The sequence below is a fragment of the Methanolobus chelungpuianus genome (genome assembly GCF_024500045.1).
GTDB lineage: Archaea > Halobacteriota > Methanosarcinia > Methanosarcinales > Methanosarcinaceae > Methanolobus > Methanolobus chelungpuianus.
The window spans coordinates 57,672-114,434 of sequence record NZ_JTEO01000002.1; the positions used below are offsets into that span (position 1 = coordinate 57,672).

At 50.6% G+C, this 56,763-nt stretch carries 59 protein-coding genes and 2 tRNA genes (2 of these 61 running past the window's edge); 33 read left to right on the forward strand and 28 right to left on the reverse strand.

All coding sequences use genetic code 11. The features are described 5' to 3' along the window. Together PV02_RS01140 and tpiA are read left to right on the forward strand one after the other, a co-directional pair. On the forward strand, positions 1-854 hold the 3' portion of the coding sequence (locus PV02_RS01140; protein ID WP_256621522.1) for a bifunctional 5,6,7,8-tetrahydromethanopterin hydro-lyase/3-hexulose-6-phosphate synthase. 325 nt of this gene lie to the left of the window's left edge; only the last 854 of its 1,179 coding nucleotides appear in the window; the start codon falls outside the window, past its left edge; its stop codon occupies positions 852-854. A gap of 79 nt (positions 855-933) precedes the next feature. Continuing rightward, positions 934-1,605, forward strand: coding sequence for a triose-phosphate isomerase (gene tpiA / locus PV02_RS01145; RefSeq protein WP_256621524.1), 672 nt, complete (start codon positions 934-936; stop codon positions 1,603-1,605). A gap of 9 nt (positions 1,606-1,614) precedes the next feature. Here tpiA and PV02_RS01150 read toward each other — a convergent pair whose 3' ends face one another. The 7 genes from PV02_RS01150 to PV02_RS01180 all read right to left on the reverse strand — a co-directional run bounded on the left by PV02_RS01150 (position 1,615) and on the right by PV02_RS01180 (position 8,344). Continuing rightward, the gene (locus PV02_RS01150) at positions 1,615-1,902 is read right to left on the reverse strand and encodes a hypothetical protein (RefSeq protein ID WP_256621526.1); all 288 of its coding nucleotides are present in this window, start codon (positions 1,900-1,902) and stop codon (positions 1,615-1,617) included. A gap of 119 nt (positions 1,903-2,021) precedes the next feature. Beyond that, the gene (locus tag PV02_RS01155; protein ID WP_256621528.1) at positions 2,022-3,338 is read right to left on the reverse strand and encodes a prephenate dehydrogenase; all 1,317 of its coding nucleotides are present in this window, start codon (positions 3,336-3,338) and stop codon (positions 2,022-2,024) included. Next, positions 3,335-4,156, reverse strand: a complete 822-nt coding sequence (locus tag PV02_RS01160) for a shikimate dehydrogenase (RefSeq protein ID WP_256621529.1) — start codon at positions 4,154-4,156, stop codon at positions 3,335-3,337. The genes PV02_RS01155 and PV02_RS01160 overlap by 4 nt, the downstream gene beginning before the upstream one ends. Further along, a complete protein-coding gene (gene aroD, locus PV02_RS01165) occupies positions 4,153-4,857 on the reverse strand; it encodes a type I 3-dehydroquinate dehydratase (protein ID WP_256621530.1) in 705 nt (234 codons plus the stop codon). Before aroD ends, PV02_RS01160 begins: the two co-directional genes overlap by 4 nt. 22 nt (positions 4,858-4,879) lie before the next feature. Continuing rightward, a complete protein-coding gene (locus PV02_RS01170; RefSeq protein ID WP_256621531.1) occupies positions 4,880-6,022 on the reverse strand; it encodes a 3-dehydroquinate synthase II in 1,143 nt (380 codons plus the stop codon). Positions 6,023-6,056: 34 nt separating this feature from the next. Further along, positions 6,057-6,854 carry a 2-amino-3,7-dideoxy-D-threo-hept-6-ulosonate synthase gene (locus PV02_RS01175; RefSeq protein ID WP_256621533.1) on the reverse strand — a complete coding sequence of 266 codons (798 nt, stop codon included), beginning with the start codon at positions 6,852-6,854 and terminating at the stop codon, positions 6,057-6,059. 122 nt (positions 6,855-6,976) lie between these two features. After that, positions 6,977-8,344 carry a DUF7125 family protein gene (locus PV02_RS01180; RefSeq protein ID WP_256621534.1) on the reverse strand — a complete coding sequence of 456 codons (1,368 nt, stop codon included), beginning with the start codon at positions 8,342-8,344 and terminating at the stop codon, positions 6,977-6,979. A 222-nt stretch (positions 8,345-8,566) separates the two neighbouring features. Here PV02_RS01180 and PV02_RS01185 point away from each other — a divergent pair, with 222 nt between their 5' ends. After that, complete coding sequence (locus tag PV02_RS01185; protein WP_256621535.1) at positions 8,567-9,136, forward strand: GMP synthase subunit A; 570 nt, start codon at positions 8,567-8,569, stop codon at positions 9,134-9,136. Here PV02_RS01185 and PV02_RS01190 read toward each other — a convergent pair whose 3' ends face one another. The 3 genes from PV02_RS01190 to PV02_RS01200 form a co-directional block, all read right to left on the reverse strand. Continuing rightward, positions 9,137-10,456 carry a signal recognition particle protein Srp54 gene (locus PV02_RS01190; protein WP_256621536.1) on the reverse strand — a complete coding sequence of 440 codons (1,320 nt, stop codon included), beginning with the start codon at positions 10,454-10,456 and terminating at the stop codon, positions 9,137-9,139. A gap of 194 nt (positions 10,457-10,650) precedes the next feature. Further along, positions 10,651-10,872 carry a DUF5654 family protein gene (locus PV02_RS01195; RefSeq protein WP_256621538.1) on the reverse strand — a complete coding sequence of 74 codons (222 nt, stop codon included), beginning with the start codon at positions 10,870-10,872 and terminating at the stop codon, positions 10,651-10,653. Between the two features lie 305 nt (positions 10,873-11,177). After that, positions 11,178-11,252, reverse strand: a tRNA-Met gene (locus tag PV02_RS01200). Positions 11,253-11,388: 136 nt separating this feature from the next. On the opposite strand from PV02_RS01200, the gene PV02_RS01205 reads away from it, so the two are divergent. The 4 genes from PV02_RS01205 (at position 11,389) to PV02_RS01220 (ending at position 14,395) form a co-directional block, all read left to right on the forward strand. After that, a complete protein-coding gene (locus PV02_RS01205; RefSeq protein ID WP_256621539.1) occupies positions 11,389-12,087 on the forward strand; it encodes a phosphoribosyltransferase in 699 nt (232 codons plus the stop codon). Between the two features lie 34 nt (positions 12,088-12,121). Then, positions 12,122-12,985, forward strand: coding sequence for an S-methyl-5'-thioadenosine phosphorylase (gene mtnP / locus PV02_RS01210; protein WP_256621540.1), 864 nt, complete (start codon positions 12,122-12,124; stop codon positions 12,983-12,985). A gap of 69 nt (positions 12,986-13,054) precedes the next feature. After that, complete coding sequence (locus tag PV02_RS01215) at positions 13,055-13,528, forward strand: Zn-ribbon domain-containing protein (protein WP_256621541.1); 474 nt, start codon at positions 13,055-13,057, stop codon at positions 13,526-13,528. A gap of 75 nt (positions 13,529-13,603) precedes the next feature. Continuing rightward, entirely contained in the window at positions 13,604-14,395 is a 792-nt protein-coding gene (locus tag PV02_RS01220) for a heparan-alpha-glucosaminide N-acetyltransferase (protein WP_256621542.1), read from the forward strand. Here the strand turns inward: PV02_RS01220 and PV02_RS01225 are convergent. Next, entirely contained in the window at positions 14,387-15,301 is a 915-nt protein-coding gene (locus PV02_RS01225) for a pirin family protein (protein ID WP_256621544.1), read from the reverse strand. The genes PV02_RS01220 and PV02_RS01225 overlap by 9 nt on opposite strands. A gap of 241 nt (positions 15,302-15,542) precedes the next feature. Between PV02_RS01225 and PV02_RS01230 the strand changes: the two genes are divergently transcribed. Beyond that, the gene (locus PV02_RS01230) at positions 15,543-15,857 is read left to right on the forward strand and encodes a DNA alkylation repair protein (protein ID WP_256622122.1); all 315 of its coding nucleotides are present in this window, start codon (positions 15,543-15,545) and stop codon (positions 15,855-15,857) included. A 24-nt stretch (positions 15,858-15,881) separates the two neighbouring features. On the opposite strand, the gene PV02_RS01235 is transcribed toward PV02_RS01230, so the two are convergent. The 3 genes from PV02_RS01235 to dinB form a co-directional block, all read right to left on the reverse strand. Beyond that, positions 15,882-17,081, reverse strand: a complete 1,200-nt coding sequence (locus tag PV02_RS01235) for a glycosyltransferase family 2 protein (RefSeq protein WP_256621546.1) — start codon at positions 17,079-17,081, stop codon at positions 15,882-15,884. Positions 17,082-17,360: 279 nt separating this feature from the next. After that, positions 17,361-19,277, reverse strand: a complete 1,917-nt coding sequence (locus tag PV02_RS01240) for a methyltransferase domain-containing protein (protein WP_256621548.1) — start codon at positions 19,275-19,277, stop codon at positions 17,361-17,363. Between the two features lie 168 nt (positions 19,278-19,445). Further along, positions 19,446-20,531 (reverse strand): DNA polymerase IV, encoded by a 1,086-nt coding sequence (gene dinB, locus PV02_RS01245; protein WP_256621549.1) that lies wholly within the window; start codon positions 20,529-20,531, stop codon positions 19,446-19,448. A 114-nt stretch (positions 20,532-20,645) separates the two neighbouring features. Here dinB and PV02_RS01250 point away from each other — a divergent pair, with 114 nt between their 5' ends. The 4 genes from PV02_RS01250 (at position 20,646) to dapB (ending at position 22,931) form a co-directional block, all read left to right on the forward strand. Then, positions 20,646-20,933: a hypothetical protein gene (locus tag PV02_RS01250; protein WP_256621550.1), complete on the forward strand. Its 288-nt coding sequence runs from the start codon at positions 20,646-20,648 to the stop codon at positions 20,931-20,933. Positions 20,934-21,053: 120 nt separating this feature from the next. Next, positions 21,054-21,248, forward strand: coding sequence for a 30S ribosomal protein S17e (locus PV02_RS01255; RefSeq protein WP_256621551.1), 195 nt, complete (start codon positions 21,054-21,056; stop codon positions 21,246-21,248). A 19-nt stretch (positions 21,249-21,267) separates the two neighbouring features. After that, positions 21,268-22,143 (forward strand): 4-hydroxy-tetrahydrodipicolinate synthase, encoded by an 876-nt coding sequence (gene dapA / locus PV02_RS01260; RefSeq protein WP_256621552.1) that lies wholly within the window; start codon positions 21,268-21,270, stop codon positions 22,141-22,143. Continuing rightward, the gene (dapB, locus tag PV02_RS01265; protein WP_256621553.1) at positions 22,140-22,931 is read left to right on the forward strand and encodes a 4-hydroxy-tetrahydrodipicolinate reductase; all 792 of its coding nucleotides are present in this window, start codon (positions 22,140-22,142) and stop codon (positions 22,929-22,931) included. Before dapA ends, dapB begins: the two co-directional genes overlap by 4 nt. 239 nt (positions 22,932-23,170) lie before the next feature. Here dapB and pyrI read toward each other — a convergent pair whose 3' ends face one another. Both pyrI and pyrB read right to left on the reverse strand, forming a co-directional pair. After that, positions 23,171-23,635 carry an aspartate carbamoyltransferase regulatory subunit gene (gene pyrI, locus PV02_RS01270; RefSeq protein ID WP_256621555.1) on the reverse strand — a complete coding sequence of 155 codons (465 nt, stop codon included), beginning with the start codon at positions 23,633-23,635 and terminating at the stop codon, positions 23,171-23,173. Then, entirely contained in the window at positions 23,632-24,561 is a 930-nt protein-coding gene (pyrB, locus tag PV02_RS01275) for an aspartate carbamoyltransferase (RefSeq protein ID WP_256621557.1), read from the reverse strand. The genes pyrI and pyrB overlap by 4 nt, the downstream gene beginning before the upstream one ends. A 171-nt stretch (positions 24,562-24,732) precedes the next feature. Between pyrB and hxlA the strand changes: the two genes are divergently transcribed. After that, positions 24,733-26,001 (forward strand): 3-hexulose-6-phosphate synthase, encoded by a 1,269-nt coding sequence (gene hxlA, locus PV02_RS01280; RefSeq protein WP_342765621.1) that lies wholly within the window; start codon positions 24,733-24,735, stop codon positions 25,999-26,001. Between the two features lie 28 nt (positions 26,002-26,029). Further along, entirely contained in the window at positions 26,030-26,791 is a 762-nt protein-coding gene (locus tag PV02_RS01285) for an A24 family peptidase C-terminal domain-containing protein (RefSeq protein ID WP_256621559.1), read from the forward strand. 26 nt (positions 26,792-26,817) lie between these two features. On the opposite strand, the gene recQ is transcribed toward PV02_RS01285, so the two are convergent. Continuing rightward, positions 26,818-28,935, reverse strand: coding sequence for a DNA helicase RecQ (gene recQ / locus PV02_RS01290; RefSeq protein WP_256621561.1), 2,118 nt, complete (start codon positions 28,933-28,935; stop codon positions 26,818-26,820). Positions 28,936-29,202: 267 nt separating this feature from the next. Between recQ and guaA the strand changes: the two genes are divergently transcribed. Both guaA and PV02_RS01300 read left to right on the forward strand, forming a co-directional pair. Next, a complete protein-coding gene (gene guaA, locus PV02_RS01295) occupies positions 29,203-30,120 on the forward strand; it encodes a glutamine-hydrolyzing GMP synthase (RefSeq protein WP_256621562.1) in 918 nt (305 codons plus the stop codon). Beyond that, positions 30,120-31,172 carry an archaeosine biosynthesis radical SAM protein RaSEA gene (locus PV02_RS01300; protein ID WP_256621563.1) on the forward strand — a complete coding sequence of 351 codons (1,053 nt, stop codon included), beginning with the start codon at positions 30,120-30,122 and terminating at the stop codon, positions 31,170-31,172. Before guaA ends, PV02_RS01300 begins: the two co-directional genes overlap by 1 nt. Before the next feature lie 60 nt (positions 31,173-31,232). Here PV02_RS01300 and argB read toward each other — a convergent pair whose 3' ends face one another. Then, positions 31,233-32,117 (reverse strand): acetylglutamate kinase, encoded by an 885-nt coding sequence (argB, locus tag PV02_RS01305; RefSeq protein WP_256621564.1) that lies wholly within the window; start codon positions 32,115-32,117, stop codon positions 31,233-31,235. Between the two features lie 161 nt (positions 32,118-32,278). After that, complete coding sequence (locus PV02_RS01310) at positions 32,279-32,569, reverse strand: non-histone chromosomal MC1 family protein (protein WP_256621565.1); 291 nt, start codon at positions 32,567-32,569, stop codon at positions 32,279-32,281. 422 nt (positions 32,570-32,991) lie between these two features. Between PV02_RS01310 and mptA the strand changes: the two genes are divergently transcribed. Both mptA and PV02_RS01320 read left to right on the forward strand, forming a co-directional pair. Further along, positions 32,992-33,969 (forward strand): GTP cyclohydrolase MptA, encoded by a 978-nt coding sequence (gene mptA, locus PV02_RS01315; RefSeq protein ID WP_256621566.1) that lies wholly within the window; start codon positions 32,992-32,994, stop codon positions 33,967-33,969. Positions 33,970-34,029: 60 nt separating this feature from the next. Then, complete coding sequence (locus PV02_RS01320; protein ID WP_256621567.1) at positions 34,030-34,344, forward strand: DUF2098 domain-containing protein; 315 nt, start codon at positions 34,030-34,032, stop codon at positions 34,342-34,344. A 38-nt stretch (positions 34,345-34,382) separates the two neighbouring features. Here the strand turns inward: PV02_RS01320 and PV02_RS01325 are convergent, their stop codons facing one another. Next, complete coding sequence (locus PV02_RS01325) at positions 34,383-35,324, reverse strand: nucleotidyltransferase domain-containing protein (RefSeq protein ID WP_256622124.1); 942 nt, start codon at positions 35,322-35,324, stop codon at positions 34,383-34,385. 136 nt (positions 35,325-35,460) lie between these two features. Here PV02_RS01325 and PV02_RS01330 point away from each other — a divergent pair, with 136 nt between their 5' ends. Continuing rightward, on the forward strand, positions 35,461-36,666 hold the full coding sequence (locus tag PV02_RS01330; RefSeq protein WP_256621568.1) for a M20 metallopeptidase family protein: 1,206 nt from the start codon (positions 35,461-35,463) through the stop codon (positions 36,664-36,666). 38 nt (positions 36,667-36,704) lie between these two features. Continuing rightward, complete coding sequence (locus tag PV02_RS01335) at positions 36,705-37,097, forward strand: GNAT family N-acetyltransferase (RefSeq protein WP_256621570.1); 393 nt, start codon at positions 36,705-36,707, stop codon at positions 37,095-37,097. Positions 37,098-37,117: 20 nt separating this feature from the next. On the opposite strand, the gene PV02_RS01340 is transcribed toward PV02_RS01335, so the two are convergent. The 4 genes from PV02_RS01340 to hdrC form a co-directional block, all read right to left on the reverse strand. Further along, a complete protein-coding gene (locus PV02_RS01340) occupies positions 37,118-37,570 on the reverse strand; it encodes an N-acetyltransferase (protein ID WP_256621571.1) in 453 nt (150 codons plus the stop codon). Between the two features lie 38 nt (positions 37,571-37,608). Next, positions 37,609-37,686: transfer RNA gene (locus tag PV02_RS01345), tRNA-Arg, on the reverse strand. Between the two features lie 60 nt (positions 37,687-37,746). Continuing rightward, the gene (gene hdrB / locus PV02_RS01350) at positions 37,747-38,637 is read right to left on the reverse strand and encodes a CoB--CoM heterodisulfide reductase subunit B (RefSeq protein WP_256621572.1); all 891 of its coding nucleotides are present in this window, start codon (positions 38,635-38,637) and stop codon (positions 37,747-37,749) included. Further along, a complete protein-coding gene (gene hdrC / locus PV02_RS01355; RefSeq protein ID WP_256621573.1) occupies positions 38,634-39,164 on the reverse strand; it encodes a CoB--CoM heterodisulfide reductase subunit C in 531 nt (176 codons plus the stop codon). The genes hdrB and hdrC overlap by 4 nt, the downstream gene beginning before the upstream one ends. Before the next feature lie 342 nt (positions 39,165-39,506). Here hdrC and glnA point away from each other — a divergent pair, with 342 nt between their 5' ends. The 5 genes from glnA (at position 39,507) to PV02_RS01380 (ending at position 45,371) form a co-directional block, all read left to right on the forward strand. Continuing rightward, positions 39,507-40,859: a type I glutamate--ammonia ligase gene (gene glnA, locus PV02_RS01360; protein WP_256621574.1), complete on the forward strand. Its 1,353-nt coding sequence runs from the start codon at positions 39,507-39,509 to the stop codon at positions 40,857-40,859. A 176-nt stretch (positions 40,860-41,035) separates the two neighbouring features. After that, positions 41,036-42,088 (forward strand): class II glutamine amidotransferase, encoded by a 1,053-nt coding sequence (locus PV02_RS01365; protein WP_256621576.1) that lies wholly within the window; start codon positions 41,036-41,038, stop codon positions 42,086-42,088. After that, on the forward strand, positions 42,085-43,596 hold the full coding sequence (locus PV02_RS01370; RefSeq protein ID WP_256621577.1) for a glutamate synthase-related protein: 1,512 nt from the start codon (positions 42,085-42,087) through the stop codon (positions 43,594-43,596). The genes PV02_RS01365 and PV02_RS01370 overlap by 4 nt, the downstream gene beginning before the upstream one ends. Before the next feature lie 4 nt (positions 43,597-43,600). Next, positions 43,601-44,341, forward strand: a complete 741-nt coding sequence (locus PV02_RS01375; RefSeq protein WP_256621579.1) for a GltB/FmdC/FwdC-like GXGXG domain-containing protein — start codon at positions 43,601-43,603, stop codon at positions 44,339-44,341. Positions 44,342-44,345: 4 nt separating this feature from the next. Further along, entirely contained in the window at positions 44,346-45,371 is a 1,026-nt protein-coding gene (locus PV02_RS01380) for a Coenzyme F420 hydrogenase/dehydrogenase, beta subunit C-terminal domain (RefSeq protein WP_256621581.1), read from the forward strand. Positions 45,372-45,588: 217 nt separating this feature from the next. Here the strand turns inward: PV02_RS01380 and PV02_RS01385 are convergent, their stop codons facing one another. Both PV02_RS01385 and PV02_RS01390 read right to left on the reverse strand, forming a co-directional pair. Continuing rightward, entirely contained in the window at positions 45,589-46,107 is a 519-nt protein-coding gene (locus PV02_RS01385) for a GNAT family N-acetyltransferase (RefSeq protein ID WP_256621582.1), read from the reverse strand. Between the two features lie 4 nt (positions 46,108-46,111). Then, positions 46,112-47,440, reverse strand: a complete 1,329-nt coding sequence (locus PV02_RS01390; RefSeq protein ID WP_256621583.1) for a glutamine synthetase family protein — start codon at positions 47,438-47,440, stop codon at positions 46,112-46,114. 182 nt (positions 47,441-47,622) lie between these two features. Here PV02_RS01390 and PV02_RS01395 point away from each other — a divergent pair, with 182 nt between their 5' ends. Beyond that, the gene (locus tag PV02_RS01395; protein ID WP_256621584.1) at positions 47,623-48,390 is read left to right on the forward strand and encodes a hypothetical protein; all 768 of its coding nucleotides are present in this window, start codon (positions 47,623-47,625) and stop codon (positions 48,388-48,390) included. Between the two features lie 96 nt (positions 48,391-48,486). On the opposite strand, the gene PV02_RS01400 is transcribed toward PV02_RS01395, so the two are convergent. Both PV02_RS01400 and PV02_RS01405 read right to left on the reverse strand, forming a co-directional pair. After that, complete coding sequence (locus PV02_RS01400; protein ID WP_256621585.1) at positions 48,487-49,083, reverse strand: hypothetical protein; 597 nt, start codon at positions 49,081-49,083, stop codon at positions 48,487-48,489. A 97-nt stretch (positions 49,084-49,180) separates the two neighbouring features. Further along, positions 49,181-49,987: a hypothetical protein gene (locus PV02_RS01405; protein ID WP_256621586.1), complete on the reverse strand. Its 807-nt coding sequence runs from the start codon at positions 49,985-49,987 to the stop codon at positions 49,181-49,183. Between the two features lie 668 nt (positions 49,988-50,655). Between PV02_RS01405 and PV02_RS01410 the strand changes: the two genes are divergently transcribed. From PV02_RS01410 to PV02_RS01440, 7 genes are all read left to right on the forward strand, one after another. Then, positions 50,656-51,552, forward strand: a complete 897-nt coding sequence (locus PV02_RS01410; RefSeq protein ID WP_256621587.1) for a hypothetical protein — start codon at positions 50,656-50,658, stop codon at positions 51,550-51,552. Positions 51,553-51,579: 27 nt separating this feature from the next. After that, positions 51,580-52,593, forward strand: coding sequence for a helix-turn-helix transcriptional regulator (locus PV02_RS01415; protein WP_256621588.1), 1,014 nt, complete (start codon positions 51,580-51,582; stop codon positions 52,591-52,593). Positions 52,594-53,084: 491 nt separating this feature from the next. After that, the gene (locus PV02_RS01420) at positions 53,085-53,252 is read left to right on the forward strand and encodes a hypothetical protein (RefSeq protein ID WP_256621590.1); all 168 of its coding nucleotides are present in this window, start codon (positions 53,085-53,087) and stop codon (positions 53,250-53,252) included. 32 nt (positions 53,253-53,284) lie between these two features. Beyond that, a complete protein-coding gene (locus PV02_RS01425; RefSeq protein WP_425438344.1) occupies positions 53,285-54,040 on the forward strand; it encodes an ABC transporter ATP-binding protein in 756 nt (251 codons plus the stop codon). 121 nt (positions 54,041-54,161) lie between these two features. Next, the gene (locus PV02_RS01430) at positions 54,162-55,427 is read left to right on the forward strand and encodes a COG1361 S-layer family protein (protein WP_256621592.1); all 1,266 of its coding nucleotides are present in this window, start codon (positions 54,162-54,164) and stop codon (positions 55,425-55,427) included. Further along, a complete protein-coding gene (locus PV02_RS01435) occupies positions 55,424-56,662 on the forward strand; it encodes an ABC transporter permease (RefSeq protein ID WP_256621593.1) in 1,239 nt (412 codons plus the stop codon). Before PV02_RS01430 ends, PV02_RS01435 begins: the two co-directional genes overlap by 4 nt. Before the next feature lie 87 nt (positions 56,663-56,749). Next, positions 56,750-56,763, forward strand: partial view of a transglutaminase-like domain-containing protein gene (locus PV02_RS01440; RefSeq protein ID WP_256621595.1) — the 5' end (the start) only. The gene runs 916 nt beyond the window's last position; the window shows 14 of its 930 coding nt (coding positions 1-14); it begins with the start codon at positions 56,750-56,752; its stop codon lies off the right edge, out of view.

Consider the following 56,763-nt stretch of genomic DNA (forward strand, 5'->3'; position numbering starts at 1 on the left):
TCGTTGCAAGCGTTTTCATCCACCCTGAGGCCAAGGACTACAACAGGATATACAGGTACAACTACGGGGCAACCAAGCTGGCCGTGAAGCGCGCCCTGGAAGGATTCCCGGATGCAGGCACAGTGCTCAAGGAGAAGGACAGGATGGGACACGCAATAATGGGATTCAAGGTCACAAGGCTCTGGAATCCGCCATACCTGCAGGTTGCACTGGATAACCCCAATATCGAGGCAATCCTCAGCGTCGTGAACCAGCTGCCAAAGAGCGACCACGTAATACTGGAAGCAGGCACGCCTCTCATCAAGCGCTATGGTGTCGACGTCATCTCAAGGCTCAGGGAAGTCCGCCCGGATGCGTTCATCGTTGCCGACCTCAAGACCCTGGACACCGGTAACCTCGAGGCCCGCATGGTTGCAGATGCAACCGCAGACGCCATAGTGGTCTCGGCACTGGCACCTGTGGCAACCCTCAACAAGGCTATCGAGGAAGCTCACAAGACCGGAATATATGCTGTCATGGACACCCTGAACTGCCCGGACCCTGTGGCAGTGCTCAAACAGCTCAAGGAACTGCCTGACGTTGTGGAACTGCACCGTGCCATCGACATCGAGCACACCGAGCATGCATGGGGCAACATCCAGAGCATCAAGGCCCTCTCCCCAAAGATCCTTGTGGCAGTGGCCGGCGGTATCCGCATCGATACAATGCCCGATGCACTCAAGGCAGGCGCAGACATCCTTGTGGTAGGCAGGGCAATCACCAACGCCAAGGATGTAAGACAAGTCGCCGAGAAGTTCATTGAAGGCCTCAACAACCCTGAGATCGACCAGTTCAGGGTAATGACAGACTTCTGAGCATACAATCCCGCGTGTGTTACATAACAACACACGCTTTTTTCTATTTTGAGGTATTATCTCTCTCCGGAGAGATTACATGAGTTCGACATTAATAGTTTTGAACCTGAAGACCTTCCTTGAGAGTACAGGAGAAGGTGCTGTGAGGATAGCACGCTCATGCAGGGAAGTTGCGGACGATTCCGGCATAGATATTGCAGTAGCACCCCAGTTCTGCGATATTTACAGGGTCTCCTCCCAGGTGGATATTCCTGTTTATGCGCAGCATCTGGACAGCGTGGGTGCAGGAAGCTTTACAGGGCATGCTTTTGCTCAGTGCATTAAGGATGCGGGAGCAGTCGGCACTCTGATCAACCACTCCGAATACCGCCTGACGCTTGCAAACATCGATGCGTCGGTAAGCAAGGCACGGGAGACAGGTCTGGCAAGCATAGTATGCACTAACAATGTGGCAACCTCCGCAGCAGCCGCAGCCCTGGGCCCTGATTATGTCGCTGTGGAACCCCCCGAGCTTATCGGCAGCGGCATCCCGGTGTCAAAAGCCGATCCGCAGGTGGTCACAGGATCAGTGGATGCGGTCAGGAGAGTGAACCCGTCAGTCAACGTCCTGTGCGGTGCAGGCATATCAAAAGGGGAGGACCTTGAGGCAGCCCTTGAGCTGGGTTCGGTGGGCGTGCTGCTGGCATCGGGTATTGTCAGGGCCAAGGATCCCAAAGCCGCCCTCGAAGACCTCGTAAGCAGGGTAAGGTAACTGTTCCTTTTACAGGCTCAACCATGCTATGAAAAGGAGCAGGGTTGTAGCCACCATTCTTACCGGTATGGAGAGATCGATACCGAACTGTTCCTTTACCATCCTGGAGATACCAATAGGTGGGGGAGCTATAAGGAGGCCTGCAAGGAAAAGGGAGGCTCCGGTGATGAAATTCCTTTCCACGAGCATCAAGTAGAGCCCCTGGATTCCCAGGTACATACCGAAAAGGGCAGTAAAGAATATGCCTATCTTAAGGAACCTGATATATTTTTGTGGGTTTATGGGTTCTCTGTTCAAATTATCACAGATTTAGTGTAAGCATAAGTGCTTGATAACGTTTTTCCCGGCACATCGTATAAATGTGAGCCATCAGGACTTAAATAGTCTGGAAGTCAGGCAATAGCTCCTATCCTCTCCTATCCTCTGATCCTGCAGCCTATGCCTGTGAGCAGTGCTGTGATTTCATTGTTCACAACCGTGGCATTTGCATCCCCGATTATGCCTATGCGATAGGTTACGCTTGGTCCGGTTTCGCTTTTAGCGCATGTATAAGTATCTATTAACCGGACTGAGATAACGTTCCTGTCAGCAGCTATGATCCCGCGGATGATCTCCGGGTCCGCGCCTTTTGGAATTATGAAGGATATATCTCTCGAATGCTCCCTGAGGTTATCTGCTTTCCATTGCCGGAGCTCTTCCGGGGACAACAGGCGGACATTCTCCAGCTTCAGCGAAACGGGCTTGGTGCCGGTGGAGAGCACCACGCTTCGGGGTGTGACCTTCTTTACAGTCCCCACATGCACAACATCCGAATATATGTGCCTCAGACCCTTCTCCATGCCGATGGAGTTGACAAGTTCGTCAAGCTCTGCTATTTTGGAGTTGATGAGCTTGTCCGAGCGGCGCAGGGCTGCTGAAGTATCGCCGAAATGTACTGCCGCCTCTTTCATTCTGGAAATGAAGCTCTCCACATCCTGCTTCCGCACGATCTCAGACATCTCACTGCATTCCTGCATGAAAGCATCATGGACTTTCAGCACCTCCGGGTTCTCCATCTGGATGAAAGCGTAGAGGTAGGGGTTCTGGCCCAGTATCCTGCCCACGAAATCCACCATGATGTCATATACGGGACTCATGAATCTCCTGGACTCCGGGACACTGAAATCCAGTCTGTTGAAAGTGGTGCCTATGGTTATGTAGGCAAAGTGCGTGAGCCCCTGGACCACGGAAACGAACCTGTCGTGCTCCTGCGGGCTGATCACTTCTATATGAGCCCCGTTATCCTCCAGCAGTGACCTTATCACAGGGTACCATTTCCTGCACCTGTCCTCAACAGGCGTGAGTATCACTATCTGCCCGTGAAGGCCGGGTATTGACGGACCGAACATGGGATGGGTGCCCAGTATCTCCACGTCCGCGGGTGCATATTCTTTCATGGCCTCCGTGGGCCTGACCTTAAGTGATGTCAGGTCCATGAGCAGACTGCCGCTTTTCATCTTCGGCGCGGTTTCCCGGATGACCTGCTCGGTGGTATTGATAGGTACTGTAATGATGACGATATCGCTTTCAGATATCGCCCTGTCAAGATCGGGAACGAACTCCACGCCCATCTTGCGGGCAATTTCGACCTTTCCTCCGCTGCCCCAGACGCTCACATCATAGCCGTTGCTTTTGAAGAAGCGCGTGAACCACTGCCCCATCTCGCCCGTGCCGCCGATGATCAGCACTTTCAAGTCCTGAGTCCCTCCAGCACCGCTCTTTTCATAACATCAGCAGGTGGCCGGACCCCTGTCCAGATCCTGAAAGCCTCAGCTCCCTGGTAGACAAGCATCATGACTCCGGTGACAGTTTTCGCTCCGGCAAGCTTTGCTTCCCTTAGCAGGCGGGTCTCCAGCGGATTGTAGACAATGTCAAACACAGTAAGGTCGGAATGCATGTCTTTCGCAGTGGCGACAGTTCCCCCTATGTCTGGTTTCATTCCCAGGACCGTGCAGTTCACAAGGACATCGCTTTCCCTGATGAGTGACCCGAGGTTCTCAAAGCCGCACCCCCTGGCATTTCCCACGGCTGAGACATCAGCGGCCAGTTCGATTGCCTTCTCCGCTGTCCTGTTGGCTATGGTGACACTGGCTCCATCTTTTGCAAGCTGGAAAGCGATGGCACGGGCTGCGCCTCCCGCCCCGGCTATGAGCACTTCCGAGCCCCGGATATCAACACCTTCCTCCTCCAGGGATAGTTTAGCACCTATGCCATCAGTGTTGTAGCCTTTCATACCGTTCCTGAAGTCTACGGTGTTCACTGCTCCGATAGCCGCCGCCAGAGGATCAGCATCCACAATCTTAAGGGCTTCCTGCTTCAGGGGCACTGTAAGGTTGACGCCTCCGAATCCCATGGCTTTCGCGCCTTCAAGTGCGGCTTTGAGCTCCTCCCTGCTCACCCTGAAGGCATAGTATGTGCATTCCATATCCAAGGCTTCAAATGCCGCATTGTGCATCGCGGGAGAAAGGGAATGACCTACCGGATCCCCAAATACAGCGAAAACCGTTCTCAAAACAGTATCTCCAGGGCTGATTTTAGCTGGTGTATCTGTACCTGTCCGGGTGCCACTGCCTTGCCTATGGAGCCGTATGTAAGGACTGAGCCATAACAGGGCGCAGCTATCCTTGTGTGCCTGCCGATATCTCCCATGGCTATGGTGCAGACAGGCCTGCCTGAATCCAGGGTCACCTGCAGCAGGTTAAGCGCATCCTGCAGGGAGAGCGGCATTACCGCCAGTTTTGCAATATCCGCGCCGAGTTCAAAGGAACATTCAAGGATGGCCTTCATCTCTTTAACTGTAGGCGTAGACTTAAAATCGTGCGAGGAGACTATCAAGGTCTTTCCTGCAGCCCTTATAAGTTTTATAAATGAATCCCTCAAGTCCTCATCTGCTGCAATTTCAATATCGACAGCGTCAATGAACGGAAGAGCCTGCTTCAGCAGTTCTATCCTGGCTTCCTCGCTTCCCTGCCATTTGCCACCATCTGCTTGTAATCTGTTGGTTGCAATACATGGAAGTCCTGTGCCGGACTTTATCCTTTCAATGGTCCTTTTCATCTCGTCCGGGCTGCCGAACTCCAGCATATCAAGGCGGAGTTCCAGCAGGTCGGCACCAAGCCATTTAGCGGCCCTGGCACTTTCCACCGGCTCATCAGATATGACCGCGACGATTCCCGGTCTTTTTCCAAGGTCAAGGCTGCCTATTCCCACCATCGTGACACCTGCTGCTGCCTGCTTATTTCTCGATGATCGTTTCCTCTATCTTCATTCCGAAGTGGCGCCCGATATCCTCGGAGTGTACCAGTATCTCGTCACCGACCTTCAGGTCCGTCACAGCTACTGGTTTCTTGTCTTTTGTCACAAGCTTGATGGTCTCGGCGTTCTGCAGTATGTTCTTGACGATCTTGCCGCCGATATCCGCTTCCACGAGTACCAGGGGTCGTCTCTCGATCTTTACCCTGCCGACGACTCCTGCCCTCTGCCTGCCCTCTGCATCCACGATGGTTATCTCGTCACCTGCCTTCAGTTCGGAAAGGTAGCGGGTCTTCTCGCCAACCTTTACATAGGCATGCACTGCGCCTGCATTCACCCTGAAAGGACGGGATGCCACATAGGGGCTCTCCTCCGATTCCGAATGTACAAGGAACATACCGTTGGCCTGTGAGCCCACAAGCATGCCCTCTCCCCTTACCATCAGGTTACATGTGTCCACGCAGACCCTGTCTCCCATGCCGATCGGCTCGACCCTTGTAACAACAGCTGCTTTGAGCTCCAGCTCCTTCACTCCTGCGCTTTCCACAAGGGCCGCAGTCTTCTTGATCTGGTTCAGGTCCCTCGTATCCAGAAGCACTCCGTCTGTACCATGCTCCATGGTCTCGAAGGCAAGCTTTGCCTGCTCGGAGCTTTTCACACCGGATATCAGCTTCACGTTCTTTTTCTGTAGTCCTGCTATGAGGTTCTCCAGGGGAATGACCTGCCAGTCGGTTCCAATGGTGATCAGGTAATCGCATACGCTGCCAAGTTCCGCGGCGAAGTTCTCATAATCCTTATTGCGGATAATTACATACCCGGCAACCTTTACGCCCTTTTCCTTAAGCCGGATGGCTGATGTGACGTCAAGGGAGCCGCCATAGTCCGGGGGAAGCGGCTTGCTCCCGTCTCCCTCTCCTCCCTTTCCCACTACAACGATATCAGCGCCGGATTTATTGTCGTAGGCAAAGGCCGCAACCCTTACGCTCCCGAGCTCCTTTACCCTGCTGACATCCGCTCCGTTGACAAGAATGAAATCGACACCAGACTCAATTCCTGTTGTGATCACTGTTTTCCTGTCATCCCAGTTCCCTTCATCGGCCTTTATCCAAATCGTCTTATCCTTCATATGAGCACTTCCGGCTATACTGGCTCTATCCCAATCACTTGAGCATTTCCAGTGCCTCTTCTACTGACCTGTTGAAGTGCACTATCTCTGTTATAGCTTTTGTAATTTTTGTGGGGTTCTCGTGCTGGAACACATTCCTCCCGATCGCAACACCCCGTGCCCCTCCGTCCATTGCACCCCTGATCATCTCCAGGAATTCCTGGTCGGTGTTGGTCTTCGGTCCTCCAGCTATCACTACCGGGACGGGGCATCCCCTTACGACATCCCTGAAGGTGTCGGGGTTTCCCGTGTAAAGGGTCTTGACAACGTCTGCGCCAAGCTCCGCACCCACCCTTGCAACATGGGCCACAAGTTCGGCGTCATGGGGGTTCTGTATGTCCTTCCCGCGGGGGTACATCATGGCAAGCAGGGGCATTCCCCAGTAAGTACATTCCTCGGATACCATGCCCAGCTGCTGGAGCTGGTCTGATTCTGTCTCGGAGCCCACGTTGATGTGAATGGATACGGCGTCGGCGCCCATTTTCACAACCTCCTCCACGGAGCATACCTGCACCTTGTTATTCGGGTCCGGCCCCAGGGCTGTTGAAGCGCTGATGTGTACGATAAGTCCCACATCGTGCCCGTATCCCCTGTGCCCGTGTATGACTATTCCCTTCTGCATCAGGACCGCGTCGGCTCCCCCTTCAGCGACCTTGTTTATTGAAGCTGGCACATCTATTAGCCCTTTGATGGGTCCGTTGGATATCCCGTGGTCCATGGGAATGATGACCATGTTCCTGCTGTCCCTGTGCATTATCCTTTCAATCCGTATCTTCTTTCCTATGCCTGTCATTGCTAATGCCTCTTTATCATCAGTTTATGTGGGGCGCACATCCGTGCTAGTGTGTGACATACTAGCACGGTCAACTATTTAAGCTTTTGTGTTATGCCGTTGACAGCTTTAAAAAAGAGCATTCAGTCTTCTTTCCGGAAGCCTGATATCCTTATCCCTTCACCTGTGACCTCGTACTGTATAAGGCGCTTCTCGTGGTCAGTTCCGTGGCTTTTAAGGATATAAAAGGATTTTACTATCTCTCCTCCGTTTTCAAGATGCCTCAGGAGCAGAAGATTATCAACAATGGGAGAGATCGGGGCCGAAGGGGTAAGCGTGTCCCTTCCGGCTGTCCTGTCATTGCTGATGAACATGGAGGTCACATCACTGTTCTTGAAAAGCCTGATCAGGTTCAGGATATGTTCTCTCTTTTTAGTGTTATCGTCAAAGACATCGTCAAAACCTGATATGTCGTCAAGGAGTATTCTTCCTGCCCCCGTTCCCTCGATCATCTGCTTTAGCTGGAGTGCATGCTTGCATGCATTTATCCCGGAAGGAGGAGTATACAGTATACTGACAAGGCCCTTCTCTTCCAGTCCTTTCAGATCCAGGCCGGCATTTGCCGCATATTGCCTCAACTCCTGCGGCGTTTCCTCAAAACTGCTTATTATGCCAGGTTCTCCGTTCATGGCACCATGCACGATGAACTGTAGTCCGAACAGGGTCTTTCCGGTACCCGTATTGCCTTCAATGAGGGTGGAAGACCGTCTGAAAAGTCCTCCTCCCAGAAAGCCGTCAATCTGCCAGATCCCGAATCCCGTTCTCTCTGCGTTCCCGTAACTTTCGGTCACCACATGCTCCAGCCTCGGATACAGCTTCATTCCTGACCCTGATATCTCAAATGAGTGCTCTCCCTCAAGATAGCCGGCGCTGTTGAACTTGACGATCTTGAGGCGGCGGTCATTATACGCTTTACCTATATTCTGGGAGAGATATATGACCCCGTCGGCAATATCACTGATAACGGACCTGCATACCTCGGAGGTTGTCATGGTGCCTGTCAGGTACACAATTGCATTCCATTCCCCCATTGCAGAATTGAGCGAGTACATGAACCTTCTTCTTTCAGCTTCAGGGAAGCCGAATCCTATGGGGGTGACCGGATCGATCATCACCCGGTCAGGTTTCATGCCTGCAACGGCGTTCCCAAGGTCAACCAGCATGGTAAGCGGATCCCTTTCCACGGAGCTGATGCTGTATGTACGGATATTCAGAGAATCATTGTAGAACTCGTATCCTTCCAAGGAATCCCTTACAGCTTTCTCTGATTTCGAAGTAGGGCACACGTAGAGAACCTTCTCCCCTTCAGAGGCTGCATGGCAAAGGCTCTGTAACCCAAGTGTGGTTCTTCCTGATCCCGGGTTCCCGGCGAGAAGCACGGTCGAAGGCCTTGGGATACCTCCCCCCAGTATCTCGTCCAGGCCTGGAATGCCTGTAGGTTTTAATTCCAAAATAAACCCTCTTTGAACAATAAGATAAGTATATAAATACACTTTATGCTTATATCAAATTTCCTCTTCCCGATATAGTTTGTATGTAGATTTACTTAATACTATGTTCTTTTGCAGATGGGATATGAAACTGTCTTATATTGTAAGGTGGTTAGAACAGCAATATATTAGCCTATAATCTTTAAATATCGTTATAAACCATCATAAAATAAGGTCGAACATATGAGAACACTGAAGATTCTTGTGATCAACAACTATGGTCAGTTCTGTCATCTAATTCATCGTGCAGTACGTGACCTTGACATGGATACAGGTATAATTCCCAACACCACTCCGGTTGAAGATATCCTTGACCGGGAACCGGACGGGCTGATCCTGAGCGGGGGTCCGACCATGGAGCGTGCAGGCAAATGTTCGGAATACCTGGAAAGCATCGACATCCCGATACTTGGCATCTGCCTGGGTCACCAGGTGATAGCCAGGACCTTCGGCGGCGAGGTGCGCCAGGGAAGTTCCGGAGGCTACGCTGATGTGGAGATCGAGATCGTGGATGAGGACGATATACTCAAAGGCCTTGGCCCAAGGACGCATGTGTGGGCTTCCCATGCCGATGAGGTAAGCGTGCTGCCTGAGGATTTCATAAGGCTCGCAAGGTCATCCGTCTGTGAGATAGAGGCTATGAAGCATTCAGAGCGGCCTATCTACGGCGTGCAATGGCATCCTGAAGTTGCACACACCGAAAAAGGAGAACAGCTTCTGACTAATTTCTTTAAGGTATGTGAAGAATACTGATCACATACCCATTTTCTTCATCATTTTCTGCATATTGAACTTGCCGCCGCGGAATCCTTTCATGGCGGTTTGCATCATCTTGTGGTACCTCAGGAGTTCCCTGACATCCTCCGCACTGGTCCCTGAACCGATGGCAATTCTCCTTATTCGGGAGCTGCCGATCACCCTGGGGTTGAGCATTTCCTCTTCGGTCATGGAATCCATGAGGATCCTGTAACGCTTGAGTTTATCGCCGGTGACCTGGTAGGCATCATCAGGTATCTTAGCCCCGAGTCCTCCCAGAGGCAGCATCTGCATGATCTGCTTCATTGGCCCGAGCTTGTTGATGCTCTCCAGTTGCTTGTACATGTCCTTGAGGGTGAAGCGGCCCATCATCATGGCCTGCACATCGAGCTCCTCGTCCGCCAGGGTCTCCTCAGCCTTTTCGATAAGGCTCTTGATATCACCCATTCCGAGCAGTCTGGAAATGAACCTGTCAGGTTCGAACTTCTCAAGGTCCTCCGGGGTTTCCCCTACACCGATAAAGGCAATGGAGGAGTTTGTTTCGGATACGGCGGAAAGCGCACCACCTCCTTTTGCAGTACCGTCCAACTTGGAGATGATGACACCGGAGATCCCTATGGACTCATTGAAAGCGCGGGCCTGTTCGCTTGCCTGCTGTCCGATGGCGCCGTCAAGCACCAGCAGCTTGTAGTCCGGCTTTGCAACTGCATGTATGTCCTCCATTTCCTTGATGAGGTCCTTCTCAAGGGAGTGGCGCCCGGCAGTATCAACTATAATGATATCGGATTTCTGGAACTCCTTAAGTCCTCTCTCAACTATGCCCACAGCATCGGGATTGCCCTCCTCGCCGTAGAATGCGACATTCAGCTTGGTACAAAGGGTCCTGAGCTGCTGGTAGGCTCCCGGGCGGAAGGTATCGGCGCATATAACCGCAGGCTTCAGTCCTTTCCTCTGGAAGTAGCGTGCAAGCTTGGAGGTGGTTGTGGTCTTACCGCTACCCTGCAACCCGATCATCATTATCCGCTGGGGCTTGAGCGGGATGTCAGTGCTTTTTCCGATGATATTGATTAGTTCCTGGTAGACTATCCTGATCACATGTTCCCTGGGACTCATGCCCGAGGGAACCTCTTCGTTGAGTGCCCTCTCCTTGATGTGCTTTGACATCTCCATGACCAGTTTGACATTGACGTCTGCCTGGAGAAGGGCTCTCTGGATGTCCTTGACTACCTCGTTCACAGTCCGTTCATCGATACGCCCTGATTTTACCAGTTTCTTGAGGGCATCCTGCAAGGAGCTACCTAATTTATCCATAACCATTGAAGGATCATCCTGTTCAGTTCACTCTATGAGCTAATAAAAGGACAGTTCATATTTAACCCTAGTGGAAATACGGCCCTTTCCGTAAAAGGCGGACCTTTTCAGTATGTCGGCAAATTGTCCGGTCACCGCAAGCTCTGGGGACAAGAAGCCACACCGGACAAAAGAAAAAAGAGAAAGTAATGCTCTTACTCTTATTTTGATTTCTCTGCCATCCTTCCAATCCATATGGTTGCAACAACCGCAAGGATAGTGACAAATATCGCATAAGCCCATATTCCCCAGCTGGCAAGGAAATAGAGCGGTCCCCCTTCCATGAACAGTGACTTTATGGCGTCATTCCATGCAAGGGCTGCTATCAGTCCGAATGCTGCAGTCATGAGTGCAGCTAGTTTATCGACTACTTCTCCTTTCAACGGTAAGTCCTCCTTTTTTTAAAGGCAGGATATAATTGGAACGACACGGATATAAATATTCTGTTTATGTATTAAAAACGTCACTGATATGTCAGAGTATTACCGGTCCTGTGTAAATGCCCTGTTTCTCAGGCTATAAGAACAACAACAGCCGTTATTGCAGCTGATTGCTCGGTGGTTACATGATTGCTTTTTTGAGAATTACTACTGAAGCAATGATGTCACAGTTCTTTGTTGCAAGGATCCGTCTGTTCGATCAGGATAACGACTGGTCGGAGAAAAGATCGTCCTTTGCTGAAACTTAGTAGCGGGGGATGGATTCGAACCATCGGTCTACGGGTTATGAGCCCGTCGGGATCTCCTGGCTACCCCACCCCGCTTCATTTATCGTTTCAGTCAGTGAGGGCACTCCTTAAGAAGAGTATCATTGCAGATAAAGGTTGCGTATGGAATACCGAAAGCGAAAGAATATATGTCATTTCTGTCTAAATATATCAAAATCCGGAGGGAAGAGAAATGGCATTGCCTGACAAGTTTAAATGTGTAGTTACTAACTGGGATTATATTTACGACCTCTGCAGGAACGTTGCAGATCAGGTAAAGGATTCCGGCTATCAGCCTGACATGATAATCGCCCTTGCAAGGGGCGGCTGGTTCGCAGGGCGCGTGCTGTGTGATTTCCTTGGACTGGATGACCTTACCAGCCTGAAGATAGAGCACTACATCGGCACTGCACTTGCAGGCACAGAGCCCCGGATACGCTATCCTCTGGCCCATAATGCCGTTACCGGAAAGAACGTCCTGATAGTTGACGATATAACCGACACCGGTAAAAGCCTCCTGCATTCAAGGGAGTATGTGCTGAAGCAGCAGCCCCGGGAGGTCAGAACAGCGACTCTCCAGTACCTGGACTGTTCGGTCTTCGATCCGGACTACTGCGGGGAGCGCCTCGAGGAATGGGCGTGGGTGGTCTATCCGTGGAACTTCATGGAAGATATGATGGATATCATCTCCAGGCTCATGACCAAGGAAAACCGCTCTGCCTGGGACATTGCCTCTATAAGGCACGGCCTTTACGTATACCACTCACTGGATTCCTTCTCCTTTGAGATAGCACAGCCGGGCAGGCTCCCGGAGATCATGGCAGAGATGACACGCAGAGGAACCGTGAAGCAGCTTATGGAGAATGGTAAGCCTTCCTGGCAGCTGGCGTGAGTAGGAACAGGGGAACACAACAATCGGTGGTAACGTGACTGATAAAGTTGATATTGCGATCATAGGCGGAAGCGGCATCTATGATACGAACATGCTGGACAGGGTAAGGACCGTTGATATGGATACTCCCTTCGGGAAGCCCTCCGATTCGATCACCATAGGGGAACACGGCGACAGGACCGTATGCTTCCTTCCAAGGCATGGCACAGGGCACAGGATATCTCCCTCGGAGATCAATTCAAGGGCAAACATCTTCGCGCTCAAGAAGCTGGGCGTGAGACGCATCATAGCCGCATCTGCAGTAGGCAGCCTGAAGAAAGAACTGGCACCGCTGGATATCGTCATACCGGACCAGATATACGACCGTACCCGTTCAAGACCGTCCACTTTCTTTGAGGACGGGATAGTTGCACACATAGGATTTGCCGATCCTTTCTGTCCCGAAATGTCATCTGCCATCGCCGATATTGCCCGTTCCGGGGGTTACAGCGTAAAGGAGGGCGGAACCTATGTGTGTATGGAAGGCCCGCAGTTCTCAACGCGTGCGGAGTCAAGGGTTTACCAGGCCCTGGGTTTTGATATCATTGGCATGACGGCAATACCCGAGGCCAAGCTGGCACGCGAGGCTGAGATATGCTATTCCATGATAGCTACTGTGACTGATTATGATGTATGGCACGAGGAAGACGTCACCATTGAGCAAGTTATCGGGAATGCCGTGAAGAACGAGGCCGCTGTGAAGGATATAATTGTAGAGGCCATCGAAAAGATAAGCCCGGAGCAGCATTGTATGTGCAGGGATGCCCTTGCAGGTGCCATCACGACAGCCCCTGAGATGATATTCCACGAGACCAGGAGAAGGCTTGATCCTCTTATAGGAAGATATCTTAAAAAATGATATCCTGTGCTGATTTGAGATTATCGCAAGGATTTTAATATACATAGTGCTTATATAAACCGGTGAACCATGCCTCACAAGTGCACGCGATGTGAATCAATATTCGAAGACGGTGCTCCCGTTATACTTAGCGGATGTCCTAGCTGTGGATGGAACAAGTTCCTCTATGTAAAGGATGAAGAGCCGGAGCTATCCGATAAAGAGGAAGCTGGAATTGTTGCAGATGAGGCCGGAGAGACCGGGCACCCCGTAGTGATAGATGAGAGTTCAGCATCCAAGGCAGAAGCTGCTTCCACAGGAAAGATAATCAGGGAGATCGACGAGATCATAGGCCCTGAGAAAAAAGAAAAGCTTCCTTCTGAGGAAGAAGGCGAGCGTGTGGAGTCAGTGCGTATACTGGGTCCGGGTTCCTATGAACTGAACCTTGAATCCCTTCTGGACCGCAAGGAAATAGTGATGGCGATAAAAGAGGATGGCACTTACGCCCTCCACTTACCCTCGGTCTTCAAGAGGGACAAGGATAAGGAAAAGGACTGGAAATAACCGGTCCGGTACTGTATGCCCTGGAAAAGCACCGGAAATACCGCTGCACCAGCGCATTGATCTTAAGGGGTAAGCATGGACGACATTCTCCATAGGAGGTTCTGGGAAGTTGACTTTCTCCGCGGTATGGCTATTGTCCTCATGGTAACTTACCATGTGTTCTTCGACATGAGATTTCTGGACATATCCGAACTGGATCCTAACTCCGGCATCCTGCTGGTGATCGGAAGGAGCGCTTCCATAACTTTCATTTTCCTGGTCGGCCTGTCCCTCACCCTGAGTTATTCCCGGGCAAGGCTATTCTCGGGGGAAACTCCCTCTCTCTTTCCCAAATACGTTAAAAGGGGTGCTGCCATATTCTCATGGGGGCTTGTCATTACCCTGGTCACGGGCATACTGCTTCCCAGAGGCACTATCTTTTTCGGGATACTTCACCTCATAGGCGTTTCCATTATCCTTGCCTATCCTTTCCTTGGCTTCCAGCTGAAGCCCCTTTTCGCAGGGTGGGCATTCCTGTTTGCGGGATTCTTTACGGAAGGTGCATATGTTGGCTTTCCCTGGCTGCTCTGGCTTGGCCTGAAGCCCTACGGCTTTTACAGCTATGATTATTTCCCCGTTATCCCGTGGTTTGGCATGATCCTTCTGGGTGTTTCGGCCGGGAACATCCTGTACCATGGATACAGGAGGCAGTTCGTGTTACCTGACCTTGAGCAGAGCTCCCTGGTAAAAATCTTTGCTTGCCTGGGCAGGAATTCCCTGTTCATCTATCTGGTACATCAGCCGCTTATCATAGGCTTCCTGATACTGGGAGGATTTGCGAATATAGATATTCTGTCTCCCATGTTCCTGACAGGAGCCTCACCCTGAGCTTTCTGTAAAGCGTACGTCTTCTTTCACGAACCTGTTCTCCCTGTATTCCTCGAAAGCCTGCCTCAGTTCCTCCTCCGTGTTCATCACCACAGGCCCTCGCCATGCAACCGGTTCATCCAGGGGCTTTCCTGACAGCAGAAGATACCTTAAGCCTTTGTCTCCTGCTTTAATTTCTGTCCAGTAATCGCTGTCGAATACAATCAGGTTCCCGCTTCCAGCGGACGATCCGCTGGGGTCAAAATAACCTTCCCCTTCCAGGACGTATGCAAGCACTGTATCCGATGGCTGTGTAGGGTGCCTGTAGGAGGCATCAGCCGGTATGGTAACATCCAGGTATTCTATCTCTGTCATGATATCCTTCACAGGACCACGCATGCCATCGACCTCGCCGCATATCACTTTGATTTCAGTGCCGTTCATCGTATGTACCAGGGGTATCTGGTCCTTCTTGATCTCCCTGTATCGGGGAGGCATCATTTTATGCGATGCAGGAAGGTTGGTCCACAGTTGCAGTCCCCACAGTTCTCCATTATCGTTCCCCTTTGGCATCTCCTGATGTATTATACCGCTGCCTGCTGTCATCCACTGTATGTCGCCGGGCCCGATAGTGCCTCTGTTCCCAAGACTGTCACCGTGCTCGATCACTCCGGAGAGCACGTAGGTTATTGTTTCCATGCCGCGATGAGGATGCCAGGGAAATCCCATTCTGTAATCCTCCGGATCCCTGGAGTGGAACTCATCCAGCATCAGGAAAGGATCGACCTCCGCTGCTTTGCTTAAGGTGAAGGCTCTCCTCAGATGCACTCCGGCTCCCTCCGTTATAGGTACGCTCTTGAGCATCTGCCTTACATTGCTGGTATTGCCGCTGATATTGCCGCTCGGATTGTCTCTGTTACTGTCCATAATCTCCCCAAATGAATATCACCCATAAGCCGTATTAACCACTTGTGCTCTCTTATCGGTATAATTAAAACAGCATCTCAGGCCGGCGAACAAATGCGTGAAGATCTGATACCTGATATAAGAGAGGAACTGGCCCTCAACGCAGACGAGAAGACGAAAACCTCATCTACGCGCTTTTTTAAGGTGTGATATTTTCTCTAATCACTCAGTTGCTGCGTTCATCGAAACCTATCCCGGGTACATCGACCGGCTCAAAGAGTGGACCGGCTCCGAGAACCGATGGCTCAGGAGGGCTGCGGCAGTAACACTCGTCCTGCCTGCCAGGAAAGGGAAGTTTTTGGAGGACGTGCTGGAGATCGCTGACAGGCTGCTTGAGGACGAGGATGACCTTGTGCGCAAGGGCTACGGCTGGATGCTCAGGGAGGCAGGCAAGGCTCACAGGCAGGAGATATTCGACTATGTGATGGCCAACAGGAAGCTTATGCCAAGAATCTCGTTGAGATATGCGATCGAGAAGTTTCCGGAAGATATGAGAAAAAAGGCAATGGAAAAGTGATCTATTTTCGGGAGGCAAGCTTTTTCAGGCCGCCTCGCCGAGAACATCTCCCTTTATCTCTTCGAATATGATGGCATTTTCCCTTATCCGGGCTTCAGCCTCGCAGAAGTCCATATCCTTGCACTCATTATAGAACCCTATGAACCTTGTAAGCCACATCACCCTCAGGGCATCCACAAGACGGACATCGTTTGTCTCGGAATATTCCTCGAACATGCGCCATACGATCTCCGACCATCTTTCCGCGTCAAGATACTGCTTTCCTTCAAGGTACGCTCCAAGGTGGTTAAGGATATCCTTGGGCAGCAGCTTTTCATAAATGTCCGAGTACTCTCCGTAGCGTTTGGACACGGTCTCAAGCATCTTTTCCCTGCTCACCGTCACAGGCACAGGCACAGGGCCGTAGTATTCGGACACTCCTGCTATCTCCGTGGACGCAGGCCTGTGGTTCCTTCCATTATAATAAACTGCAAGATCGAACATTGTCTTGACAACCTGGCGAAACATCGGGATAAGGGAGGATTCAGGGTCTACGTATTTGGTAGTGGACTCATGGAGTTTTAGCCCCAGCATGGCTTCCCTTATCCTGCGCTTCTCAGCAGATGCCACCGTGGTGATGAATATATCTATCCCGAAGTCCGAAGGGAACAGGGGGTGGGTGCGCAGTATCTCCATGAGCTTGCTGGATATGCAGAACTCTCCTCCGATGGGCTGTCTGATATCGGCTCCATAGTATGCTCTTGTGAAGGGGTAGGCAAGGTTGTTCGTGATGACCCCGTCAAATTTGTCACGCACATAGAAAGGCACCACAAGATCCGTCCGGCCGTAGAGCACGGGCCTGACCATTTCCTGTATCCACTCGCCCTTGACCGAGAGCAGGTCCCCATCCACAAAAGCAACAGCCTTGGAGTTGAGCCTGTGTGCGATCTCCATTACAGTGCGTATCCCTTCTCCCTTTCCAGGGGCGCCCATTTGCTCTACAACGATCTTTTTCACAGGCGCCAGCTCGAAAAGTCCTGCAAGCTCCGCTGTCCTGTCCGTCGAGAAGCCATCTGACACTACCACAAGCGTATTGTAGGGAGAAAGGTACTGCAATATGCCTTCCCTCACGACGTTCATTACGTGCAGTATCGTAGGCTCGACATTCTTTGTAAGGATTCCCACAACAACATCTATCTCTCCTATGTCCTCCAGCTGTTCCTCTATGCCGCGATTGATTTCCATGTTATCTCCGCATCTTATTTTTACAGGTTTTAGATTTGCATCGACAGTTAGCGTCAAATCAGTTAGTTTTTGAGCGAACTTCTACTTAAATAAACTCTTTTAAAAAAAGGATATGTTTTTTTATTGAGGAAGTAAATGTATCATCCCTTTACGGGCTGTGGTCACTGCAGTATCACGAATATTTGAGAAAAAAGGCCCATCCGTTAAAAAAAGTAAGCTTGGGAGCAGGCTCTGTCTGCGATCTCCCCGGCTTTTGATCTAAGCAAGAGCTGTGATTGATCACTTCTGTGAAGAAATTCTTTCATCAGCACTCTTGAGAATACTGAGCAGCATGTCCTCGTATGACATACCTGCAAGCTTTGCCATCTTGGCCAGGTGGCCGTCCCAGCACCATCCCGGGTTCGGGTTCACTTCCAGCAGCTTGGGATTACCTGCGGCATCCAGTCTCCAGTCAAGGCGGGTATAGTCCCTGCACTCCAGCCTGCTGATAAGCTTGAGGCTGCACTCTATGATCTTTTCCTCGGCATCCCTTGGAAGGTCTGCAGGAACCGATTTGATCTTCCAGTAAGGTGATTCCGGTATCCATTTGGCTTCATATCCGCACACCCTTGGCAGGTCTTCAGGAAGCTCGGAATAGTCTTCTTGGATGATAGGGAGCACATTATAACTTTCAGGCGGGTTGCCTATGATGCCTATGCTCAGGTCCTTTCCGGTAAGGAATTCCTCAATGAGTATCGGCTTGTCGTACCCCAGGCCCTCTCTAATATCATAGATGGCCCTGACAACCTCGTCATAGCTGTTGCATACGCTGTGCTGGTTGAGCCCGAAGCTGGAGTCACCGAAGTTCGGCTTCACGATGACAGGGAAGCCCATGGGCAGTTCGAACATGCTGTCCTCTGCCTTCACGACTATACCTTCAGGAACCGGGACTCCCAGGTCCTTTGCAATTCCTCTCACAAGCGCCTTGTCATAGCAGAAGGCAAGGCACTGCGGTCCTGAGCCTGTGTAGGGAATACCAAGCATCTCCAGCAGTGCAGGCACATGTAATTCTCTCCTGGGGTCGTTGCTGTAGCCCTCATCACACAGGTTGAATACGAAATCCACCTTGCCTTTAAGTTTTGCAAGGTCGGAGATCAGTGTGTCGTGGTTGTTCAGGTATTTGAAAGAATAACCTTCGGCCGACTGGATGCTTCCCTTGAGCTGGTCGATGGTATACAGGTCGTCGTCGTCAAAGACCCCGCAGGGTTTCAGCTCATCCCTCTTCTTTGGATCGCCGAACACGACCACAACGTTCTTTTCAACGTCCTTTGCCTTCTTTTTCTTCGGCGTCCATTCCTTCTTGAGAGATGCGGTGACGAAAATGCGCCTTTCCATCATACCCAGGTCCTGGTTTCTCAGGGTCTCCGACTTAACGAAATCCACGATCTCGACATCGGTAAATTCCGCTTTCTTCAGAAGTTCCACAAGGCCCTCACTGGTGTACAGGCGCTCTGCGTAGAACTGGTCTGCAATAACGCCTGATGTTTCATTGACAATAACCTCTCTGGATATCAGTTTCTGTCCGTCTGTCGATATGGAGCGCTCCCGGCATACGAAGTTGTGCTTGTCTATCCATTCCCATGATCTTGGCTGATAATTCTCCTTCAGGTAGGAACCGTCAGCAACGTCGAGCAGGACCTTTCCCCAGGGTTTGAGTATCCTCTTAACTTCTTTCAGTACCCTCAGGTCCTCCTCCGATGTTTCGAAATAGCCAAAACTGTTGCCAAGGAGCATTACTGCATCAAAGGTGTCTGTGGCATAGGGGGTTTTCCTGGCATCCCCTTCCCTGAACTTGACACCAAGCCCTTCCTTCTTTGCAGTGGCCTTTGCCCTCTGGATAAGATAGTGGGACCTGTCGAGTCCTTCCACATTCTTTACACCTCTTCTTGCAAGCTCCAGCGCATGCCTTCCCTGCCCGCAGCACAGGTCAAGCACGTGGCTCTCCGGCGTCAGCTTGAGAATATTATGAAAAGTGTCTATTTCCTGCCTGGTGATGGAAGCATCGTCCACGATGTCCGCATCGGTCTTCAGGTAAAGGGAATTGAATATTTTTTTCCACCAGTCAGGATTCACATGTTCTTCGAGATGTGAGACAGGCCCGAGTGTCTTGGGCCTGTTTTTACACTTATTGTGGTAGTTTCTGGCTTTATTTTTCATCAGGTATTTCCCTCTGAATTGTGAACTGTATCAGTCGATACATTTAAACTGGAAATACGAATCCTAAGAATAAAAATCTATGTTCACAAAGGAATTTTTCAGGATGCTGCATATTTTATATTACATGGAATTTAAATATCTGCAAAAACCACTGGGAAAAAACCGGCATCAGAAGTCAGTGAGAAAAGTCTGCCTTTCATCTATCCTGTCGAGCTTGCTAACTCCCACTCCCAGCAGCCTGAACCTGCCGCATCCCATGAATTCCTCCATAAGCTCGATAGCTACCTTTGCTATGGATTCCCTGTCATTGGTAGCTGCATGCAGTGTCCTGGCGCGGGTATAGGTCCTGAAGTCTTCAAAACGCACCCTGATACTGACCGTCCTGAACCTGAACCTCTTTTTTTCAAGGTCGGTATGCACCTTTACGGCAAGTTCGCGCAGGACCTTTTCTATGATCGCAGGATTGGAGATATCCTCATCAAAGGTATCCTCGGTGCTGATGGATTTTACTTCCTCTCTCTCCTTTACCTCCCTCAGGTCAATACCGTTGGCAAGCTGGTTCATTACAATGCCATATCTTCCAAAGCGGGATATGAGGAACTGCACGTCTGCACCGGCAAGCTGCCCGACTGTCTCTATGCCAATCTCCTTCAGCAAAGGTTCTGTCTTCTTACCGATACCGGGTATCCTTGACACAGAAAGAGGGTGCAGGAAACTTCTGACTTCTTCTGGCCTCACCACGGTCAGACCATCGGGCTTGTTCATGTCGGAAGCTATCTTGGCTATGACCTTGTTGGGTGCGACACCCACCGAGCAGCTCAGTCCCTGCCTGCGCATCACCTCGTTCTTGATCTTCCGTGCAAGCAGGGTGGCTGACAGGTAATCCTCTATGCTGTCGCCCACATCCAGATAGGCTTCATCGACGCTGACCTGCTGGAACCTGTCCGCAAACATGCGCAGCACTTTCATGATCCTGTCCGAGGTTTCCTTGTATAGCTGCATATTCACAGGCAGGTAGACCGCTTCGGGGCAGAGTCTATACGCCCTGGATATGGGCATTGCGGAGTGGATGCCAAACTTCCTGGCCTCATACGAACAGGTACTGACAACCCCTCTCCCTTTCCCTCCCTTTGGATCGGAACCCACCACAACAGGCAAACCCCTGAGTTCGGGGCGCTCCCTTACCTCCACGGAAGAATAGAAGCTATCCATGTCCACATGCATTGTTATCCTGCTGCGCGATGGGCCGTTCATTTACCTGTTTTTATATAATAACTACTTTAATTAAATTATGGCTAGCGTCCTGAAAGTGTTTGTCTTTCAGGGTCCGAAATATTATTAAGGCTTTAACTGAGTTTCAGGTGAATAATGTACATATATATTGCAATGTCTGCTTATCTGGTCGTTCTCTTCCTGACCCTGCGCGATATCCGCATATACAGGCGCACAGGCCTGGCGTCTTACAGGAAAGGGGCCTTTAAAGGCCTTATAGCTTCAACTGTGGTGCTTGCGGGTACCCTGCTTACCCCCGCACTGCCTGAACCGGGGCTACTTATAGTTTTTATCGGGCTCTTCATAAACCGTAAAGGTATCCGGGAAAAGGTGTTCAGGGACGCAGGTACCATGGACAGGCTGCTTGGCAAGACCGACATCTAACTAAGGTTTAAGGTCAACTCCGGCAATCCAAAAGGTATAAATGTAAGTGTATTTATTATAAGCCGTTACAACTTATTGTCATAAAGTTTACAGTTTCATCACTACCAATGGAGAATCATCATGGGAAATATAAGACAGAACAATATCAAGACTATCTCACTCCGCTTAATTGACAAGTATGGCGACTCCTTTACAGGGGACTTCGACGCAAACAAGCTCCTTGTAACAAAGTACACCACCATCGAGAGCAAGGTTATCAGGAACCGTGTTGCAGGTTACGTAACAAGAAAGATCACACACAAGCCCAAAGAGTAAGCCTTTGAAGGGATGCCCCATGTTCGAAGGAGTTCTACCTGCGCTTGTAACCCCCTTCACAAAGGACAATAAGATCGACTGCGAAAGTTTCAGGAAGATCGTCTCCTTTGTGGAAGAAGGCGGTGTTTCAGGCATCGTGGCCTGTGGCACGACCGGTGAATCGGCAACCCTCTCAATGGCGGAACATAAGCAGCTCATTGACCTTTCCATTGACTGCGCCAATGTTCCGGTTGTAGCCGGAACGGGTTCCAATAACACGGTGGAAGCGATAGAACTTACGAAACATGCGGCTGATGCAGGGGCTGATGCAGCTCTTGTGATTTCTCCCTATTATAACAAGTCCAACAGGGCAGGGCTTCTTGCTCATTTTAAGTCCATAGCGGACTCTGCTGACATCCCTATCATTTTGTATAACGTACCTTCCCGCACCGGGCAGGATATTTCCGCAGAGCTCATCGCCGAGCTTGCAAAGGTGGGCAATATCGTGGCTGTCAAGGAGGCAAGCGGAAGCGTTGAGAAAGTCTCCCGTATCCTTGAACTTACCGCAGATGAGGATTTTGATGTCCTTTCCGGTGAGGATGGCCTGACACTCCCAATACTATCTGTGGGCGGCGTGGGTGTCATCTCAGTTGTCGCGAACGTGGTGCCCGGTATGATGGTAAGGCTCGTGGACGCAGCCTGTAAGGGCGACCTGAGGACTGCGAGGGAAATGCATTTCAAGATGGCTCCCCTCACGCGCGCTCTGTTCTCCGAGACAAACCCCATACCTGTCAAGCGTGCCATGGAACTCATGGGACTCTCAAGAGGCGATCTCAGGCTCCCGCTGGCACCGCTCAGCGAAGAGAATGACAGGATACTGAAAAGCACACTTCGTGAACTCGGGTGCATAGCATGATCAAAGTAGCAGTCACAGGCGCTTCAGGAAAGATGGGCAAGCTCATTCTTTCCAATATCCTCAGATTTGAGGATCTTAAGCTTTCAGCAGCTTTTGACTTGGTCAATATAGGAATGGACGTGGGAGAGGTTGCCCAGCTAGGCACACTGAACGTCCCGATCTCCGATATAAAGGACCTGGAATCCGTACTGAAGTCTTCAGGCACGGACGTACTGATCGATTTCACAATCGCCCAGGCAACCATCGTCAATGCTCCAAGGGCTGCAGCATGCGGTGTCAGTCTTGTCATCGGTACCACCGGTCTGAGCGATGAGCAGAAAGCAACCATAAACGATGCAATCCTGAAGAACAATGTTGCAGGCATCATATCTCCCAACTACTCTGTAGGTGTCAGTGTCTTCTTCCGGATATTGAAGGAGGCAGCCAAGTATCTGGGGGAGATGGATGTGGAGATCATCGAAGCCCATCACAACCAGAAAAAAGACGCTCCAAGCGGCACTGCGCTCAAGGCTGCTGACGTTATCAGCGAGGTCCTTGGCGGCAGGGAATATGTTTACGGCCGCGAGGGAATAGCCCCAAGAGGCAGGGAAATAGGTATTCATGCCGTGCGCGGCGGGGATATCGTGGGTGACCACACAGTGCTTTTCGCAGGCGATGGCGAGAGGATCGAGATAAAACACCAGGCTCATTCCCGTCAGGCTTTTGCAGGCGGTGCGGTGAAAGCGGCTCTCTGGATAGGCAGTGCGAAACCCGGTGTCTATACCATGGAAGACATCCTCGGATTGTAAAAGCCGGTTTTCTTTCCTTTTTTGCTGTCTGACAAGTGTGTTTAAAAACAACGCACTTTATATTCATCTTTTATTAATATAGTTATTATATATTCTCATAAATGCTTACAAACCATAGCATTTTGCATAGATTAAAATTATATATTTAGTATTATATATAGCCTCATGTAGAAGCTGACTCCACATCAGACTCTGCCTATATTGATACCTCCAAATCCTGTTTCTATTTATTTTATCAATTACAGCAAGTGTTTTGCAATATCCTCGGAGATTGACCTTCCGCAATATGTGCATCTCAGTCTCAGGCTCTCCTCTACAGAAACATCGAACTTGGAAGTAACCGGCTCATTGCTGTTCGATATGCAATTTGGGTTCACGCATCTGACAACACCTTCCACAAAGGTCGGGATATGCACTTTCTTTTTCTGGGAAACATTGAAGTTGCGGATGATGTTGATAGTGGCATTGGGTGCTATCAGGGCTATCTTGTCCACTTCACGGACGTTCAGCTCCCTGTTCTCTATCTTGACAACGTCCTTGATGCCGAACTTACCGGGCGAGTTCAGGAGCACGCTCACAACACCCTGTGAGGAGTCCGGGATGCCAAGGATCTTTAGCACATTGAGGGCCTGGCCCGCATTAATGTGATCTATCACAGTGCCGTTCTCTATCCTCTTGACCCTTAGTTCCTGCTCTTCGTTCATATCTCGATCGCCCCCAATACGAGTGCAAGCAGCGCCATCCTGACAGGCACTCCGTAGAAAGCCTGCTTGAAATAGCATGCATGTTGTGTTTCGTCCACTCCTGTGTCTATCTCGTTGACCCTGGGGAGCGGGTGCATTATCCTGAGTTCCGGCCTGGCATCTGTCAGCAGTTCCGGCGTGATTTTCAACCTGTTGGCTACCTTCTCGTACTCGGCGGGATCGGGGAACCTTTCTTTCTGGATGCGGGTCATATATATCACATCGACCTCGTTGATGGCATCCTCTATGGTATCAGTTTCTGTGACCTTTGCGCCCCTTTTCTCAAGGTCGCTTATTATCTCCTCGGGCATCCTGAGCTCCCTTGGTGATATCAGGGTGATCTCCGCACCGTAAAGGGATAGCGCATAGCACAGTGAGTGGACGGTCCTGCCGTATTTCAGGTCTCCTGCAAGCGCGATCTTGAGCCCCTCGAGGCGGCTTTCCCTCTTGATGGTGTACAGGTCGAGCAGGGTCTGGGTCGGATGGTGGCCTGCCCCGTCGCCTGCATTCAGTATGGGGATAGTGGAGAACTCTGCTGCAAGCTGTGCGGCTCCTTCCTTTGGATGCCTGAGCACAATAGCATCAGCATAACCGTCCACGACCCTTATTGTATCTGCAAGTGTCTCTCCCTTTGCGATAGAGCTGGCATCCACAGATCCCAGGTTGAGCACATCCCCTCCCAGACGGTACATTGCCGTTTCAAAGGACATGCGTGTCCTTGTGCTGGGCTCAAAGAAAAGCACTGCCAGGATCTTGCCTGTGAGCAGGCCGGACCTCTGTTTGCCAAGAGCTATCGGCTCCATTCTTTCTGCTGTCTCCAGGATGCTGTCGATCATGTCCCTGGAGAACGATGTCATTGAGATGATGTGGTGGCCCTTAAATTTCATCGGGTAATAAAGGAATTACATGAGATAAATGTTTACTGATGGGAACACTCCCGTGTAGTTCCAGAAGGGCCTTTCTTTTATCTTCCGGATTATTTACCAAGATTAGATTTATAGGTTCTAAAGTATTTACTAGTACAGAAAATAAATGAAGGTGATCTTATCAGACCCATAATCCAGGTTGCACTCGATCTCCTGGAAACTGACCGTGCCATCCGGATAGCCACAGAGGCTCTGGAAGGGGGCGCGGACTGGATAGAGGCAGGCACCCCTCTGATCAAAAGCGATGGAATGGATGCCATAAGAAGGCTCAAAACAGCATTCCCCGAAAGGACTCTGGTGGCCGACATGAAGATAGCCGACACCGGAGCCATGGAAGTGGAGATGGCGGCAAAAGCGGGTGCGGATATTGTGGTTGTTCTCGGAAGTGCTGATGATTCCACAGTACTTGAGGCTGTAAGGGCTGCAAAGAAATACGGTGTCAGGATCATGGCCGACCTGATCTCGTCACCGGAGCCCGTATCCCGTTCAAAGGAGCTTGAGCGGATGGGTGTTGACTACATAAACGTCCATGCCGGTATCGATCAGCAGATGACTGGCCGTGACTCGCTCACCATTATGAAGGAAGTCGTGAAGGAGGTGAGTATCCCTGTTGCGGTTGCAGGAGGTCTTGATGCATCCTCGTGCGCATGGGCAGTGAATGCCGGCGCCAGGATAGTGATCGTGGGAGGCAACATCGTCCGCTCATCGGATGTGATCTCTTCTGCCAGGGCTGTAAGGACCAGCATTGATGCGCCTTGCAGTATATCTGACTCAGGAAAAAGCCGCAAGGATGAGATACGGGACATCTTCATGTCTGTCTCCACTCCTAACATATCCGACGCCATGCATCGCAAGGGTGCCATGCAGGACATCTTTCCCATGCTGAGTGGAAAGAAAATGGTGGGTACCGCAGTCACGGTCCAGACCTTCAGAGGTGACTGGGCAAAGCCTGTTGAGGCTATTGATGTGGCTGGCAGGGGTGATGTCATAGTGATATACAACGGCAGCAGGCATATTGCTCCTTGGGGCGGCCTTGCCACCCAGAGCTGCCTGGGCAAGGGAATCGCGGGCGTGGTGGTTGACGGGGCCGTGCGGGACATTGACGATATCAGGAAAATGGACCTTCCCGTGTTTGCCACATGCCATGTCCCCAACGCAGGGGAACCCAAGGGTTTTGGCGAGATAAACTCTGAGATCGTATGCGGTAACCAGGCAGTAAGGCCCGGCGACTATATTGTGGGAGACGACAACGGTGTCGTTGTCATCCCCCGGGAGCGCGCCTATGAGATAGCAAGGCGTGCAAAGGAAGTTGAAAAGACCGAGCAACGCCTGTCCGAGGAGATAAGGAGAGGAGCCACCTTATCCGAGGTCATGCAGCTGAAAAAATGGGAAAAACATTGAAAGACCTTGTAAAACGGAGATACCGCGAATGATGGAACTGCTTAAAGTGCTTGCCTGCATGCCTTTTTTACTCTACGCCTGCTACTCCGACATAAAGAGCCGCAGGGTCGTGAACGAGGTATGGGTGGCGATGTTTGGTGTATGCTATGTGTTCATCCTCTACGACTTCATGACACTCGGGATGCCGTACCTTATCAGGAACTTGCTGACATTTGCGCTGATCTACCTTTTCGTGTACGTCCTCTTCTATTTCGGGGCCTTTGGTGGTGCCGACGCCAAGGCGCTCATGGTGATCTCGCTCATTGTGCCGACCTTCCCTGCTATCACCATAGCCGGCGCCAGCCTGCCTATTCAGGGGACTCCCCTCTTCGACATTTTCGCATTCAGTGTCTTCGGTAACTCCATCATACTCACAGTAGTGGTTCCCATAGGGCTTTTCATTTACAATCTACTCCATAACCCTCTGAGGGAATCGCTTAGAAAACCATTATACATGTTCATCGGCTACAGGACCTCTGTATCCGGACTTGGTAAAAGTCACATACGCATGATTGAATCCTACAAGGACACACCTAATGGCGTTAAGTTCAGCTTGGCAAGGTCCGGCACCGAGCTGACATCCGACGTTATTGCCCAGCTCAGGGGACACGTCAGGGCAGGCAGGATGGAGGACAGCGTGTGGGTAACGCCGGGCCTTCCGTTCATGATACCAATTACTGCCGGATTCATCACTGCGGTGGTGTTCGGGGACCTGATATTCTATCTGACCATACAGTTCCTGATGATGTGAACAAGTTCGGGCCGCATGGATTGCGATCAGGGTTCATTTTCCCTGTTCATCATCTCCGCCCACACTTCCCTTATCTCCTCTTCCGAGAAGGAATCTCCCAGCTTGGCTCTTGCCAGGATGACCATTTCCCTTTCAAGCCCGCTGATGGTCCTCAGGATGGTCTCGCGCTTTGATCCGGGTTTGCCGTCCCCCTTGTCCTTTGTCGGCATCTCCGGAGCCACGAGGTCCTGCATGGTCTTTTTCTTAAGTGGTGAATGGGCCTTTTCTTCTGGAGTCTTGGGAGAGCCACCGTTCTGCTCCTCGTAGTACTTGCTGATCTCCCTGAGGAAAATGTCCCCGTACTTTTTCAGCTTATACTCGCCCACGCCTGTTATCCTGAGCATCTCTTCCTTGGTGGAGGGCTTTTTTGCAGCCATCTGCTTGAGGCTTGTGTCCGCGAACACGATGTAGGGCGGGACATCCTGAAGCTCGGCCATTTCCTTCCTGAGGTTCTTGAGCCGCTCGAAAAGCTTGCTGTCACCGCTCTGCGCAGCTTTTCTGGGTGGGGCAGCTGGTGGCTTCATTGGCCTGACAGGTATGTCCGGCTCATATATCTCCTCGTCCTCCGGACCCTGCGTGTCAGGGAACTCCAGTGCAGCTGTCCTTGTGAGGGTTACAGTCCTCGAGCCCTGCATCACTTCCCTGCTGGCCCTGGTAAGTTTCAGAAGAGGGTACCTGCTACCCTCTACAGAGAATATGCCCTGCTGCACCATCTCCCGTGCGATGTCAAGCCATTCTGATCGGTGGAGGCGGCATCCGGAATTGTAAGTCTCGAGTTTCTCATGCTTCTTTTCCTTGATCTTCTTCGTGTTGGCGCCGCACACCACATCGATAACATGGTTCATGCCGTAGCGTTCGCCAAGCTCGTCCACGCAGTTGATAAGCAGTTTTGCCTTATCGGTCCCGTCGACCTTCTCTTTGGGGCGCAGGCAGGCATCGCATCCTCCGCAGTTATCTGTTTCCAGTTCCTCGCCGAAGTATCTCAGGAGCGTCTTCCTGCGGCACGTAGTGCCCACGCAGTAGTTCACCATGTCCTGAAGCTGTTTCAGGGCAATGTCCCTTTCCTCTTTCTTTCCTTTCTGCTTGATGAAATACTCTATGCGATACCTGTCGCCATGGCTGAAGAAAAGGATGCATTCGCATTCAAGCCCATCCCTGCCTCCCCTTCCGGTTTCCTGGTAGTATCCCTCCAGGTTCTTCGGAAGATCGTAGTGGATGACAAAGCGCACGTTGGGCTTATCGATACCCATGCCGAAGGCAATGGTGGCAACAATTATGTCTGCATCGTCCTTGATGAAGGCTTCCTGGTTGATCTCGCGCTGGGTATCGCTCAGCCCTGCGTGATAGGGTAGTGCGTTGAAGCCGTCCCTCCTGAGCTTTGCAGCGATGGTGTCCACGTTCTTGCGGCTCTGGCAGTAGATTATGCCGCTCCTTCCCCTGTTCTTCCTTAGGTACTGGAGCACCTGGTCATAGGTTTCCTTTTTTGGCCTTATCTCATAGAGGAGGTTATGCCGGTTGAAGCTTGCCACATAGGTCTTACAGCCTTTCAGTCCCAGCTGGGAGAGGGTATCCTCCCTGACCTTCGGGGTTGCTGTGGCCGTCAGGGCAATTATCGGGACCTTCGGGAACTTCTGCTTGAGCATGCTCAGCTTGCGGTACTCGGGTCTGAAATCGTGCCCCCATTCGGATATGCAGTGGCTCTCGTCAATTGCGAACAGGCTTATGTTCGCCTTCGCGATCAAAGCCAATGTGCTGGACATCGTAAGCCGCTCGGGTGCGACATAGAGTATCCTGATATCGTTCGAGACAATATCATCACAGACCCGCCTGGACTCGGTATAGCTCTGGGTGCTGTTAAGGAATGCCGCATTGATACCATTGGCCTTGAGGCTGTCCACCTGGTCCTTCATAAGGGATATCAGAGGCGATACAACAACGGTCAGTCCATCCAGAAGCAGCGCAGGCAATTGGTAACAAAGGGATTTCCCGCCTCCTGTGGGCATGAGAACGAAGGTATCCTTCCCGTCTAGCACGTCCTGGACTATTTCTTTCTGAAGGGGGCGGAACTCAGAATATCCGAAGTACTTCTGAAGGGTTTGATACATTTTACGACCGCTGCTGTTTTGTTATTTGCCTGTTATCCAATCATTCGTTCATGCCTGTTCATGTCAGTCTGATGTTTATTTTGTTTGACCCCTATGCTGCCGGCATATATAACTTGCTTGTAAGCGGAGTGTAAGTATTGACTGCGCATTAAGCATTAATAGCAGATGTCCGTTAAAGTGTCTTCAAAAAGGGAGCATTAATAAGCACAAACTTATATCCCTAGAGTAAAATCTGAGGAATAAATCCTATTTTCGGAGTTCACATTCATGGTAAAAGTTGATAAATTCATTCCTAAGGCAATTGAAAAGATGCAGCAGCAGATCACTGACGGCAGGGCCATAATAGCCCTTTCCGGAGGTGTTGACAGCTCTGTATGTGCCGTCCTGGCCCACCGTGCCATAGGTGACAGGCTGACGCCTATCTATATAGACACGGGCCTTATGAGAAAAGGAGAGACAGAGCGGATAAAGGAAATATTCTGCGACATGAATCTCGTGGTCGTCGATGCCAAGGACCGCTTCCTTGGAGCCCTGAAGGGAATCACGGATCCCGAGGAGAAACGCAAGGCGGTAGGTGAGACTTTCATCCGCGTCTTCGAAACGGAAGCAAAGACACTGAAGGCCGATTACCTTATCCAGGGCACCATATACCCTGACAGGATAGAGTCGGAGGGAGGTATCAAGTCCCATCACAACGTAGGCGGCCTTCCGTCCGTAATGGACTTCAAGGCAATAGTCGAGCCGGTTGAGGATCTGTACAAGGATGAGGTCCGTGAGGTCGCACGCGCTCTGGGCCTGCCCCATGAGATCTCCGAGAGGATGCCTTTCCCGGGCCCGGGACTGTCCGTCAGGATAGTAGGCGAGGTCACCGAGGAGCTTGTGAACATTGTCAGGGAGGCGAATGCAATAGTAGAGGACGAGCTTGTAGAGGCTTTCCATCCATGGCAGACCTTCGCAGCCATTATCGGCAAGGGTACCGGCGTCAAGGGTGATGTGAGGGTCCACGGCTGGATAGTTGCCGTAAGGGCTGTGGGTTCAAGGGACGGCATGACCGCAGAGGCGCTGGAGCTGCCCTGGCCTGTCCTGAACAGGATCGAATCCCGCATATCGGCATCCCTGCCCACTGTTGCAAGGGTCGTTTATGATCTCACCCCCAAGCCACCGGCTACCATTGAGTTCGAGTAATGTCATCAGATAAGTCACTCAATACCCTGGTCCTCGACATCAGGAACAGGCAGAAATCCAAGCCAGGGTCTCTTGATGAGCCCTGTGCAATGTGGACGGGGAGCGACCTGGTCGATGGGAAGAAGCTTGACACCCTTACCATAATCTTCAGGACATCAGGCTGCTGGTGGGGTAAGGCCGGGGGCTGCACCATGTGCGGCTACGTATACGATAGTGCACAGGTCTCTCCCTCGGACGAGGATCTGTTCGCCCAGCTCGGGAAAGCCATGAGGAAGGCATCAGGCTTTGAAGAGTTCATGGTGAAGATATTCACCTCCGGCAGCTTCCTGGATACCCGGGAGATACCCCTGGAAGTAAGACACAGGATACTGGGCGAGCTTGAAAGCGATTCAAGGGTCGTAAAAGTTCTGGTGGAGACCAGGCCGGAATTCGTCAGAGAGGAAACGATAGCCGATTGCCGCAACTCCATGAAAGGCAAGCCATTTGAGATAGCTGTGGGCCTGGAAACGACTTCGGATATCATCCGCAAGCATTCCATTAACAAGGGTTTCACATTCGAGGACTTCAAAAGGGCGGCCACCATAGCCAGGAACAGCGGGGCCACAGTAAAGGCTTACCTTATGCTCAAGCCTCCTTTCATCTCAGAGAAAGAAGCCCTGGATGACATGGTCAACTCCATGAGGGAAGCTGCGGCATACGCTGACACTTTCTCCATCAACCTGTGCAATATACAGAACGGCACATTTGTGGAGAATCTCTGGCAGAAGGGCCAGTATCGCCCTCCGTGGCTCTGGAGTATTGTTGAGATACTTAAGAAGGCCAAAGAGGAGTTCCCTGACAAGGTCATCACCTCCGATCCTGTCGGCGCAGGCTCCAGGCGCGGTCCGCATAACTGCAAGGAATGCAGCCGCGAGGTGGCGGATGCCATAAGGCTTTTCTCGCTGACCCAGGATGTGTCCTGTCTGGATGTGCCCCAATGCGACTGCATGAGCCTCTGGGAATCAGTGCTGGAACTGGATGGGCACACATTCGGTGCGCCTATAACAGACTGACCCGAAGGAAAAAATATTGGGTGGACAGGCGGCAGGATATGTTCCTGCTCCTTTCCTTTCTCAGTCCTTGCAGACCATCGTGCCTATTCCGGAGTCAGTGAACAGCTCAAGCAGTACTGAATGCGAGACGCTGCCATCGATGATGTGCACGTTCTCAACACCACTCTCGACTGCTGTGGCAGCACCCTTCATCTTGGGAATCATGCCGCCTGAGATGACGCCTTCCCTGATGAGCTGATCCACGCCATCAAGGGTAACCCTTGAGATCCGGGAGGACTTATCACTGCGGTCCTTAAGTACCCCGGGCACGTCAGTCATCAGGATTAGCTTCTTGGCCCTGAGGGCTGCTGCGATATCGCCAGCGATAGTGTCGGCATTCAGGTTGAGGGCCTTGCCGTTGACATCCATGGCAATAGGGGATATTACCGGTATGTAGCCTTCCCTTGTGACAATGTTAAGGATCTCGGTGTTGATCACTTCGGTATCGCCCACCCATCCCAGATCGACCTCGTGCTCCACGTTCTCTATCATTACTTTCTGGAAGGGCTTTTTCTTGGCTATGATCATTTTTCCATCTTTTCCGGACAGGCCTATGCCCTTGCCACCATGCCTGCCTATGAGCGAAACGATTTCCGTGTTGATGTTGCCGACAAGCACCATTCTTGCAATTTCCAGTGTCTCGTCATCGGTAATGCGCAGCCCGCCTACAAATTCGGGCTTCTTGCCCATGCGCTCCATCTTTTCGGTAATCTCCGGTCCTCCGCCATGAACAATGATAGGGTGGATCCCCACGAATCTCAGCAACACGATATCCTGCACGATGTCGCTCATCACCTGCGGGTTGACCATTGCATGCCCGCCGACCTTGATTACCATCACTGACCCGTAGAACTCCCTTATGTAAGGAAGAGCCTCTATCAGCACGTTCTCTCGTTTAAGTGTCATATTATTACCTGTGTATTACATGCACTGCTGCAGGATAGGAAACATTACTGTCCGGTATCCGTAAATGATATTAGAGATACTGAAACGATTTAAAACTTATTTAACAAAGCACGTAAGGTGCCGCAGAAAAAAGGAAACCCATGGAAAATGGGTTTGGATGTTCAGATCTTTTCCAGCTTGTCAATGCCGACTTTCTTTACGAATGGCTTGTTGATCTTGTCCGGCATCCAGTCCGGCTTGTTCTTTGGTGCCTCGACCATCTCTCTCCAGCCCTTGAAAACGTGGATCTTCTTTGTTCCGCGCTCACGAAGCCTGATCTCTTCCGGCTTTGTCTTTGTTCCCTTTCCGCGGTTAGCAACCTTCAGTGCAGCCTGACGTGGCTGTTTTCCGGTGAATACTCCATGTTCGTTTCCCTTCTTGTCTCTTAACACAAAATTTCTTGTTTCAGACATATTGTCACCTCGTAATCAATATATGATTACCACTGCTAATCGTATTTAGTGTATGAAGTATATATATTTTTCTTTTAATGTCGCCCTTTGTTTCTGTTTTAGCTCAATGTGGCGATTTTTGGTAACGGAAAATGCTGAAATAGCGGGTATTTCAGAATTTTTTAGCGGTGTGTCGATTTTGTCTGTGGCCTATCCCGCACCAAGACAATTTTACTTGTTTTATTGCTGCATTTGTTATCCAGTAGCCGGAGGGCGATACAGCCAAATAGGCAATATTTTTAGAAAATCTGCTCTATAATTTTCAAACTAATTAAATCGTGGATGCTATTAACACAACATTTACATGTAATGAGTCCATTTCAGGAGGGTATCTACAATATTACTGAACACAGTTCAATTTCTATTCTTATTGAGGTAATATCATGGAAGTTCCAGTCGTCAAACTACCGGACATACAGGCAAACAGGCCACAGATACCGATTAACCTTACACGAGTAGGTGTCACCAACGTAAAGAAACTTGTGGAGGTCAAGAGAAAGGAAAGACGCCCTATCGTCCTGATAGCTACGTTTGACATTTTTGTGGACCTTCCCTCACACCTGAAGGGCGCCAACCTCTCGCGCAACTTCGAAGCAGTGGACGAAGTACTCGAGAAGGCAGTCAATATGCCTGTATATGAGATCGAGCAGCTATGCAGCGATGTCGCCCAGAGCCTGCTGAACCGCCACGAGTATGCCACCCGTGCAGAGGTCATCCTCAAGAGCGAATACGTGGTAAAAAGAGAATCCCCCTCCACCAAAATGGAATGCCAGGAGGTCGTGGAGATCTTTGCCGAAGCTATTGCCATGCGTGAGGATGAGGAGAACATGGTTGTCAAGAAACTCATAGGTGCCGAGGTTGTCGGCATGACCGCCTGCCCCTGCGCACAGGAGATCATGAGGGACAACGCGCGCAAGGAGCTTGAGGCCATAGGGATAGAAGATATCAAGATCGCTGAGTTCCTGCACAGGGTGCCCATGGCAACCCATAACCAGCGCGGCCGCGGGATAATCTCTATCGAGGTGGAAGGAAGCAAGTTCGTATCCCTGGACAAGATCATCGAGATCATTGAGAGGTCCATGAGCTCCAGTGTTTTCGAGCTTCTCAAGCGTTCGGACGAGGCCATGGTAGTCCAAAGGGCTCACAACAACCCGAAGTTCGTTGAGGACTGCGTGCGCACAATGGCCAAGAATGTTGTCAAGGACTTCCCTCTCCTGCCCGATGAAGCAGTTGTGACGATCAAGCAGATCAACGAGGAAAGCATACACAGGCACAATGCTTTTGCCGAAAGGGTCGCGACCCTCGGGGAACTCCGCAGTGAGATCTCCCAGGAGTACATCACAGATATCGTTAAGCATTAATGCTGTGACCACGTACTTTACATGGTCGCAAGTTAAAAATAAGCAAAAGGAAGTCATCACTTGGCCGAAGAGCAATCCCTGGAAGCCCTGGACATCAATGGGGATCCCATAAATGCCGGAAGAGCTGTAAGATACCTGAATACCGGCACCACCGGAAGGGTGCTGGATGTCAGGAAAGATGATGAAGGGACCTGGGCACAGATAGACACAACGGGCCTTTATTACAGAGTCGACTTCCTTGTTATAATTGATCCAAGCGAGCTTAAAGAGAAGAAAGAGACTGAGAAATCAGTGGACGCCGAGGAACTTGCACGGCGCTATTCACAGAGGGGCCCGCAGAACGTTGACATAGGGCAGGTCACCGGCGGCGGATAAGGCGCCGGTTGCCTGTATAGTTTCATTTCTGTTACTTTTTATATCATACCTTCTGCCTGCAGCAATGTGAGGGAGCGTATCCATTCTCCCTTCGGCTCCCTGGAGGTACCCACTACAAGCCTCTTGATACTACCTACTTCCTCCACCATGCCGCTGGCCTCAATGACCTCTCCTGCAAGGGCCTGCCCGGCATAGGTATGCGTATAGGATAATACGTGGTCTATCTCCTCGTGCTCCACCCTGTAGACCGAAGGGCTGTCAAAGGCAAGATCGGCATTGGTGACCCTTGCCTCTATCTTCATTCTCCTGACATCTTTTCCTCTTCTTACAGGCTCGCTTATCTGTTCCCAGTCCCTAACGAAGAGAAGGTCGAAGTAAGTGCCTTCGACCATGCCCCTGTTGCCCTTCCTTTTCTCATGGAGCACAAATTCCTCAAAACTGATCTCGGGGATCCTCTTATTGTATATCTTTCTCCACATGTCCTCGTCAATATCTTCAATGGGCCCTTCTGAGGCCTTTGCTTCCCTGATGGCATCCCTTGCAGTGAACCAGTGGTTGCCGTACACCACAAAATCCACATCCGAACCTTCGTTCTGCAATCCGGGCAGGAATGAGCCTGTGACTCCCATCCTGCTCCTGGGCACGCCTGCCTCTTCAAGGGTCCTGGTGATGGCAGCTATCCTGCTGTCCGACCTGGCCAGTGCGTCTATTACCTCCGGGGGCCTGAGCACCGCCCTGATCTCACTCTCGGGGACGACGTGAACATCCTCCACCCATTCGGGCCTGTTCTTTCTCATGAAATCAAAGGATACGTCAAAATCATACTTTTTATAACGGACGCCATTGAATTCCCTCTCTCCCTTCTCATCGGGGACGTATCTTAGTGTGGATCTTATTCCATGGGGGTGGAAATAGTCTGAAACCGCGAATATCCAGCCTTCCTTTGTGATCAGGAAATCCCTTATCCTTGTCTTAATCATTTGCATCATCCGGAGGTGTTTTGCTGAGTCATCTGTATTTATGCAGTTATTTGAGATAATCTCTGAATCACTCATATGAGTTAAATACATCGGGTTCTATCCAGTATGATGTATCTTTCTTGCACAATGGAACCAGGTGAACCCTTTGATCCCCCTCGATGAATGGATAAAAGATCTGAGGCGCGAATTCCACCGGGAACCGGAACTGAGCTATACTGAGTACCGGACCCAGGAGCGAATTATGTCTGTTCTCGGAGAACTGGGAATCGGCAGCGAAAAAATAGCCGATACCGGTGTGACGGCTGATATCCGGGGCATGGGTCCGGGACCATGCATAGCCATCCGTTCTGATATGGACGCCCTCGCAGTAACGGAGAAACTGACCCTGTCCAACAAAGAGTACATATCCGGTAACAAAGGTGTCATGCATGCCTGCGGGCACGACGGTCACATGGCTATCCTGCTTGGCACGGCACGGCTGCTGAAAGAGCAGCAGGACAGTTTCAACGGCACTGTGCGCCTGATATTCCAGCCCGCAGAAGAGGTCCCTCCCGGGGGTGCCCGGCGGGTGATATCTCAGGGCGGCCTTGAAGGTGTGGATGCACTGATAGGTCTTCATATATTCGGGGATGTGGAAGCAGGTGTCCTCAATATCAGGCCTGGTCCCTGCATGGCAAGCTCCAACCGCTTCAGACTGCACATATTCGGAAAAGGTGGGCATCATTCAAATCCCGGCTTCTGTATAGACCCTATACTGATAGGCTCCGAGTTTATCACAAACCTTTACTCCGAACTGCCCATGCAGGTAGGTGCTGAAAGTTTTGTTCTTGGGATAGGTATCCTCAGTTCCGGCACCCAGTTCAACAGGACCCCGGATGAGCTTGAGATGGACGGAAGCTTCAGGACCTTTGATGATAACGACTCCATGCAGATCGAGAGTACAATGAGGGGCATTCTTGACAGGCTGGTGTCAGGACATTCAAAGGATGCTTTTTCAGGTCTTCCGGGGTATGAACTGGATGTGGAACCAGGTTATCCTGTGCTTATGAACGATGAGACTTTCGCGCGGGCTGCTATAAAAGTGCTCAGGGAGAACAATTTTAAGGTCAATGAGGCCCCTGACAGGATATTCGGCGCAGAGGACTTTGCACTCTATATGCAGGAGGTGCCCGGCATCTTTGCAATTCTTGGTACAAGGAACCCTGAGAAGGGCATCCTCGAAGGTAACCATTCAAGCAGTTTCGATATCGATGAGGATATCCTTATTACAGGTGTCAGGGCGTTCCATGCCATTGTGACGGACTTCCTTAAGCATCCGGGGGAATACATTTCACCACGATAGTTCCTTTTTCAGATGACCATGCGTGCAGTGTACGGTCATTGGTACTGGGGGTGCTGGAGGAGGAAGGATTTGCATACGATCCCGTGAAAGATTCTGATCTTGAGGACATCCCGGCGAGCTATCTTGAGGACGGCGGAGCGTTCTTCATAGCGCTGGAATCCGGCGAACTGGCAGGGACTGCTGCAGTAAGGAGGACAGGATCAGACGCCTGCGAGATCAGGAGGGTATACGTGCGTAAGGACCTAAGGGGCCGGGGGATTGGCAGCGCTCTTTTCCGCAGCGCCCTCTCCTGTGCGGAAGGCAGGTACGGGAAGATCACCCTGAAGACCGATACGTCGCTGCATATTGCAATAGGGATGTATCTTGGATATGGTTTCACAATAGTCCGGGAAGAGGGTACTACCCTCCACCTTGAAAAAACACTTTCTTAATGAATGGCTTTCACAGGGTTTCAGAGCTTCCTTATCATGGCCACTTCATCACAGTTGGGGAATTTAGGGCATTTTATGCAGCCGCTCCATATCTTGTGGGGCAGTGTATGTTTGTCCACCGCGCTGAAGCCCATTTTCTCAAAGAAAGGTACGGCGTATGTTAGTGTGAAGACTGTGTTGACCTTCAGTTCCCGGGCATCGTTCAGGCACGCGTCCAGAAGTATGGACCCAATACCATGTCTGGTATGTTCGGGCTTGACCGCAAGCGAAAGTACTTCCGCCATATCCTGCCAGCTTACCTGCAGGGCGCAGCATCCTATTATTTCTCCGTCCTCTTCGCACACGTAGAAATTCCTGATGGATTCGTATAGTTCACTTAAAGGCCGGGGAAGCATGATCTCTTTTTTAGCGTAAGGTTCTATTATGTCCTTTATCGCCTGAACATCCTGAACATTTGCTTTCCTTATTGTCAATTCTCAATCTCCGTTGCGATTGTCCCAAAAGAAGAAAATGGCGAGCGTGAAGGGATTTGAACCCTCGGCTTGCAGCTTAGGAGGCTGCCGCCATATCCTGACTAGGCCACACGCTCACTGTGCGGTATTGTGTAATAGCATCTTGCATTTTAAAGTTGTTGGTGGGAACGCCTCTTTTACTGTCCATTTTCAATTCTTTGAACGAAAGTATTGTTTTTTATCACATTAAGGTTTATGCCCAGCATGTCCGGGGTGAATCCGAGTGCAAGCCCCAGCAGTTGGGTGTAATGCAACACAGGTATGTTATACTCGATACCTGTAATTCTCCGTATCTCCTCCTGCCCCAGGTCAAACTGCATGTGGCAGAAGGGACACGCATTGACTATGCAGTCCACGCCTGCCTCCTTTATCCTTGAAAGCTTATGCTGCGCAAGTCGCAGGGAGTCCTCCTTCAGTGCAGAACGGACTCCGCCTCCTGCGCCACAGCACTCGGTCTTGTCAGGGTAATCAATACTTGTGGCTCCCAGGGACTCTATCAGTTCATCAAAGAACTCCGGCCGCTCGAAACTGCCCAGGCCCCTTTCCCTGGAGGGCTTAAGAAGATGGCATCCGTAATGCACGGCCGCCCGTATGTCCAGGGGTCTTTCAACATGCTTCCCGATACCCTGCGGCCCCAGTTCCCGGTGAAGGTATTCTATGATGTGCCTGATCTCTATGCTGCCTTTGAATTCCCTGCCTATCCCTGCCAAGTGCCTGTTGACCTGCTCTCTGAGGGCTTTGTCATCTTTCATGATGCGGTTGGCATCTGCGAGGGTACTGTAACATCCATTGCATACTGTCAGTATGTCCCTGCCCAGTTCTTCAGAGAGTACTATGTTACGGGCTGCAAGAGCCAGCCAGGCTGTCCTATCAAAGGACCTGAACAGGCCCGGTGCAGGGCAGCAGGAAGCGCCCTTAAGTTCCACGCAGTCAATGTCCATCTTTGCCAGGCATAGCTTGGTTGCCATCTCTATTCCCGGATACCTGTTTGGGATCACACAGCCAAGAAAAAGTGATAGTCCTCTCATGCCGTCTCCGTTTTTGCATTACTCTTATCCCTGTCGCCCGTGAGCCTGTCAAACCCGCACGACTTCAGCAGGGTTCTGACCTCCTCAAGGCCTTCAGGGCAGCTTTGCACCGTAAGGGGTATCTCGTCGAGCCCCAGTTCTGTTCTCTGTTTCTTCCGCTCATCATCTATGGGCACTGCATGGCCATGCCGGATCAATAGTCCGCTTACTCTGCCGTGCTCCGGGAGCATGATGCCTTCGTGCACAGCAATGGACCTCAATGAGAACACTGCTTCCACGATATCAATATTCCTGGGGCAACGCTCCTGGCAGTTATAGCAGGTAGTGCACATCCACAACTGCTCGTCCTTCAGGACATCGACGGTCCTGGCAGCCTTTTTTACAAGCCTGCGGATGTTTATTGCCATATGCCTGCCGGAAGGACAGCTGCCGCTGCACACGCCGCACTGCATGCATCTGAGAGTATCTCTGCAGGCAGCCTTCATAGTGTTGAGAAGATTGGTATTATCGTGAGTGGGTTCAGACATCCTATGTTCATATTCCTATGTTGGGATATAAATTAGACTGCCTGCCTGGAATGCTCGCCAGTCTTGCGGCAAGTTAAGAAGCCAGTTTCCGGCATTTCTCTATTTTAGACATGTGGACAGGAAGTTCCGTGATAAGTGCCATGGCTGACTTTAAGGCTTTCTGACCGACCCTCAGCCGGCCTGGCGTGGGACTATCCTGTTTTTGAATAAATGTTTATTAGCGAATATTGCTCACTTATTTATGGGGGCAGATCTAATCTAATTATTGCAGCCACAGAAAATTATATATAGATGAATGTAGGTAATGGGTTACTTACACCCCTAGAATGGAGGAGTAGTTGTATGGTAAACTCAAAATCAATACCAAAGCCCACGACCGTCGAAGACGTGTTGAAGATAGTAGAAGAACGTGATGTGAAGTTCATAAGGACCCAGTTCACAGATATACTGGGCATGGTAAAGAGCTGGGCGATCCCTGCAACAGACCTTGAGAATGTCTTCAAGAACGGTGTAATGTTCGATGGTTCATCCATTGAGGGCTTTACCAGGATCGAAGAATCTGACATGGTGCTCATGCCGGACCCGTCCACTTTCCGGATACTCCCCTGGAGACCCAAGGAAGGCGCAGTCGCACGTATCATTGGCGATGTCAAGAGGCCTAACGGCAAGCCCTTCGAAGGAGACCCGAGGTTCATATTGAAGAGAGCTATCGCAGAAGCCGACAAGATGGGCTATACAATGAACGTAGGTCCTGAACTTGAGTTCTTCCTGTTCAAGCTGGATGCTGATGGCAAGCCAACAACCCAGCTCACGGACAACGGCGGATATTTCGACTTTGCCCCCCTTGACCTTGCGCAGGATGTAAGGAGAGCGATCGACTTTGCACTCGTTGACATGGGTTTCAGGCTGGAGGCGTCCCACCATGAAGTTGCACCCTCACAGCACGAGATCAACTTCAGGTTCGGCGATGTACTCTCCACAGCTGACAATGTTGTCACTTTCAAGTATGTGGTCAAGTCAGTTGCTTATCATCAGGGCTACTATGCATCCTTCATGCCAAAGCCACTGCACGGTGTGAACGGATCAGGCATGCACTCTAACCAGTCCCTCATGACGGACGGTAAGAACGCATTCTACGATCCTGAAACCAGTGACGGTCTCTCCCAGACTGCCAGATACTACATCGGCGGTCTGCTCAAGCACGTAAGAGAGTTCGCAGCTGTCACCAACTCTACAGTAAACTCTTACAAGAGACTCGTTCCGGGATACGAGGCGCCCATCTATGCAGCATGGTCCGCATCCAACAGGAGTGCACTCATACGCATACCGGCAACAAGAGGAATCGGCACAAGGGTAGAGCTCAGGTGCCCTGACCCCGCATGCAACCCCTACCTGGCATTTGCATCAATGCTGCACGCTGGTCTCGATGGTATAAAGAACAAGATAGAGCCACCGGAGGCAACTAACGTCAACATCTTCAAGCTCAGCGAGGAAGAGAAGACAAGGAGGGGCATCGAATCCCTGCCAGGCAGCCTGAGGGAATCACTTGACATCATGAAGGAAAGCGAGTTCATGAAGAACGTCCTTGGCGAGCACACCTTCAACAGCTTCCTCAAGGCAAAGAACACTGAATGGGATGACTACAAGACAATTGTCCACCCATGGGAGATAGAGAACTATCTGAGCATACTGTAAACAGAATAAGGGTACATCCCTGTTCTACCCGGTTGAAGAGTAAAGGCGGCATTGTTTTCTGCCGCCTTAAATTATACTTGTGATGACGGAATCCCATCCTTCCGCTGGCCGTTGCATGGTTTGGTCTGGCGTGAAGTTGATTACAGGGGTCCAAAAACATAGTCCTAGTGATAAACATGTGCGGAATAATAGGCGTTATCGATCGGACCAAGGCCAGAATGGACGGTTCCAGTATTAAGAGGGCCCTGAGTCTGATGAACGAAAGAGGAAGTGGAGAAGGAGCAGGATATGTAGCCTATGGCATATACCCTGATTATCCGGATTGTTATGCTATTCATGTGTTTTTCGATAATCTTATAGAACCCAAGTCCAAGGTAGATGAAGTGCTCCAGAAGTGGGGCAGGATAGTCCATCAGGAAGAGATCCCGACATACGAGCAGCCGGGACTGAAGAAGGAGCATATCCCTTGGAGATATTTCTATAAGCCATATACCGATTTCATAGTAGGCAGCAATAACCCTGCAGAGGATATAGTTAAGCAGCTTGTGATGACCGTGAACTCTACCATCCCCGGAGCTCTCATCTTCTCATCCGGAATAAACCTGGGAGTATTCAAGGCGGCAGGATGGCCGGAGGATGTTGCGGATTTCTACAGGATAGAGGATTACAAGGGTTATATCTGGCTTGCACACAACCGCTACCCGACCAATACGCCAGGCTGGTGGGGCGGCGCGCACCCGTTCAACCTGCTTGACTGGGCGGTTGTACACAATGGTGAGATCACATCCTACGGTACCAACAAGCGTTACGTTGAAAGTAACGGCTACAAGTGTACCATGTTCACCGATACGGAGGTTGTAGCTTACCTGTTCGACCTCCTGGGCAGGCGTCACGGACTTCCTTCCGAGATGGTCGTAGAAGCCCTGGCACCACATTTCTGGGATGAGATAGACCGGATGCCCGAGAAGGAGCAGAAGCTTCAGCGTACCCTGCGCCTTACATATGGTCCGGCGCTCATGAACGGACCCTTCGCCATCGTGGTTGCAACGAGCAAGGGCATTGTTGGATTCACTGACAGGATAAAGCTTCGCCCTCTTGTGGTTGGAGAGAACGGCTCACGTCTCTACATTTCCAGCGAGGAGGCAGCCATCCGTGTGATGGACCCGGAAGTGAACGCAATATATATGCCAAGGGCAGGCGAGCCCGTAGTAGGGAGGGTTGTACAATGAGCCTGGGTAGTGTTCCGCTTAAGTACAGGATAAGTATTGACCGCGACCAATGCATGAAGTGCATGCGCTGCGTTGATAACTGTTCATATGGGGTTTACAGGATAGAGAACGATAAGATCCTGATCGACTCCCGCAGGTGTACTGCCTGCCACCGCTGCATTTCCATGTGTCCCAGGGATGCCATCTCCCTTCAGGAGAAGCCCGTGGACTACCGCAGTCACCCTCTCTGGACAGCACAGGCCCGTGAGGATATAATAAACCAGGCCCGCACAGGTAAGATCATCCTGGCCGGAATGGGTAACGCGATGGATTATCCTATTATCTTTGACAGGCTGGTGCTCGATGCCTGCCAGGTAACGAACCCGAGCATCGATCCGCTGAGGGAGCCCATGGAGCTGCGTACCTACCTTGGGAAGAAGCCTGCAAGGCTTGAGTTCACAAGGGATGACAAGGGCGATATAGAGCTCAAGACCGAACTGGCCCCAAATCTCAAGCTGGAGACTCCCATCATGATAGGCCACATGAGCTATGGTGCCATCAGCCTGAACGCACAGCTCAGCATGGCCAAGGCAGTAGCAAAGACCGGGACATTCATGGGCACCGGTGAGGGTGGCATGCACGAGTCCCTCTATCCGTACCAGAACAATATGATTGTTCAGGTCGCATCCGGACGTTTCGGTGTGGACATCAACTACCTGGAGCGCGGTGCGGCAATAGAGATAAAGATCGGGCAGGGGGCAAAGCCAGGTATCGGGGGCCACCTTCCTGGAGAGAAGGTGTGCCCTGATGTTTCGTGTACACGCATGATCCCTCTTGGATCGGATGCCATAAGCCCTGCCCCTCATCATGATATTTACAGCATCGAGGACCTTGCACAGCTTGTGCGCAGCCTTAAGGAAGCCACGGAATGGAAGAAGCCTATCTTTGTCAAGATAGCTGCTGTCCATAATGTGGCAGCCATAGCTGCAGGAATTGCCAGATCTTCAGCCGACGCGGTTGTAATTGACGGTTTCCGAGGAGGTACCGGTGCAGCCCCGAAGGTGTTCAGGGACAACGTTGGTATCCCGATCGAAGCCGCAGTTGCGGCCGTGGACCAGAAGCTGAATGACCAGGGCGTAAGGAACGAGATATCCGTGATAGCAAGCGGAGGTATCCGCAACAGTGCGGACCTTGCAAAGTCCATAGCACTTGGCGCGGATGCCGTCTACATAGGCACAGCTTCGCTCATAGCCCTTGGATGCAGGGTGTGTGGCAACTGCTACCGGGGACTCTGTCCATGGGGTATCGCTACCCAGAGGCCTGACCTGGTCAGCCGCATCGATACTGATGTCGGCGCGGAGCATGTTGCAAATCTTATCCATGCCTGGACCCTGGAACTGAGCGAGCTGATGGGTGCTGCAGGGATCAACAGTATTGAAAGCCTGCGTGGTAACCGCGAGAGACTGCGCGGCTACATGCTGGACGAAGGCATGCTGAACGTCCTGAAGGTAGACCCTGTGGGGGCCTGATATCATGGAAACAATGGCCATTGACGCAAAGGGCATGCACTACACGCCTCTGAACAGGATGATACGCGAGGCAGTGGCCTCAGGTGTAAAGGAGATCGTGATAGATAATGTCCTGGGACAGCGCTTCATAGCCAACGGTCTCCGTGGCGATGTCAGGATAACCATCAACGGCGTGCCGGGAGGCGACCTTGGGATGTTCATGAGTGGCCCTGAGTGTATAGTGCGCGGTGACTGCGAGCATGCGCCGGGAAACACAATGGACAACGGTACCATTGTCATCCACGGCAGTGCCGGTGACGCGGTGGCGCACAGCATGCGCGGAGGCAAGGTGTTCGTCAGGGGCAATATCGGATACAGGGGCGGTATCCATATGAAAGAGTACAGCCAGAAGCGCCCCGTGCTTGCAATAGGCGGCACATCTCATGCATTCCTGGGAGAATACATGGCAGGCGGGATCATCCTTGTTCTCGGAATAGGGCACGAGACCGCACTGGAGGACAGAGGTATCGGCAGTGGCATCCACGGCGGCGAGATAATCATCCGCGGAGATGTGGAAGACAGGCTGCTTGGTGTCGGGGCCAGGAAGGTCCGTTTCACCGAGGACGACCAGAAGCGCCTATCGCCTCTGATAAAGGAGTTCTGTGAACGTATTGAGGTCGATCCAGCCCCGTTCATGGATACGAATTACACGCGCATAGTACCTGCAAGCAGCAGACCGTTTGCAGGCAAGTACACATGGGAGTGATCACATGGCAGGTAATAATTATCTTGATCTCAAGGCGGAGGTATGGGAGACGGGCAAGTGCGCCTCATGCGGGGCCTGCGTTGCCGTATGCCCTGCCGATGCCATCTACTTCAAAACAGGCAAAGAATCGGCACATCCGCTCAACAGTGGCTACTGCAAGGATGTGAACGATGGCGTGCCTTGTGGTGCATGCTACAAGGTATGCCCCCGGCTGCACAGGACCACCCCTGAACTGATAGGCAGCTATATTGACATAGTTTCTGCAAAGGCAGAGTTCGGCATACCAAGGAAACAAAGTGGCGGCGCGGTAACAGCGATACTTGCCAGCGCGCTGGAGCAGGGTATGATAGACGCAGTGGTAACGGTCGTGGAAGACCCGTGGACCCTGCGGCCGTCGTCAGCCGTGATAACATCCGACGAGGCTCTCATACACCATGCCGGAAGCCGCTATAACTGGTGGGTGCCGCTGGTCGCGTCCCTGAAAGAGGCCATCATCAACCGTAAGTTCACCAACGTTGCGGTCGTCGGGGTCCCGTGCGTGGTGGAGGCGATCCACCAGATGCGTGAGAGCGACCTTGACCTGCTGAGGCCTTTCAGGAAATACATCCGCCTTGTCGTGGGCCTATTCTGTACAGAGACCTTCGACTATGAAAAACTCGTGCAGGACAAGCTCATTGCACAAAAGAATCTCGATCCTCTGGATATCACCCGTTTCGATGTGAAAGGCAAGCTGGAAATAACACTGAAGGACGGCTCGCTTACGGTCCTTTCCCTCAATGAAGTGGACGACTGTGTGCGCCCGGGCTGTAAGATATGTACGGACCTGACCGCCCTCCATTCAGATATTTCCGCAGGCTCCATCGGAAGTCCTCAGGGCTATACAACCCTGATAATCCGAAACCCCACAGGCAGGCAGTTCGTCACCAGTGCGATAGGGAACGGCAAGCTGTCTCTTGAAAAGGGCGTGAACATGGAATCCATCAAAAGGCTTTCCGCAAAGAAAATGGAGAGGATGCCAGAGGAATGTTGAAATAGGACATTGGTTTAGCGGGCACGGTACCCAACACTTCCTCTATTCTACCTAACCATGCAAAGGGTATCCGTGTCCGGTTTTTTACATTTCACGCGATATGGCCGCAAATATCAGTTTTCAGTCATGTCCCGCTGTGGATAGAAACGCATCGTTGCAGTTGCGATATACAAGATGGCGGACTATCTTAAACCTTAGTCGATATCATCATCTTATATTATTGTTTTGCACCTAGCCTTTTCCTGTAGTTGAGGGTATTGATGCCTCTGCCCCTGTCATTGAGGATGACGGAATAGACGCCATAACCCATTCTTTGGTAGAATCGGATAGCTGCCTTGTTACCGGACCATGTGCAAAGATAGAGCCTGTTAACTCCTCTCTCAAACAGCATATCCTCAAGTCTTACATGCAGCAGCTCCGCTATTCCCTGTTTACGATAAGAAGGATGCGTGCCAAGGAAGTTTATATAGGCATCATCCTGGTACTGCCACTTCCGGGTGAACCCGACCATTGCAACAAGGCCCTCCAGGAAGTCTGCCGGGTCCGGCTGTGTGAGCTGTGCAACCACATAATTGGAATTGGCCTTTGAAAGGGATTCCTTGACCCTCGCAGGAATACCTCCGTCTCCCCTCTGGCTCAGAGGGGGACAGAAGTCCCCGTCAACAAGCTCGATGAAACGCAGGACCCTGCAATAATCCTCTTCAGTTGTTTCCCTGATGACAAGATCCGGTATCATTCATTTAGACGGTATTGAGGTATCGCTCGATCTCCCAATCATGCACCTGCACGCGGTATGCATCCCACTCGGCCCTTGCAAGCCTGAGGATGTTGTCGTGCACATGCGCTCCGAGCTTCTCCCTGAGGAATGTATCCTTCTCAAGGTGGTCCGCGCTCTCGTTAAGTGTGCCCGGCAGGGTTTCGATACCCCTTTCCTTGAGTTCTTCCTTTGTCAGTTCGAAGATGTTGTAATCCACGCTCTTTGCAGGCATTTTCTGCTGCCTGATACCTTCAAGCCCTGCAGCCAGTATTGATGCAAAAGTAAGGTAGGGGTTGCAGGAAGGGTCCGGGCTCCTGAGCTCTGTCCTTGTGCTGTTGCCGCGCGGTGTGGGTATGCGGATGAGGGAGCTGCGATTCGCACCTGACCATGTGATATATACGGGCGCCTCGTAGCCGGGAACTATCCTCTTGTAAGAGTTCACAAGCGGATTAGCAATACAGCAGATCGCTTTTATGTGTTCCATCACACCTGCAATGAAATACCTTGCAATATCACTTATCTGCATGTCCTTGTCAGGATCATAGAAAGCGTTCTTTCCATCCTTTGAGAGCGACAGGTTGACATGCATTCCGGAGCCGCTGTCGTTAAAGATGGGCTTTGGCATGAATGTGGCATGTATGCCATGGATCTTTGCAATGGTCCTGGTAACATATTTGAAAGTCACGACATTGTCGGCTGTCGTGAGTGCATCGCCGTACTTGAAGTCGATCTCATGCTGCCCGAAAGCACATTCGTGGTGAGAGGCCTCAATATCAAAATCAAGGTCTGTGAGAGTGAGCACGATCTCCCTTCTGATGTCCTCGGCAAGGTCGGTGGGTGCAAACTCAAAGTAGCGGCCGTAGTCATTAGGTATTGTGGTGGCCTTTCCGTTCTCCTTGGCGAACAGGAAGAATTCAAGCTCAGGACCAACGTTAAGCTGGAATCCCATCTCTTCCGCTTCCTTCATGACCTTCCTGAGGACATAGCGCGGGTCTGCTTCGAAGGGCCTGCCGTCCGGGAGGTGCACATCACAGATCATCCTGGCAACGACGCCTTTATTTCTTCCCCATGGAAGGATCGCGAAAGTTCTGATATCGGGCCTGAGCACCATATCTGATTCCTGTATCCTTACCATTCCCTCAATGGAGGATCCGTCAAAGGAAATTCCCGCGGTCAATGCCTTCTCTATCTGTGTTACGGGGATTTCCACATCCTTTACCGTTCCTTGGATATCCGTGAACTGCAGCCTTATGAACTTTACATTATGCGTTTCAATGGCCTTAATAACGTCTTCCTTGTTGTTGATCTTCATTCAATCGCCTGTTGTACTTCCTCTTGTTCCTAGACAGTCCATGCAAAAACTGCGCTTGTGTATTATAAAAAGGTAGAGTTATATCTTGCTGTTAGAAGGTTACATACCTTATTTATATTTGTCTTGGCGAAATAACTGTATTCCTTAGGATCAGCTCTTGCTGAGCATTGGAGGGCGATAAAATGAAAAAGTTACACAGAATACTGCTTGCTTTTGTCCTGATACTGGCACTGTCCGCAGGAGTGCTTTCTCTGTGGTGGGAAGGCCAGAAGCAGGACATGTATGAGGACAGCTTCCAGAGCAGTTATGATTATGAGGTCACATTCACTACGGACTCAGCACTGAGCAATGTCACTCTCTACATTCCCCTGCCGGTGACGAACAACACGTCTTCTGTAGGTCACTATATAATAGAGCATGATTTCAATAATGATGATCCTTCGTGGGAGTACGCACTGGTGGATACGGAGCACGGGCTCATGCTCTCGGTAAAGACTGAAAGCATAGAGCCTAAGTTCCGCCCCCTTCCTGTGCCCATATCTGAGGATGATGCTCCTTCTCAGGAAGCAGAGCCCGTTGTCTCCGATGGATACTCAGATGAAACGCCCGTGCCGGAATCTATCTATTTTGCAGCGATGGTGCCTGCTGATCACATCATAGATACAAGGAACCCTCTTGCTGATGAGATGGTGTTGCTTCCGAAATATAATCTCAACAGTTCGCAGGATATCTGCAATTATGAGAGCCGGATATATGCAGAATATGGAAGCTCTCCGGATGCCCTGGTAGAGATATCCATTAGCATGACAGGATACAATGAGTGGTGGATCCTGGGCTGGCAGTGGAACAGCTACAATGAGTGGATGAATATCCTTTTATCAGGCCCACAGGAAGGGTGGGTCTCTGTGAACGGTATGCTTGTAACCGGTGAGGGTGTATACAAACAATAATTAAGTCCTTATTCCGGCACTAAGGAAAAGGCGGTGCAGGCAGGTGCATAATATGCCGCCTACGACCTGCTTTCCTGATCCGCGTAGTAAGGAAGGTCAACCGAAAATTGACCTGATCTTGCTGATCAGACCTGATAACAATCCATTGTTCGCTTCACCTGTGGATTCGTTTCCCGTATATCTCCGGGCGTTTTTCTCACCGTTGAAGTTTCTGTCTCCCATGCTTTCGTTCCCGCCCTGGGAACTGCCCTCTCCGCCGGGACCTCTCATGGTGTTGTTTCCCACGGACATATTACCTCTTCCAGTTTCTCCCATCTGTTCGTTTCCCATAAGCTCTGTCCTTATCTCTTCGGGAGCATCCTGCATTACCGTCCTGAAGTCCTCCATTATTGCTTTCAGTCCTTCCTCGTCTTCCGCATTCTCAAATCCTGTTTTCAACGATTCCATTTGTGCAAGAAGGCTGGTAATGGACTCCTCCAGACCTTCATGGCTCCCGTCAGACTGCATGGCATTGAGAGATTCGATATTCATATCCACAATCTCAATACTTCTGTTCTTCATCTTATCAAGATCCATGTATGGGACATCCGTTGCTGCCGGATCATCTGCAGCATATGCCCCGTTCATTGTCACGCTTAATAGCAGCAGCAGTACTGTGACTGGCATGCTGACCCTTTTTACTATCTGTCTCATAGATAATCCTCGGAATGAGCCATGTGGTGTTGAGACAGGATCAGTGACCCCGTCTCTTCAGTTGGTATTACACATTGCCCGATCAGGTGCTTTCAGACTATGCGGCTACTTCCTCCTGGCTTCCACGTAGTCGCGGCCCGTGCCTTCCTTCATTTACAGGCGCCGGCAGAATCTCCCTGACGCTGTCCATTATTTCGGACATGCTCTCTCTGACCTCCTTGATGTCTTCCAGTGTCAGATTCTCATTGCTGAGCTTTATCTTGATTTCCTCAAGCTGGCTCAGTACTGCCTCAATATCCTTGCTTGTGATGTTGTCTGGATCTGTCTCTTCGAGTGTGGTGTTCTCCAGCATCTCAATCATCCTGTCCACTGATTCTTCAGTCCTTGCTTTCTCAAAATCGAGCTGTTCTTCTTCAGTCTCAAACTCCGGCATTTCCATTCCCGGCCCCTTGCCTCTCATTTCTCGGCCTGGTCCCATTCTCATGGATTCTGACATGAACTCTTTGAGTTCATCAAGGGTTGTTGCGCTGTTGATCTGCCCAAGGAGTGTTTTCAGTTCGCTCAGTTGTTCTTCAAGGCTTTCTGCAGTAAGGTTCTCATCTCCAATCTCATCAATGTCCTCGATTATGGAAGTTGTTCTTTCGATCCTCATCTCCGTGACATTGGTCATCATCTCTTTAAGATACTCGAATTCCTCTTCTTCAGTTTCAAACTCCGGCATTTCCAGAGATGGCTTTTCCATTGGCCCATGTCCTCTTCCCTTGAATTTACCTTCTGCAAGGTCAGATATATCTGTTGCATTCCGGGAGCTGCTTTCATTGGCAAGTGCGCCTGAAGGTATTATGCTTAATACCATCAGCAGCATTGAAAAACAGGCCAGTGCTTTCTTTCCGTGTAGCTTCATTTCACTTTTTCCTCCTTTTTGATTATGTATCACATGTTACCAGTTTCCTTGGTCACTGGTACTGCATCCACCACACTTCCAGCCGAAAATATAAGCATACTTAGCAAAATAGCGCCAATTAACCTTTTAAGCGAAAATAAAAACCTTTAATAAAGTTTTATTGGCAATATGAGAGATATTTATGCTTCAAATACATTTTAGGATCTCAATCTTGTGTTATCTTCCGGTCAGGCCTGGCAAAAAAAGCATACCTCCGCAGACACATTCAAAAAGTGGGAAAATAGACTTTTCATGCCCTGGTGCCATTCTGAATTTACTGTCTGCTGACCGGTAAACCTGTTATTCCTCGTCTGAAATATGCCAGTACGGGTGAAACATGCTTTAAAGGAGGTCGCAGCTTTTAACAGGGAATTTATGCTATTCCGGCTGATTATAAAGGGTTGATAAGCTTTAAGAAGCTCCTGAACGCTGTATGCGTCAAGCAGAAGGTCAAGTGATTTCTGCTATACTATTAAGTATGTTTATATTCAAAAGAGACTTTCATAAAACACAGAGAGACAGGGTCCCATAATGGGCCTTAATCAACACGACGTAAAAATGATCAACATGTCAGGATATGGTTTTGAATGAAGCAGGCGCCGATAATATTTGTGATCATCCTTATATCGATGATCCTAGTATCAGCCTTTATTGCTCCGGGCAGTGATATCGGCTCTCCGGAAAGACAGGGAGAAGGTCCTTTATCCCAGTCTGAGCGTCCTCATGAGGACAGGCGTCTGGATGACTTTCCGGACAGGTTCTTTATCCGGAACACACAAGTGCCCTCAGACCGGGCAATGCTTGAGGATATTATCACCAAGTCCGAAAAGATGTCCCGGCGCCTTGCAGTGAGTATTGCCATGCTGGAACAGGAAGGTGAGGACGTAAAAGACATGGAGTCTCTCCTCGAGGAGTACATCCTGCTGGTAAGCGATGCCCGGATGTATCTGGAAATGTCTGACATGTCAGCAGGTGCAGATTCAGTTAACAGCTCCCAGAATAACTCCCTGAACGGTTCCCTCACGTGCCAGAGCGAGGAGGAATGCCTGGAAAGATCAAGGGAGAGCATCACTCAGGCCAACTTACGTCTTAAGAGCATATTTGGCAGATTAAGCCCGTATCTTGCTTCTCACGCGGTGATCCCGGAGAATGGCACCCTGCATGCACAGGGTAACGGCACTATAGTCCTTTTTGGTGATCTTGATGTCCGTCTGTATGTTTCCCATGGTAACATTTCTTATACCGATTTCAACAGCGATCTGACCGTCCGGCTGGAAAACGATCCCACGCCTTCCATATCAAGCACAGAGACGGGACAGGAAATAGTATCCTATAAAAATATGACCGGTGGTGTTTCTTTATCCGGCTCGGGTTTCATGGTTGAGGTCGCAGGAGAGGACATCTCCCTGATTGCAACGGGAAAAGGCAGGTCAGAACTCTTCGGTAATGGTATCTATTACTTCGAAGAAGGAAACGTCGCCGGAAAAAAACAAATATGGAAACCGCCTCTTTTTGAGAATGATTGATATAGCAAAAAGCAATTATTGATTTGAATGAAATTTATATTTTACATAAGTTGCGTCGCTGTATTGCTTTCCCTGTCAGGCATCTGCATGGCCTCGGGGATAGCGACAGTGCACGGCGTTGCTTATGAATGGAGTACCTTTGAACCACTTGACAATGCGGTAATAGAGGTGAACACAACCCCCGTACAGTCTCTAGTGGCAAAATCAGGAGTATACTCCTTTGACCTCTCCAACGGTACGTATCTGGTAAAGGCCACCTATTACCAGAACGGCACTCTGACCCATTACGGGGAGGAGGTCATCACAGTTTCCGGAGAAGGTAACTATGTTGTGGACCTGCTTCTTCTCCCGTCCTATACTGCCAGCCAGCTCGATTCTACTGAAAGCAGCCCTGAGAGAACGGGCCTGAACGTAAGCGGCTCATCTGCAGGGGATAACAGCGCAATACTGATAGGCGTCTCACTGACCCTTGTTTTAGTCCTGCTCATCCTATTTTACCAGGTACGCTATAAGAGAGAGGCATCTTCAGCCGTCTCCCCACGGAGAACAGAACATTCCGCTGATGATCCCGTTGTACCTGTATCGCCTGCACTTGAGCCTGCCATATCCGGAAGTTCTTCTTTCTCCCCTGAGCCTTCCGGTGAAAAGTTCCCGGGGCCTACTCGTGAAGTGCCTTCAGGGATTACTTTCACTGAGCCCGAAGAGAGTCCCGGGCTACATAAATATCATGAGCACCCCACGGAAGAGGATGTTGCGGATGACAATTATCCTGAAACCGGTGTCATCTCAGGGACAACGGTCCAGGAGGCAGAGAAGCATACGGAAAGAGTTTCAGGACCAGTGCCAGCAGATCTGCAGGAGATACTGGATATCCTTGTGTCCCAGGGAGGCAGGATGACCCAGAAAGACATGCGTAAACGCCTCAGGTACTCCGAAGGCAAGGTAAGCCTGATGCTTCTTGATCTGGAAAAAAGAGGAAAGATCCAGAAATTCAAAAAGGGCAGAGGGAACATCATTTTCCTGGTTGGGGAGGAAAAATGAGTTTTTCTTCGTATCTGTAAACCTGTTCTCCTGAACTCTGTCACGTGAGGCCATGATCATTCTCACACTCCTGCACTTTTCCTGGCTTTTATTCATTAGCTTGTCGGCAGATCATTTTTCTTATATATGGAAAACGCCTTACCGGTCTTTTTCTGTATGTCAAACCTTTATAGACTCTCTAATATGACCTATTTCCTGGTCTAAAGCATTGGTTATACATAAGTAGCTCTATAAAGTTTTATTTATGCATAATACTTCCTTTTTAGCCTTTGTTTGTAAGTATGCTTTTATTTAAACTTGCTAATTCAGGGTTTGTCAGCAAGACAATTGCTGACGAGTATCGCCCACCCCCGCGAAGTGGCACCCACGGATGCCAGTAACATGGCCCGTAGTGCCACTGAGCACACAAAGTACCACCATGTATAACCACTCTCTCGTACAGGAGGCATCTTTCAGATAAGGATGCCTCTTGCGAGTTTAGGAGGCATTGCATGAAAGATACATTCAAGCAATTAATTGAACTTCGCACTCAGGCGATGATCAACGAGAACAACATCTACGTTGCATCGGCCCTCATCAGAAAACTGACGCCTGAGCAAATGGATCGCCTGTTGAAAATATCTCCCCCGGGAGAAAGAGGCCAAGACTTTCACTGGTAAGCCGGTCTCAGGAGAAAAGCATGAAGGATAGCATGGAGAATAATCTCAGTATATCGTCAGGTTCCGGGCCTATTCAGGCAAACGACAGTGAACCCTTGCTGAACCTGCGCAATGTCTGGAAAACGTACCAGATGGGTGAGGTCACCTTTGATGCCCTCAAGGACGTGAATCTCACTATAGACAAAGGTGAGTTCGTTGTCATTCTCGGGCCAAGCGGCAGCGGAAAAAGTACGATGATGAACCTTATAGGCTGTCTCGATCTTCCCAGCAGGGGTATAGTGGAGCTGAACAGCAGGGATATCTCCACATTGGGGGAATCCGAACTTGCACAGATAAGGGGACAGATGATAGGTTTCATTTTCCAGCAGTTCAACCTCATTCCCACACTCAACACGATAGAGAATGTAATGCTCCCGCTTGAGTTCCAGGAGGCAGATCCCGCATTTGCCAGAAAGAGGGCGGAGGAGCTGCTGGCAGTTGTAGGACTTTCCGAGAAGAAGAATAACCTTCCTTCACAGCTGTCAGGCGGACAGAGGCAGAGGGTCGCAATAGCAAGATCGCTTGCAGTAAATCCCAAAGTGATTCTTGCGGATGAGCCGACAGGCAACCTTGACAGTAAGACCGGCAGTTATATCCTCGAATTCCTGAGCGACCTGCATAAGAGGGAAGGAACTACGATCATAATCGTCACCCATGACCTGAAGCCTGTGCAATACGCTGACAGGGTGGTTCATATCAAAGACGGCATGGTCGAAAAAGTAGAGACTATCCACAGAGAAGCAATGTGATTACGTAAACAATGTGATTGAAATGAGAAAACTTTTGATATTCGTATTATTCCTGATCTTATCAGCTACTTCATCATCCGCAGCCATATCCAACAGCGCGAGTGGAGTAGATATAAATGTTATGAGCCAGAGCCCGAGTCCTGCAAGACCGGGTGAGGTTGTTGAACTTACACTGACCGTGCAGAACGTGGGAAATAAGGACCTTTCCAACGTGGTCATTACGGTAGATCCTGAATATCCTTTCTCTCAGGCTTCAGGAGAGTCGCTTTCAAAGACCATCTCCTACATGAAGGCCCGCCAGAGCGAGGATGACGCCACCACGGTCAAGTTCAAGCTCAAGGTAGATGCCGATGCTGCAAAGAAGACCTATGACCTCAATATCTATGTCAAGGACAGCAGTAGTGATGCATCTGTGAAAACTACGGTGGCTGTGGATGTACAGGGCAAGGAATATGCACAGATCGTCACGATCAGCAAATCCAGCATTGACCTTGCCACTGTGGAACCCCTGGAGTTCATCATAACCAATACCGGTACCTCTCCTCTCAAGAACATGGCAGTGTCCTGGGAAGACTCAACAGGCACCATCCTCCCGGTTTACTCTGACAATACAAAATACATAACTTATCTTGGTGTAGGCGAGTCAGTGACAGTTGCTTATTCTGTCATGGCTAACGTGAACGCTGACCCTGGACTGTACCAGCTTGATATCACGCTCAACTTCCAGGATTATGACTCCAATGAGAGCACCATCAAGACAAAGGCCGGTCTCTTTGTGGGAGGCGGTACGGACTTCGACGTGACTTATTCCGAGAGCAGTGCAGGAGAGGTCTCATTGTCACTGGCGAACGTGGGCAACAACCAGGCATATTCTGTCAAGGTCTCAATACCTGAACAGGAGAACTTCAGGGCAACGGGCAGCACTTCCACCATCGTTGGGAACCTTGAGAAAGGGGACTACACTATCACATCCTTCTCTGTAACTTCTGCCAGTATGATGTCGTCAGGCTCATCCGGTGAAAGGCCGGGACAGGCACAGGCAAGTTCCTCCAACACTACCCAATCCCAATCTTCCGGTTCAAGGAATAACCTGCTTGTCCTGATAGAGTACACTGATTCCACGGGACAGAGATTGTCTGTGGAAAAAAGTGTTCCCATTGAGTTATCCTCCACAGGGACAACAGCTGCAGGCATGGGTCCTGGCGGAAGGTCCCAGCAGTCATCGACCGGTACTTACCTGAAGTACGGCCTGGCAGCGATAGTTCTTGCAGGGATGTTTCTCTATTACAGGAAGAGGAAAGCAGGTCAGTCCAATGAGGATATTCGTGGTGAAATATCAAACCGCATGAGGGGACTGAAGAGGAAGATGTCGAAGGAAGGGCAATGAGACGAAGGACATATCTTAAGCTTGCAACCAACATCCTGCTGCACAGCAGGATCAGGAGCTGGCTCACTATAATCGGTATCGTCATTGGTGTGGGTGCAGTGGTCACCATCATGTCCATCAGCGACAGCATGTCGGCAGATATGGAAAGCCGCCTTGCTGACATGGATCTTACCACAATCACCGTTACTCCGGGCAATACCAGGGCATTCTCGGCCATGGGACCGGGAGGTGGTGGAGGCGGTGGTCTCTCGTCTTCCTCGGAGGACGCGGAACTTACAGACAAGGATCTCCGGGCTATCAAACTGGTGGATAACATCGACTCTATGTACGGCAAGATCTCCGGAAGGGAATCCGTGTACTACATGGGTGAATCCGCAGAACTTTCCATAACAGGTGTCGATTCCCAGGTATGGCAGTACACGGTCACCTATGATCTTGAATCGGGAAGGCTGCTGGAGCCTGCGGACAATTACGTTGCTGTCATCGGCTACAGGATAGCCAATGAGATGTACGATACCCAGATAGGTCTCAACAGGGTCATAACCATCAACGGAAAATCCGTGAGGGTCGTAGGGATACTTGCATCCGGTGAGGACGACAATGCAGTGATAATGCCTATAGATGCTGCAGTCGAGCTGATAGAAGATGCAGAGCCTGATGTTTATGATTCCATTGTCATCAAGGTCAATGACGTAGAAAATGTCGAGACAGTGGTCACAGATGTAGAGGAGAAACTCATGATATCAAGGCATGTCATGAATGAGAAAGACAGGGACTTCAGTGTAAGCGATTCGTTGTCAATGGCTGAGTCTGCCAGTGAGATGATGTCGTCAATGAGCCTTTTCCTGGGGGCCATAGCAGGGGTCTCCCTTGTAGTGGGATCAGTAGGTATTGCAAACACGATGTTTACCTCGGTAATGGAGAAGACGCGGGAAATAGGCACCATGAAAGCCATCGGGGCCAGGAACAGGGACATAATGATGATATTCCTTGTCAACTCGGCACTTGTAGGATTTGTCGGAGGGGTGCTCGGTATCGTACTGAGCCTCGGGCTGACGTCAATGCTGCCGTCGCTGGGACTGACAATGATGAGATCATCCATGGGTTCAACTCTCTCGCCTGAGCTGATGCTGCTGGGTATTTTCATCGCTGTCCTCATAGGCATAATCTCAGGCGTGGTGCCTGCCTACAATGCCTCGAAGATGAGGCCGGTGGATGCGTTGAGGTATGAATGAGCAAGGCATGATCTATAAGAAATGCGAGGCTTCGTGCGGGCAAATAGCTTGCCCGGACGGACACTCTTTATCTAGAGGTCGATCACGATGGGAAAAGTAGT

What these genes read in the sequence shown, in the direction of transcription:
- PV02_RS01325 (WP_256622124.1), bottom strand. Translation starts at nt 35,324, where the DNA reads ATGATTAAGACAAGGATAAGGGATTTCCTGATCACAAAGGAAGGCTGG.
- PV02_RS01395 (WP_256621584.1), top strand. Translation starts at nt 47,623, where the DNA reads ATGAAAAAGTTACACAGAATACTGCTTGCTTTTGTCCTGATACTGGCA.
- PV02_RS01255 (WP_256621551.1), top strand. Translation starts at nt 21,054, where the DNA reads ATGGGAAATATAAGACAGAACAATATCAAGACTATCTCACTCCGCTTA.
- PV02_RS01385 (WP_256621582.1), bottom strand. Translation starts at nt 46,107, where the DNA reads ATGATACCGGATCTTGTCATCAGGGAAACAACTGAAGAGGATTATTGC.
- PV02_RS01250 (WP_256621550.1), top strand. Translation starts at nt 20,646, where the DNA reads ATGTACATATATATTGCAATGTCTGCTTATCTGGTCGTTCTCTTCCTG.
- PV02_RS01410 (WP_256621587.1), top strand. Translation starts at nt 50,656, where the DNA reads ATGATCCTAGTATCAGCCTTTATTGCTCCGGGCAGTGATATCGGCTCT.
- mptA (WP_256621566.1), top strand. Translation starts at nt 32,992, where the DNA reads ATGGAAGTTCCAGTCGTCAAACTACCGGACATACAGGCAAACAGGCCA.
- PV02_RS01300 (WP_256621563.1), top strand. Translation starts at nt 30,120, where the DNA reads ATGTCATCAGATAAGTCACTCAATACCCTGGTCCTCGACATCAGGAAC.
- PV02_RS01175 (WP_256621533.1), bottom strand. Translation starts at nt 6,854, where the DNA reads ATGACAGGCATAGGAAAGAAGATACGGATTGAAAGGATAATGCACAGG.
- recQ (WP_256621561.1), bottom strand. Translation starts at nt 28,935, where the DNA reads ATGTATCAAACCCTTCAGAAGTACTTCGGATATTCTGAGTTCCGCCCC.
- PV02_RS01190 (WP_256621536.1), bottom strand. Translation starts at nt 10,456, where the DNA reads ATGGTTATGGATAAATTAGGTAGCTCCTTGCAGGATGCCCTCAAGAAA.
- pyrB (WP_256621557.1), bottom strand. Translation starts at nt 24,561, where the DNA reads ATGAAATTTAAGGGCCACCACATCATCTCAATGACATCGTTCTCCAGG.
- PV02_RS01235 (WP_256621546.1), bottom strand. Translation starts at nt 17,081, where the DNA reads ATGGAAATCAATCGCGGCATAGAGGAACAGCTGGAGGACATAGGAGAG.
- PV02_RS01380 (WP_256621581.1), top strand. Translation starts at nt 44,346, where the DNA reads ATGGCAGGTAATAATTATCTTGATCTCAAGGCGGAGGTATGGGAGACG.
- PV02_RS01220 (WP_256621542.1), top strand. Translation starts at nt 13,604, where the DNA reads ATGGACGACATTCTCCATAGGAGGTTCTGGGAAGTTGACTTTCTCCGC.
- aroD (WP_256621530.1), bottom strand. Translation starts at nt 4,857, where the DNA reads ATGGTGGGAATAGGCAGCCTTGACCTTGGAAAAAGACCGGGAATCGTC.
- hdrB (WP_256621572.1), bottom strand. Translation starts at nt 38,637, where the DNA reads ATGAGAGGACTATCACTTTTTCTTGGCTGTGTGATCCCAAACAGGTAT.
- PV02_RS01365 (WP_256621576.1), top strand. Translation starts at nt 41,036, where the DNA reads ATGTGCGGAATAATAGGCGTTATCGATCGGACCAAGGCCAGAATGGAC.
- PV02_RS01170 (WP_256621531.1), bottom strand. Translation starts at nt 6,022, where the DNA reads ATGAAGGATAAGACGATTTGGATAAAGGCCGATGAAGGGAACTGGGAT.
- PV02_RS01435 (WP_256621593.1), top strand. Translation starts at nt 55,424, where the DNA reads ATGAGACGAAGGACATATCTTAAGCTTGCAACCAACATCCTGCTGCAC.
- PV02_RS01420 (WP_256621590.1), top strand. Translation starts at nt 53,085, where the DNA reads ATGAAAGATACATTCAAGCAATTAATTGAACTTCGCACTCAGGCGATG.
- hdrC (WP_256621573.1), bottom strand. Translation starts at nt 39,164, where the DNA reads ATGTCTGAACCCACTCACGATAATACCAATCTTCTCAACACTATGAAG.
- PV02_RS01400 (WP_256621585.1), bottom strand. Translation starts at nt 49,083, where the DNA reads ATGAGACAGATAGTAAAAAGGGTCAGCATGCCAGTCACAGTACTGCTG.
- PV02_RS01370 (WP_256621577.1), top strand. Translation starts at nt 42,085, where the DNA reads ATGAGCCTGGGTAGTGTTCCGCTTAAGTACAGGATAAGTATTGACCGC.
- PV02_RS01240 (WP_256621548.1), bottom strand. Translation starts at nt 19,277, where the DNA reads ATGAAAAATAAAGCCAGAAACTACCACAATAAGTGTAAAAACAGGCCC.
- argB (WP_256621564.1), bottom strand. Translation starts at nt 32,117, where the DNA reads ATGACACTTAAACGAGAGAACGTGCTGATAGAGGCTCTTCCTTACATA.
- guaA (WP_256621562.1), top strand. Translation starts at nt 29,203, where the DNA reads ATGGTAAAAGTTGATAAATTCATTCCTAAGGCAATTGAAAAGATGCAG.
- tpiA (WP_256621524.1), top strand. Translation starts at nt 934, where the DNA reads ATGAGTTCGACATTAATAGTTTTGAACCTGAAGACCTTCCTTGAGAGT.
- PV02_RS01375 (WP_256621579.1), top strand. Translation starts at nt 43,601, where the DNA reads ATGGAAACAATGGCCATTGACGCAAAGGGCATGCACTACACGCCTCTG.
- glnA (WP_256621574.1), top strand. Translation starts at nt 39,507, where the DNA reads ATGGTAAACTCAAAATCAATACCAAAGCCCACGACCGTCGAAGACGTG.
- PV02_RS01390 (WP_256621583.1), bottom strand. Translation starts at nt 47,440, where the DNA reads ATGAAGATCAACAACAAGGAAGACGTTATTAAGGCCATTGAAACGCAT.
- PV02_RS01405 (WP_256621586.1), bottom strand. Translation starts at nt 49,987, where the DNA reads ATGAAGCTACACGGAAAGAAAGCACTGGCCTGTTTTTCAATGCTGCTG.
- dapB (WP_256621553.1), top strand. Translation starts at nt 22,140, where the DNA reads ATGATCAAAGTAGCAGTCACAGGCGCTTCAGGAAAGATGGGCAAGCTC.
- PV02_RS01425 (WP_425438344.1), top strand. Translation starts at nt 53,285, where the DNA reads ATGGAGAATAATCTCAGTATATCGTCAGGTTCCGGGCCTATTCAGGCA.
- dapA (WP_256621552.1), top strand. Translation starts at nt 21,268, where the DNA reads ATGTTCGAAGGAGTTCTACCTGCGCTTGTAACCCCCTTCACAAAGGAC.
- PV02_RS01285 (WP_256621559.1), top strand. Translation starts at nt 26,030, where the DNA reads ATGATGGAACTGCTTAAAGTGCTTGCCTGCATGCCTTTTTTACTCTAC.
- PV02_RS01430 (WP_256621592.1), top strand. Translation starts at nt 54,162, where the DNA reads ATGAGCCAGAGCCCGAGTCCTGCAAGACCGGGTGAGGTTGTTGAACTT.
- dinB (WP_256621549.1), bottom strand. Translation starts at nt 20,531, where the DNA reads ATGAACGGCCCATCGCGCAGCAGGATAACAATGCATGTGGACATGGAT.
- PV02_RS01205 (WP_256621539.1), top strand. Translation starts at nt 11,389, where the DNA reads ATGGCATTGCCTGACAAGTTTAAATGTGTAGTTACTAACTGGGATTAT.
- PV02_RS01215 (WP_256621541.1), top strand. Translation starts at nt 13,055, where the DNA reads ATGCCTCACAAGTGCACGCGATGTGAATCAATATTCGAAGACGGTGCT.
- PV02_RS01225 (WP_256621544.1), bottom strand. Translation starts at nt 15,301, where the DNA reads ATGGACAGTAACAGAGACAATCCGAGCGGCAATATCAGCGGCAATACC.
- PV02_RS01415 (WP_256621588.1), top strand. Translation starts at nt 51,580, where the DNA reads ATGAAATTTATATTTTACATAAGTTGCGTCGCTGTATTGCTTTCCCTG.
- PV02_RS01185 (WP_256621535.1), top strand. Translation starts at nt 8,567, where the DNA reads ATGAGAACACTGAAGATTCTTGTGATCAACAACTATGGTCAGTTCTGT.
- pyrI (WP_256621555.1), bottom strand. Translation starts at nt 23,635, where the DNA reads ATGAACGAAGAGCAGGAACTAAGGGTCAAGAGGATAGAGAACGGCACT.
- PV02_RS01310 (WP_256621565.1), bottom strand. Translation starts at nt 32,569, where the DNA reads ATGTCTGAAACAAGAAATTTTGTGTTAAGAGACAAGAAGGGAAACGAA.